Consider the following 55,040-nt stretch of genomic DNA (forward strand, 5'->3'; position numbering starts at 1 on the left):
ACGGAACGTTCCGTCGACGGGCGCCGTACATACACAGATACCCTTGACACGTGACCGACGCCCAAGAGACCGCAGCAGACACTTCACTGCGAACCACCGGGGGCGCTCCCCCGGACGACGTCGCCCCGGCGCCGATCCCCTTGCTCGAACCTCGCGAGGGCATTCCCCCGGTGGTGGCCTCCGACGACGCCCTCGCCCGGGTGGTCGCGGCCTTCGCCGCGGGCACCGGCCCCGTCGCCGTCGACGCCGAGCGCGCCTCCGGCTACCGCTACGGCCAGCGCGCCTATCTCGTGCAGCTGCGCCGTGACGGTGCGGGCAGCGCGCTGATCGACCCGGTCGGCTGCCCCGACCTGTCGTCGCTCGGCGAGGCACTGCACGGCAGCGAGTGGATCCTGCACGCCGCCACCCAGGACCTGCCCTGTCTGCGCGAAATAGGGATGACCCCCACCGGGCTCTTCGACACGGAACTCGCCGGGCGGCTTGCCGGATTCCCGCGGGTCGGCCTCGGCGCGATGGTCGAGAGCGTGCTCGGCTACGCGCTGGAGAAGGGGCACTCCGCCGTCGACTGGTCCACCCGCCCGCTGCCCGATCCCTGGCTCCGCTATGCCGCGCTCGATGTCGAGCTGCTGATCGATCTGCGCAACGCCCTGGAGGGGGAGCTCGACCGTCAGGGCAAGCTGGAGTGGGCGCAGGAGGAGTTCGACGCGATCGCGGCGGCGCCCCCCGCTCCCCCGCGCAAGGACCCGTGGCGCCGCACGTCCGGCATGCACAAGGTGCGCCGTCGCCGCCAGATGGCGGTCGTACGGGAGCTGTGGAACGCCCGCGACCAGGTCGCGCAGCGCCGCGACATCTCGCCCGGCAAGGTGCTCGGCGACGCGGCGATCGTCGAAGCGGCCCTCTCGATGCCGGCCAATGTCCAGGCCCTGACCGCCCTGCCCGGCTTCGGTCACCGGATGGGACGGCGTCAGCTGGAGCAGTGGCAGGCGGCCGTCGAGCGGGCCAAGGCGCTGCCCGAAGCCGAGCTCCCCCAGCCGGGCCAGCCTCTCGCGGGCCCGCCGCCGCCGCGCTCCTGGGCGGACAAGGACCCGGCGGCCGCCGCCCGGCTGTCGGCGGCCCGCGCCGCGGTGTCGGAGCTCGCCGAGCGGCTGCACATGCCGCAGGAGAACCTGATCACGCCGGACACGGTGCGCCGCGTCTGCTGGGAGCCGCCGAAGAGTCCTACGCCGGGTGCGGTCGAGGACGTGCTCACCTCGTACGGGGCACGGCGCTGGCAGGTCGAACAGGTGGCACCGCTGCTGGTCCGCGCGCTGACCCAAGCCGCCTGAGCGGTTTCCCGAGGTCGAATTCGGGCCAGGTTGTGCGGCCCGCGGCCGCTCCGTCGCGTCCATCGCCGGACGGGCTCATCGTGAGCCCGCCCGGCGATCGGCGTTTCCGGCCCGTCCGGCGACGGAGGGTGAAACGACCGCGCGCCCGGCCCCGCCCGCATGTGACCTTCGCCGCTCCCGCCGTGGGGGGTGGGCAGTCTGGTTACCCGCAAGTAGCATGAGGGGGTGCGGCACGCCTCTGGGGCGTGCTCCGCAGCAGTGCCATCCCGCACCCTGGAGGAGAGCCATCGTGCCTCGTACCATCCGGGACGTCGTCTTCGTCGACGGCGTCCGCACCCCGTTCGGCAAGGCGGGCCCGAAGGGCATCTACCACGAGACCCGCGCCGACGATCTCGTCGTGAAGGCCATCCGGGAGCTGCTGCGCCGCAACCCGGACCTGGACCCCGCCCGTATCGACGAGGTCGCCATCGCCGCGACCACGCAGATCGGCGACCAGGGCCTGACGCTGGGCCGGACCGCCGGAATCCTGGCCGGTCTGCCGCAGTCGGTGCCCGGCTACTCCATCGACCGCATGTGTGCGGGCGCCCTGACCGCCGTCACGTCGACGGCCGGTTCGATCGCCTTCGGCGCGTACGACGTCGTCGTCGCCGGTGGTGTCGAGCACATGGGCCGCCACCCGATGGGCGAGGGTGTCGACCCGAACCCGCGTTTCGTGTCGGAGAAGCTGGTCGACGAGTCCGCCCTCTTCATGGGGATGACCGCGGAGAACCTGCACGACCGGTACCCGCAGATCACCAAGCTCCGCGCCGACGAGTACGCGGTCCGCTCGCAGGAGAAGGCCGCCAAGGCGTACGCCAACGGCAAGATCCAGCAGGACCTGGTGCCGATCTCCGTTCGTCGCACCAACGCCGAGGCCGGCGAGACGGGCTGGGGCCTGGTCACCGCCGACGAGCCGATGCGTCCGGGCACCACGCTGGAGTCCCTGGCCGGTCTGAAGACGCCGTTCCGTGCGCACGGCCGCGTCACCGCGGGTAACGCCGCCGGCCTCAACGATGGCGCCACCGCCTCGCTGCTCGCCGCCGAGGACGTCGCCCGCGAGCTCGGTCTCCCGGTCAAGATGCGCCTCGTCTCGTACGCCTTCGCGGGTGTCGAGCCGGAGGTCATGGGCTACGGCCCGATCCCGTCGACCGAGAAGGCCCTCGCCAAGGCCGGTCTGTCGATCGGTGACATCGGTCTCTTCGAGATCAACGAGGCGTTCGCCGTCCAGGTGCTCGCCTTCCTCGACCACTACGGCATCGCCGACGACGACGCGCGCGTCAACCAGTACGGCGGCGCCATCGCCTACGGTCACCCGCTGGCCTCCTCGGGTGTGCGTCTGATGACGCAGCTGGCCCGCCAGTTCGAGGAGCAGCCGAACGTCCGCTACGGCCTGACCACCATGTGCGTCGGCTTCGGCATGGGCGCGACGGTCATCTGGGAGAACCCGAACTTCGACGGAGGCAACAAGTGAGCTCCACCACTGAGCTTCTGAAGGGCGCAGCCGAGCTGTTCCCGGGTGAGGTCGTCACGCAGGCGCACGTACGCCACCTCGATCTCCCGGCGGGTGCGGGCAGGTTCGCCCTCATCACGCTGGACAACGGCCTGGACCACACCAAGCCGACGACCTTCGGGCCGCAGTCGCTGGCGAACCTGAACGCGGCCGTCGACCAGGTCGAGAAGGAAGCCGCCGAAGGCGCGATCACCGGTATCGGTATCACCGGCAAGCCGTTCATCTTCGCGGTCGGCGCCGACCTCAAGGGCGTCGAGCTGCTGAAGAACCACGACGACGCGCTCGCCATCGGCAAGGGCGGCCACGACGTGTTCCGCCGCCTCTCCGGTCTCGCGGTCCCGACGTTCGCGTACTACAACGGCGCGGCGATGGGCGGCGGTGTCGAGGTCGGTCTGCACTGCTCGTACCGCACCGTCTCCAAGGCGCTGCCCGCGTTCTCGCTGCCCGAGGTCTTCCTCGGTCTGGTCCCCGGCTGGGGCGGCTGCGCCCTGCTGCCGAACCTGATCGGTGCCGACCGCGCCGTCTCGGTGATCATCGAGAACTCGCTGAACCAGAACCGTCAGCTCAAGGGCAAGCAGGTCTTCGAGCTCGGGATCGCCGACGCCCTCTTCGAGGGTGCGGACTTCCTGGAGCAGTCGCTGATCTGGACCGCGAACGTGCTGAACGGCACGGTCACGGTGGAGCGCCCCGAGATCGACCGCGGTGACGCCTGGGACCAGGCCGTCGCCCGTGGCAAGGCCATCGCCGACTCCAAGGTGCACGGCGCCGCTCCGGCCGCGTACCGCGCGCTGGAGATCATCGCCGCGGCGAAGGACGGCGACCTGAGCGCCGGCTTCGACGCCGAGGACCGGGCCCTCGCGGACCTGATCATGGGCGGCGAGCTGCGGTCCGGGATCTACGCCTTCAACCTGGTCCAGAAGCGTGCCAAGCGCCCGGCCGGTGCCCCGGACAAGTCCCTGGCCCGCCCGGTCACCAAGGTCGGCGTCGTCGGCGCCGGTCTGATGGCCTCGCAGCTGGCGCTGCTGTTCCTGCGCCGCCTGGAGGTGCCGGTCGTCCTGACCGACATCGACCAGGAGCGCGTCGACAAGGGTGTGGGCTATGTCCACGCCGAGATCGAGAAGCTGCTCGGCAAGGGCCGGATCAACCAGGACAAGGCCAACCGCCTCAAGGCCCTGGTCACCGGTGTGCTGGACAAGGCCGAGGGCTTCTCCGACGCCGACTTCATCATCGAGGCCGTCTTCGAGGAGATCGGCGTCAAGCAGCAGGTGTTCGCGGAGGTCGAGGCGGTCGCCCCGGCGCACGCGATCCTCGCCACCAACACCTCGTCCCTCTCGGTCACCGAGATGGCCTCGAAGCTGCAGCACCCGGAGCGGGTCGTCGGCTTCCACTTCTTCAACCCGGTCGCGATCCTCCCCCTGCTGGAGATCGTCCGCGGCGAGCAGACCGACGACGCCTCGCTGGCCACGGCGTTCGGTGTGGCACGGAAGCTGAAGAAGACCGCGGTGCTGGTGAAGGACGCCCCGGCGTTCGTCGTCAACCGCATCCTCACCCGCTTCATGGGCGAGATCCAGAACGTCATCGACGAGGGCACCCCGGTCGATGTCGCCGAGAGGGCCATCGAGCCCCTCGGTCTGCCGATGTCCCCGCTGGTGCTCCTGGAGCTGGTCGGGCCGGCCATCGGTCTGCATGTCTCCGAGACGCTGAACCGCGCCTTCCCCGAGCGTTTCACCGTCTCCGAGAACCTCGCGGCGGTCGTCAAGGCCGGCAAGCGCGGCTTCTACGTGTACGACTCGGGCAGGCCGAAGCTGGACCCGGAGGTCGCCGCGCTCCTCGAGCAGGGCGATGTCGTCCTGTCCGAGGAGCAGGTCCGCGACCGCGTCCTGGACGCGGTGGCGCAGGAGATCGGTCTGATGCTGGACGAGGGTGTCGTCGCCGAGGCCCAGGACATCGACCTCTGCCTGATCACCGGTGCGGGCTGGCCCTTCCACCTGGGCGGCATCACGCCGTACCTGGACCGTGAGGGCGTCTCGGAGCGGGTGAACGGCAAGAAGTTCCTGGCGCAGGGCGTGGCGAGCGTTCCCGCGTAGCACCTGGTCGACAACGGCGGCGGGCCGTACAGGATCCTTCCTGTACGGCCCGTTCGTCGTGTCGCGCGGCGCTCAGCGGCCCTTCCGGGGGACGACCGCGATGGCGTTGGAGACCTTCCGCGGGCGCCGGTCGTCGGTCCGGCCCGCGCCCGAGGGACTGTTGCGCACCCGGTCCCGGACCACCATCGTGCTCGAACCCCCGCCGTCAAGATTCATCGCGTCGACCGCGCCGAGGGAAAGCAGAACCTCCGCCGCCTCGGGCAGGGTCACGCCCGCGCTGACGCCCGGCCTTCGCCCGTCGAACACAACGAGCAGCAGAGTGCCGTCCGCGCGGACTCCGGCGACCGTACGGGGTGCACGGGTGCGCACAGCCCCTTCGGAAACCCCGTTCGCGGCGGCATTGATCCAGGTCCGGCCGGATCGGACCAGCGCCGGGCCGGCCCCGAAGACCGAGGCCCGGTCCCCGCGGACCCGTACTCCGTGCGCGTCGGTCAGCACGGACGACACGGCAAGCCTCCGCCCAGGCCGTGCGTGCGCGCGCAGCCAGTCGGCCCCGGAGCCGATACCCACGAGCGTCCGGCCGCCGTCCGGCACAGCGCCCCCTGCGGGACTGCGTACGCCGACCACCGTGGACCGCGCGTCGAGGACCGCCTCGACGCTACCCCGGCCCGCATACGGGGTCGCAGTGCCCCACTGCGCGGGGAAGTCGACGATCTCGTCGGGGTCCTCGCAGATCCGCCCCGGGAGCGGGTCCGTGGTAAGCGCGCCGGTGTCGGCGAGCCGGTCGCCGCCCACTCCCCCGCAGCCGACGATGCGGCCAGGTACCCGGTCGGTGCCGTCCACGACAGCGCGTGCACCGTCGGAGGAGGTGACGCGGGTGGCGGAGCGCAACTCGGTGATGCGGGGGCGTTCTCCGGGGCCCGGAAGGATCAGCGCGGTACGGCCTCCCGCCGCCTCGCTCAGCAGAGTGCCGCGTGACATGTAGAGGCCGAGCGGATCGCCCTTGTAGCGGACGGAGTCCGAGTCGAAGAAGGTGCCGTTGACAGCCGCGACCGCACCCGCTCGGCGTGCCAGCTCGCGGACGGTGTCGGTGGTCGCGACCGAGGCGCCGTGCACGCCCTCGACGTCCACGGCTGCGTCCTGGGCCACCGTCAGCACGCTCGTCCGTACCGGACTGCCGTCGTTCAGCCTCCGGACCGACTGGGTGAACGAGACGCCGTCGGGCAGAGGTTGGGTGGAAGGGGCTGTGGCAGACGGGGACGAGGCATGCGTGGGTACATCTCCGTCCCGGCCGCTGCTCCCCGCGTCGGAGGCCGACCGGGCACTGCACCCGGCCAGCAGTGGCGCGAGGGCCAGTGCCGCGACTCGTACGGACCAGCGTCCGTTCACGAAGCCCCCTGTTCCGGGCACCGAGCGGGGTCGGGGCCGCGCATGTGTGCGGGGATTCGCCTTCAGAAATCCGCCATATGACGGTGCGGATGCTATCAACCGGCACATCGCCCGAGCAGTGCGGCCACCCTGAATTCGGGGTCGACTGGCACAGTGGTGGACGGATACACTCAAACGCACTTCCGCGGGCAGCCGTGTCCGGAATCACAGCAGAGCAGGCAAGGGTATCTCGATGACTACACCAATCCCTCCTCTGGTGCCGAATCGTGCGGCGATCGACCGTCGGAGTGTGGTGACATCCACAGACGCTTCGGGTCCGTTCCCCGTGGAGTACCGCTTTCGCCCGGCAGAGGGTGACGCACGCCACCTGATCGTCATCTTCTCGGGCTTCGCAGCGCCCAACGGCTACCACTTCGCCGGAAAATCACTGAACGATCTGCGCGCCAACATCCTCTGGATCCGCGACGAGTTCGACGGGCACTACAGCTACTACCTCTGCCGGAACATGGATTTCGGTATCGAGGGGGCAGTCGCCGGGCTGATCGAGAGAACGATGTCGGGGCTCGGCCTGACGCGTGAGCAGGTCAGCCTGCTGGGTGTGTCGAAGGGCGGAAGTGCGGCCCTCTATTTCGGCTTGAAGTACGGATACCGGAACATTGTCACGGTCGTACCCCAGTTCCTTATCGGCGACTATGTGCGCGACCGGGCGGAAACGGGCCGGTACATGCTCGGCGAAATGATGCCGCAGCAGAACGTCGACTCGCTGAACAGTGCGATCCCCAGCTTGCTCAATGCATACGGCGGGCAGGGACACAACATCTACCTGTTCACCTCCGAAGCCGACGAACAGTACGAGAAGGAGATCAATCCGCATCTCCAACTGTTCTGGGGATGCGCCAACTTCAACTTCATTCGTACGAACTCCTCGATGGTGCGCCAGCACGGCGAGGTGTCCGGATACAACCTGCCGCTCGTCACCGGCGTCCTGGCGTCCCTCACGGAGGGCGCCGAGCCCCGGCTGGGCTTTGTGGAGAACGGAAACCCACAGGTCAACGAGGTTGAGCGGAGCATCTATCTGGCGGAGCTGCGGCAGTCCGACCAGCTGATCGCGGTGCTCAACAAACAGGACATCCGCGGCGCCGGGCTGCTTCTGTCCGGGCATGCGTTCATCCCGGGGGAATCCCCTTACCCGCAAGGTTTCCTGACGAAGACCCTGGTCGCGGAAGGGGCCGGTGGCCGCCATTGGGAGTTCCCCTTGGCATCCACCGAGGCCAAGCATCTCTACAGCCTGTACTTCGACCGCTTCGCCTGCGACTATCCCAATGGCGGATTCGAGCCGGAGAGTCCCTCAGGCATTCTTGTGAATGAGCTCCCGGCCGGGGCGTACGACCTTTCGGTACGAGTGGCCAGCCCTACCGAAGGAATAGACCGGCGTACTGCGCTGGCCGCGCGCCGCCCGTTCGACCTGCGGCGGCCTTTCGGCGGGACCGAGATATCACTCATCGGTGACACGAAGAAGGTGCGACTGCTGCGGCGTCCCATCCTCGGACAGTACTCGCAGGAGACGGCTTTCTCGCTGGAGAACACCTGGCTCAAGGAGCGCACGTTCCACGTCGAGGGGACTTTCTTCATCCATGGCATCGAAGCGGCGGCGCACGGTCACGCGAGCTACTACCTGGTACTGCGCGGCGACCGGACCGTCTATTCGTTCCGACTCGGCATGTCACGCAAGCCGGCAGCGATCCGCGGACACATCCGGCGCGGCGATTTCGGCAACTACGACTTCGCCTATTTCGCCACATCGGGCTACAAGGGAATTTCACTGAAGAACGCGGTACCGGGTGATTACGAGGTGCATATCTCGATGAGCACCGGAGGTTCCCTTTTCTCCGCACCGGCCGGGACCGTGACGCTGAACTGAAAAGGGAAACCCGAACGGTCCACATTCACGACTGTACGGCTATCGCTCCGGGTGAGGCTCCGAAGTCTCCGATATGCACCGTCACTTCCGACCACACCCGGTGCCCCCGGTCGTCCTCGTAACACAATTCGAATCGGTCGTACCCCAGGTGCCCCGGGTCGGCGTCATAGGTGACGCTCCCGTCGGCTCCGCAGGTGAGCAGGCCGTGCCCGGCGATGCCGACGCCCATGAACCGCAGGCCGGCTGCCGGACTGTGGCCGGCAGGCAGCACCGCACGGCCGCCCTGTCGCAGCACCATGCTCTGTCCTCGCAGCATGTGGCGTCGCACCCGGAACCCGCGGTCCGAGACCGCAGTCGAGGGGATGAGCTTGTCGCCCTGGGTCGTCATCAGACCGATGATCACCCGTGGCAGCAGCACCGCTCCTTCGACGGCGTCGTCATGGATACGGACCAGGCAGTTCACCGTGCGGGGGTCCGTGCCGCTCGCGTAGGTGGCGTACCGCCCGTTCGTCAGATGACTCATGCCCTGGTGGCGGACCATCTTCGCGTGGTCGCCCAGCATGTCGTCAAGCAGATAGCCGTAGGTGCGGTAGGCGCCGCCGACCGGCATGACGGACAGGGCGAGGCCGAACTCCTGGCCGGGCGTGACCGGCAGGGCCGGGTCGATATCGGCGAACAGTTCGAGGGTCCCGCCCACCTGTGGCATCTGGGGGTGCGTCACCCAAGCACGGACAAGTGGATACCAGTCGTTCACAACAAGGCCTCACTCATCTCTGCGGATGCGGCGCGACCGCCCACCCGGGACTTGGTCAACTTCTCGAAGACTTCGTCGTCGAGAAACTCCACGGCCGCCTCAGGGACCTTCGCTTCGAGGTTTCTGAAGTGGTTCGAGGTGAGTACTCCCTGGGCGCACATCTCGCCCGCCACGAACCGGGCACATTCCACGGCTCCATGGCCGCGGAGATGGGTGTTGTCTGCGATGCCCTCGGGGAAGTTGGGGTCCTCGCCCGGCTCCATGTACAGGAACAGCTGCTTGGTCCCTTCCGCCCCTGCCTGACGCCACCATTCGACGCTCCACTCGTTGAGGTCGATGAGCGGTACGGACAGGCCCGCGGCGAGTTCACGCATGGCCGTCGGGTAGAGCCCGAGCGGACGTCGCATGTTCCCGTGATCGTCGAAAACCCGGCGTTCGTGACTGGTCACCAGCACCGGATGCGCCCCCCGTGCCCGCGCGCCCAGCACGTACTTGCGCAGGTACCGCTGGTAGTCGCCGAACGGCTCCGTGAAGCGGCCGTCGCCGGGCTTCATATCGATCAGACCGAACGAGACCAGCAGCAGATCGCCCGGGGCGATGTTCTCCAGGATCCAGTCGAGCCGGCCGCGCTCCACGAAGCTGCGCGAACTCGCCCCGGCACGGGCCGCGTTCACCACCTCGGCGTTCTGGATGAAAATCTGGAGCACCTGGCCCCAGCCGGTCATCGGTGCCATGCTCCGCGGACGGCTGGTCACGCTGGAGTCGCCGGCCAGGAAGACCCTCAGATGCCGCACGTCGTCACGCCCTTTCACGCAGGTTCTCTTCGGGCCGCCCCATGACGAGCGGGGTGGACATCCGGCCTGGATCGCCACCTGCGGCGGCATCCATCGAATCGATCACGTCGAAGGCCCGCTCGCAGTTGTTCGTGTCGCGCAGGACGAAGAACTCCTCCGCGCGGCGGCGGAATTCGGGCTCGACCTCGAAGTCGCGGGTGATGGAGGCGATGATCTCGTCGACCGCCTGGTCGACGCGTCCGCACGCCGGGCCGAAGCCGTCGCGAGCGAGGTCGAAGTAGCCGCGCTTGTAGTGCTTGCTGTAGAACGCCTCGTCGTCGAAGTTGGTGTAGACGATCGGCTTGCCCATGTACGCGACGTCGAAGAACACCGACGAGTAGTCGGTCACGAGCATCGAGCACTCCCGCATGGCCAGCTGGACGTCCCGTCCGGTCGAGGAGACCGTGATGGACGGGTGGTCGATCCGGAAGTGCTTCAGGTACGGCCTGATCTCGTAGTGCGGCATGAACTCCAGCTCCACGTTGTAGTACTGGAGCGCCTTCAGCAGCCGCTTGTCGCGCAGCAGTGCGGAGAAGAACCGGTAGTACTCCGAGGCCGCGAAGGGGATCTCCGGCTTGGCCGCCTTGTTGTAGGAGGGGGCCACGATGTCGCGTCGCCAGGTGGGCATGACCAGGATCTTGCGCTGACCGGGCACCGGCTTGAGCGCGTCGTAGCGCGGAAGGCCGGTGGCGGCCACCCGGTCGTAGCCGTAGCCGCAGTGCTCCGCGTAGTAGGCGCGCTCGCTGCGGCCGGTGGTGAGGACCATGTCGACGTTCGTGACCTGGGCATGGATGGAACCGACGACGTCGTTGTAGACGACGCCGTGCTGCAGGAACACCCGCTTGTAGCGCAGCAGATCGCCGTAACCGCGCAGGAAGGCCCGCTTGGACAGGCCGGGGAAGCCGAGGTATGCCTCCAGGTCGTAGGCGTTGATGAGCCGAGTGGCGTGCAGCAGGTAGGCGCGGTACTTCCAGGAGAGCCGGTCGATGACCTGGCCCAGATGGTCGATCTTCTCGCGGTCCGCGGCGTCGCCGTTGATCGCGTAGTACACCTTGCGCCTGGGCTCGTTCTCCCTGATCCACTTGAACAGGTGGTACGAGTTGTCCTGCGCGGTGTCCTCGCGCTCACCGATGATCCAGATGTCCTTGCCGTGCAGCTTCGGATACGTCAGCCAGTACAGCAGCCTGGTGCGCCAGCCGGAACGGCCGGGCAGCGAGTTCCGCAGCTCCTCACGGAAGCGGCTCAGCGCGTACCGCGCCTTGCGCAGCGGGCCGGTGACCCGGCGCAGGATCACCGTCTCGTTGCCGCCGATGGTCATCCGTACCCGGGCACGGCCCGACCGGTGCACGCCCTTGAAGCGGTGCAGCATCTGACGGGCCTCGACCGGCATGTCGTGTCGGCGCTCGCCGTCGTGGACGCGCATCCGCAGGGTCAGATCGTGGTTGGAGAGACGGGTCAGGTCTCCCGGGCGGGCGACGGCGCGCCAGCCCGCGTACCAGTCCTGTTCCTTGCGTGCCCTCCAGCGGTCGCGCCGATAGACCTGCTCGACGGTGAGGGATGCCTCTTCGACGCCGTCGCTCAGCACGAGTTCGATGCGGTTGCTGAACGGTCGGCTGATGTCGACGCCCGAGAAGACCAGCAGGCCCTCGAACCTGAGGTGTTCGCCGTCGACGACGAAGGTCTCCAGGACGGCCTTCTGGCGGTCGACCCGCAGCAGGGTGGTCTCGGTGCGGTCCTGCTCCAGGCGCCGGTGCATGCCGGCGTCGTCGATGAGCAGCTCGGGGCGGTAGGCCGGTTTGGCGTACGGGTCGCAGAACAGCTCGTAGTTGCCGGTCCGCACGGCGTGGTGCTGAAGCTGTGCCATGGGGGAGGTCGCATACTGGAGGATCAGCTCGTCGGGCAGCTGCTCATAGATCTCGACCAGGGCAGGGAAGATCCCGGCGATCTCCGCGCGGCTCATGATCCGGTGGATGTTGCGCAGATGCGGCTGCATCGTACGGACCACGAATCGCATCGCGAGACGGGCGGCCCGCACGCTCAGGCGTTCCGTCATCCGGACGATGTGACGGCAGAGCCGGATCAGCTCCTGGGTCTTCACCGGGTCGTTCCAGGCCAGGTCGAACATCGAGTCCCGGCGCTGGGGGTCGCGCTCGAAGGAGGTGGCCGTCGGTGCGGTGGTCACGATACGGGCGTGCAGCAGCGCCGGTACGGTGAGCCAGGCGCCCTCGAAGCCGGGGCCGTGACCGCTGCGCAGCCCGTGCCGACGCAGCAGCGAGGTCTTGAACAGCTTGCCGCCCAGTTCGGTGGAGAAGATCACGTACGGGGCGTCGTCGAGCCGATCCGCGTGGCGGGCGTCCTTCTCGAAGTACCGCTTCCACGGTTCGTCGCCGAACCTGCGCGCGCCGGGGAAGTTGTCGTGGTCCCCGACCACCACATCGGCCTTGGCCCGGCGGGCGGCGGCGACCAGTCGGCCGATGCTGTTCTCGCCCATGATGTCCTGGGCGCGGGCGAAGGCCACATACGGCGCCTTCACGTACCGCAGACCGTTGTCGAAGCTGGAGCGGGCTCCCAGGGCGATCTGGCTGATCACCTCGGTATTGGCGTGGAACGCAGCGAAGTCGGCGAGCTGCGCGGCGGTCGCGTCGGTGGACCCGTCGTCGACGAGGATCACCTGCGTCGTCGCGAACTCGCGCTGGGCGAGAAGCGAGCTGAGGAACTCGTAGAGGTTGTACTCGTCGTTGTGGCAGTGCACGACGAGGGCGGCCGCGTACTTGTCGGGCCTGCGGTTCACGGCCCCCGCGGCCGGCTTGTCCTGCCACCAGAGCCAGGGAGTGCCGCGCGGTCGGTCGGTCGCCTGCTGCTCGGCCGTCTCGGGACGCAGGGCGAGATTGCCGCTGACCGTTTCGTAGATCTCGTACGTCGCTCCGTCGCCGCGGTAGCGCTCCCGCTCGATGTCGAGTCCGGTCACGCAGACGGTGGTGGTGGCCCGCTCCCCGCCGTGCCGGATCTGCACGAAGAGGTTCCAGTTGCCGGCCCGGCCCGCCTTGCCGAGGGTCGCGTCCAGGTCGACGGCGGTGTGGTAGTGGATGAAGTCGTCGTCGACGTCTATCCCGGTGACGTCGAAGGTGTGGTCGGCCTTCGTGCTGCGGCGGCGCAGTACGGCGGTGAGTTCCAGTCTGTCCTTGGGGCCGACCCGGCCGAACTGGTTACGGATGTAGCCGCTGACGTGGAGCGTGCCGTCGTGTATCTCCGCCCGGGTGGCCTGATTGAACAGCCGGGAGTCGGAGAGGCTGTTGCCACTCAGATCGAGGTCGGTGACGTCGAGGAAGCGCTCGGCGTGCGGCCGGCCCAGCAGCGCTGCCGACCAATAGACCTTGCCGTTGCGTTCCACCAGGTCGGAGCTGAGCACGCTGCGTCGCTGGGTGTAGTCCGAGACGGTGAGCGCCAGGTCGACACGGCCGTGGAGCAGGCTGAAGGCGCGGACCCGCTCCAGCGGTCCGCACAGGTCGTAGACGCTGGGCGGAAGAGTGCGCAGATACGGCGCGACGAGGTCCGCGAAGCCCTTGCGAAACGTTTCGTCACCCGCGCGCAGTTCCGGGGTGTACAGCCGCAGATCGTGCGAGAGGAACTTCGCCGCCTTGTGCGCCAGCAGGTCCTCGGCACCGTTGTGGATCAGGAAGGCGTCGGCGTACTGGTGCACCAGCACCCGGTCGCGGATGCTGCGCAGTTCGCCGCGGCGGTTGGTGATGGAGGGTGCGTCGGTCTCCCGTTCCCAGATCCACCGGTACACGGGGGTGGCCATCAGGGTGACGGACCGCGCGCAGTACCAGGCAACCGTGGAGAAGTAGGTGTCCTCGAAGAAGACCTCCTCGGGAAACCGGATGCCGTTGTCCAGGAGGAAGTCGATCCGGTAGAGCTTGGCCGCGGCGATCGGGTCCTCGAAGAGCTCGGGCATGACGCGCAGCCCGCCCTCGACGGTGCGATCGGTGCCGTACAGCTGCGGCTGCCAGATCGTGATCTCGTCCTTGGCGAGGTTCACGCGCAGGGCGCGGCCCGCGGTGATGTCGGCGCCTGTGGCGAGCGCCGACTCCAGGAGTGACTCGCAGGCCTTGTGCGGCAGCTCGTCGTCCGCGTCAAGGAACATCAGGTAGTGGCCGGAGGCCACCGCGATGCCGTTGTTGCGTGGGGCGCCGACGCCACCGCTGTTGTGTGTGCGTTCGACGATACGGACGCGGGGGTCGCGGGCGGCGTACTCCTGGGCGACGGCGAGCGTGCCGTCCGTGGAGGCGTCATCCACGACGATCACCTCGACCCGCGGATGGGTCTGGCGCAGCGCCGACTCCAGCGCGCGGCCCAGGGTGGCACTGGCGTTGAACGCCCCGATGACGATGGAGACCTGGTATTGCGGGGAGGCGACCGGAGTGTTCATCGCAGGGGCCCTTCGGCCTCCGCCCAGTTCACATCAGCGTGTGGCCGGGGCGGGTGGATGAAGGGGGCCGACGGTCCTGCGGAGATGGTGTCGCTCGGGCTCCCGTAGTGGTAGCCGGCGTCGAATTGGGGTTCCGGGTACGGCTGGAAGCCCGGGTCCTCGTACGGTTCGGGGGCCGGGAAGCGCTGCTCCACGGGTATCGCGCCGACGCCGCGGTCAGGGGCGGCCGCCTGGTCGAGGTCGGCGGCGCGGCGGTGCCGGCCGGCGCGCAGATGGTTCGCGACGGTGCCCCCCGGGGTGGCGGCGGGGGCGAGCTCCTCCATGACCCGGGTGAAGTCACGGGTGGAGAGCCAGAACTTGTACATGATCACGAGTTCGAAGAGGCCGAGAAGAATCGCGGAGACGGCGGTGGTCCAGAGGATCTGCCCGATCAGCGGCCCGACGATGAAGATGAACATCTGGAACTCGATGCCGCTGATGAGGTGCGGCCGGACGCGGCTGCGCAGCAGCGCCTGGCGCAGCCGGGTGTACCAGGGGAAGCGGTCGCGGAACTGTGCGTGCAGGTCCACGACGCCGGCGGCCTGCTGCTTGAGGATGTCGGCCTCGACGCCGGGGTTCTCGCGGAGCAGGTCCTCCATGAAGACGACCTTCGGCTCCTGCGGAGCGGCCGCCTGCGCCTGCTCGGCCTCCAGCCGGGCCGCCTCCTTGACCTTCTCGATCTTCGTACGCATCGACATGCGCATCTTGTAGATCTGGAGGGCGTCGACATACCTGAGCATGTCGAGGAAGACCACGACGAGGGCGGCGATCAGGTACCAGGCGCTCTCCGTGCGGAGGTACTGACCACCCATCAGTGCGAGCGCGCAGAAGAGCACCCTGATGCGGTCGAAGACGTAATCCAGCCATCCGCCGAAGACGGTGCCGTTGCCCTTGAGACGGGCCAACTTCCCATCGATGCAGTCCAGAATGAAACTGACGTGATAGAGGGCCGCGCCGATGATCAGGGACTGCGCGTCGCCACGGAGGAAGAAGCCCGCCGAACCGAGGCCGACGAAGAGAGCGCTCCAGGTCACCCCGTTGGGGGTGATGAATCCGAACCGTGCGATCCGGATCAGCACCCGGGTTGCGACCGGGTCGACCAGAATCACCGTCCACCAGGCGTCACGCTTCTTGCAGGTGAGCTTCTGGACAGCGCGCAAGGACAGCTTGGCCATAACCCCTCAGTCACGAGAACGACAGCGACTAGGCCCCCGTCCATCCGTTCGTAGTCCAGGGGGTCCTAAGTGTTCATGAGACTCCGCCGGATCCTTCACATGAAAGATTCGCAGACTTTATCAAAAACTGAACAGGTTTAGACCGGCAGCGTGACGGAAAATGATCACAGCTGACAAGCGAATCTCACGCTGCGTGCCAGCGGCCGAAGTCGAAGCCACCCGAAAGTGACTCTCGGTGAGAAATGGCCAGCTGTGTGCCCGCTGTGAACGTCGCCAAAGTAACCAAGCCGGTACGCCCCCGGACAGCCGCAGGCATCAGGATCGACTCCCCACCGAGCTCGTTCCACCACACACCCGCGTCCGCCCGGCCCTCGGCATGCGCCCCGACGGCACAGGCGCCGCCGGAACCGGACCGGACGAGCAGGGAGTACGCCCAGCCGTCCACCTCGACGCCGCGGGCGCCGGTGACCGGCCCGGCACCTTCGGCGCCCCCGAGCGGCACCGGGGCAGTCGCGCCCGGCCACCAGAGACACGGCTCGTTCGTCCGGAGGTCGCGGAAGACAAGCGTCCCCGGTTCAGGTCCGGCCGCCATGGATCCCGGACGGGGCGAGAACGGCACGGCCCGGTCCTCGGCCCAGGTGCCATCGGGTCCCGTGCGGTACCAGCGCACCACCGCCGCGGAGTCCCGTGCCCTCGCGAAGAGTTCGACCTCACCCCGTCCAGTGGTGACGGTGACGAACTCGTCCGCGACACGGACGCCCGGCAGGTGCTGCCACGGGGTCCAGGTACCGTCGGCCCCCTGCTGCCGGTAGCTGACGCCGTGCCCGAAGTTGCGCGCGAAGACGACGAGGCCGCCGGTGGCATCGAACGCGGCCGCCGGAAATCCGATCGCGCGGCTCCTGTACCGGTTACCCGGGTTCGGGCTGCCCAGTGAGTGCCAGGGTGTGAGGGGACGGCCGGTGCCGTATTGGGTGGCCCGCACGATCGCGATGTCGTCACCGCCGTCCTTGAGCGGGGTCCTGCGCAGCGCGAATAGATGCGGGAATCCGTGGAGATCCCGGACCACCCGGAGGCCGGGCATCAGCCTCGGGCCCGGCAGGAGCTCCGGCCCCTGCCAGGCGGCGCCGCCCGGTTCGGACTGGGTCCACCGCACCACGCCGGCCGCCGAGGGAAGGAAGGCGGAGAGCCTGCCGTCGAATCCCTCGGTGAGCCAGTGCGTCGTCTGCGGGTAGCGCAGCCCCGATGCTGTGCCGAGTTGTTCATCCGCATCAGCACGATGACAGGTGACATGGACCGGAGTTCCCGATTCCAACTGGTGGTCCCGGACTGCGGAGAGAGCGGTCAGTGCAGCGGCGGCATGCTCGGGATCCACGTCGTACACGGGGACGTCGCGTTCGGCGTCGTACCCGATGTGGACCGGATCGGGATCCTGCAGACGCACCCGGTGCGGACGGAGCGCACGCAGCTCCCGCAGCAGCCCGGCCGTACTGCCGCTCTCCTGCGCACCGACGGTCCTCGGGGCTCCCCCGACCTGGCAGCCGCGGCGTCCCGCTTCCTTGAGCGCGCGGTCCAGGGTGGCGCGCCCTTCCCTGTCGTCCTCCGCCAGGCACAGGACGCTGATCTCGGCACCGGCTGTCTCGGCCGCGACCAGCGCCACGGCCTCCCGATGGCGCGAGACGACGATCGTCACCCTGTCCATACCCGAGGCGCTCACACCCGCCTCCAGTCGCTGAGGGTCAGCCCCTGGCCGTCCTGCTGCCGTGCGACGGCCAGACAGCCGTCGGAGCCGACGGCGGCAACGACCGCCCTGCCGTAACCGTCCGCAGCCAGTGCGGGGTCTCCGGCACAGCGCATCCCGGTGCCCGTCCACCACACGCCGCCCTGCTCGCCCTCGGTCGGACACACACCGAGGTTGACCGTGCCGTCGACGCCGCGGAGCGCAAGCACCGTGCAGTCGTAGCCGTCCACCGTCGTCCTGAGCGCAGTGATGCGCCCGTCCCCCGGATTGCCGCCCAGCGGTACGGGCCAGTTGCCTGCCCGGAAGGCGACGACACCGGTACCCCGCGCGTCCGTCAGGTAGTACGTCAGCCGACCCGGGGCCGTCTCCAGTGCGGTCACCGATCCCGGCAGTGGAATCGCGCCCACGTCGTAGCCGCGTACCAGGGCACCGCCCGGCTCGGCCTGCTGGAGATGGAGTGCGGCAGTGCGGGCGGGAACGAGCACCTCCACCAGGCCGGACGAGGTTGCCGCAGGTGCCGGTGCGTCGGTGCCGCCGGCCACCGGGAGCCCGCTCCACGGCTGCCATTGGCCCCGCTTGTCCTCGCGACGCAGGGCAACTCCTCCCGGTCCCGTCGGGACACAGACGTACAGTGCGCCGTCACTGGTGACGGCGCCGGCCGGAGCCCCGACCTCCACCGCCTTGGCGATCTCCTTGAACGGATTGCCCAGCGAGCGCCACTGTGTCAGCGGGCGGCCCGTCTGGTACTGCGTGGCGTACATGATGTCCACGTTCGACCAGCCGTCGGCCCGCGGGCGGACCCGGCGCCCCAGCAGATGGGCGTACCGGTTCTGCCCCTGCACCACCGTGAGCTCGGTGATGCCCTTCGCGGGAAGGACGTCCGGTCCGTCCCACCGCGGGCCACCGGGATCGGTCTCCGTCCACCTCAGCACCGCACCGTCGATGTGCGCATACGCCGTCAGTCTGCCGTCGTGTCCGGTCAGCAGCCACGGGCCGCCCTGAGCGTCGGCGAGCGGTGACGCGTCCGCGGTCGCCGGCTCGTTCCGCTGCCTGGCTTCGCGTGGAGGGGCGCTGCGCATCGCTGATCGTCACCCTCCCTGGAAGCAGGCCCGCGCGATGCACGGGCTCCGGACCGAGACATCATAAACAAGTGAAGAAACGCTTAAGCAGGAGTGGCCGCGTCGTTCGGGCGCCGGGCGGCGGGGTGCCCGAGGCACCAGCCCTCCCATGCGGACGCGACCATCTCGCGGGCGTCTCGCCGGGCGGACCAGCCCAGTTCGGCACGGATCCGGTCGGCGGACGCGACCACCCTGGCCGGATCGCCCGCCCTGCGCGGCGCGGAGACCGGAACCGCCTTCGCCCCGTACCCCGTCACCTCACCGATCAACTCAATCATCTCGCGCACCGAGACGCCCTCGCCACGGCCGATGTTGACCGTCAGGTCCGTGCCCGGCTCCCGGTCGAGGAGAGCCCGGGCCGCGGCGAGATGCGCCGATGCGATGTCGTCGACGTGGATGAAGTCACGTACGCAGGTGCCGTCCGCGGTGTCGTAGTCGTCGCCGAAGACGACCGGGACCTCGCCCTGCGTCAGTTTCTCGAAGACCATGGGCACCAGGTTGAACACGCCCGTGTCGGCGAGCAGCGGTGTGGCCGCGCCGGCGACGTTGAAGTACCGCATCGAGGCGGTGGCGATGCCGAGCGCCTTCCCCGCGGCGCGCACCATCCACTCACCGGTCAGCTTGGTCTCGCCGTAGGGGTTGATCGGGTCGCACGGAGTGTCCTCCGTCACAAGCCGCACATCGGGCATGCCGTAGACGGCCGCCGAGGACGAGAACAGGAAGGCGCGCACGCCGCTGTCGGCGACCGCCTCCAGCAGCGTCTGCAGACCCTGCACGTTCTCCCGGTAGTAGTGCAGGGGGCGTTCCACGGACTCGGCGACCTGCTTCTTCGCCGCGAGATGAACCACGCCGTGCACCGACAGGTCCGTCAGGGTGCGCCGCAGCTGAGCTGCGTCGAGAGTCGATCCCTGCACGAACGGAACGTCCGCGGGAACCCGAGAACGGCCGCCCGTCGAGAGGTCGTCGTAAACGGCGACCGACTCACCGGCCTCCCGCATGGCGCGCACCACATGCGCACCGATGAAGCCGGCCCCTCCCGTGATCAACCACGTCATGAGCGAATAATAGTTCGAGGTGCTCACGTCATGATGGCGGGCGTCAAGACGTACATTCGCACGATTCTCTGTTCTATAGTGCTCGGTCAGTCATGCATTCGGACCGGTCATGCCCCCCACCCGAGTCCCACGCACTTCACCGCCCACCCCGGGCAATGAGATTGAGGACTCGACCACGATGAGCCACGACGCCATGACACCGGGCCCGCGCGACAGTAGTTCGACCTCTCACGACGGCGGACGGAAACGAAGGGGAGCGCCCCGAAAGCGCCGCCGCGGCCTCAAGATCACGCTCGGCATCGTGCTCGTGCTGCTCCTCGCCGCGGGCGGAACCGTCTACTGGCTGTACAGCAAGCTGGACGGCAACATCAAGGGCGTCGACATCAACAAGGCACTGGGCGACGACCGGCCCGAAAAGCTGCCGACCAGCGGGCAGAACCTGCTGGTCCTCGGTTCGGACTCGCGGGCCGGCGCCGAGAACAAGGCACTGGGCGGCGGTGGCAGCGTCAGCGGTGCCCGGTCCGACACCGCGATGGTGGTGCACATACCCGAGGGCCGCACCGAGGCCGTCGCCGTGTCCATACCCCGTGACACCCTGGTCACCCGACCCGAGTGCACCAAGGCCGACGGGTCGACGGTGCCCTCCGAGAAGCGGGCGATGTTCAACGGCGTCTACTCGCTGGCCGGTCCGGCCTGTGTGGTCAAGACCGTCGAGAAGATGTCCGGGGTCCGGATCGACCACTACCTGGAGATCAACTTCGCCGGGTTCAAGGACCTGGTGGACGCCATCGGCGGGGTCACGGTCGATGTCCCGCAGGACATCCACGACAAGTCGTCCGGCCTCGACCTCACGGCAGGTCAGCACAAGCTCGACGGCACCCAGTCCCTCGCGTACGTCCGCACCCGGCACGGCATCGGCGACGGCAGCGACCTGGGCCGGATCGGGCTCCAGCAGCAGTTCCTCCTCGCGCTGCTGAGCGAGGTCAAGTCGCAGGATCTGCTGAGCAGTCCGACGAACTCGTACAGGATCGCCAACTCGGCCACCAAGTCGCTGACCACGGACTCCGGGCTCGCCTCACTGAAGTCCCTTGCCGAGTTCGGCCGGTCGATGAACGGCGTGGACCCGAGCACCATGGAAACGATCATGCTTCCGGTGGCGTACGACAAGCAGGACCCGAACCGTGTGGTGGCGGCCGAGCCGCAGGCCGGTGACCTCTGGAAGGCGATCCGCAAGGACGACACGATCCCGGAGTCGGCGAAGAAGTCCCCCGCCACCGGCGGCTGACGGATCGTGCGTGACACCCTTCCGGCATGCTGACCGAACAGACCCTGGTGATCGTCGACGCGGCCAACGTGTTCGGGTCGGTGCCGGACGGCTGGTGGCGGGACCGGCGGGGCGCGGCCGAGCGGCTGCGGGACTCCCTGGTCCCGTTCGCCGCTGACGGTCTGCCCGGGCATCCCGGCCCCGTCGAGCTGGTACTGGTCGTCGAGGGCGCGGCCCGCGGTATCGCGTCGGTGCCGGGGGTACGGGTGGAGTCGGCGCCCGGCAGCGGCGACGACCTGATCGTCGAGCTGGTCGCCGCCGAAGCGGCCCGGTCGGCGGGCCGCGGCTGCGTCGTGGTCACCGCCGACCGGGAGTTGCGGCAGCAGGTGGCGGCCTACGGGGCTCGGTGCGCGGGCCCCCGTACCGTGCGGCCGCTGCCGCCGTCGCGTGCGGACTGACTCACGGACGGCGGGTATCGAGGTTGATCCGGCTGTGACTGCGCCCGTACGTGAAGTAGATGATCACGCCGATGGCCATCCAGATGCCGAACCGGAGCCACGTCTCGGCCGGCAGATTGAGCATCAGCCACACCGACGCGGCCACCGAGAGGATCGGGAGCACCGGCACCCACGGGGTGCGGAACGCGCGATGCAGATCGGGGCGGGTACGGCGCAGCACCACGACTCCCAGGGCGACGACGACGAACGCGAAGAGCGTGCCGATGTTCACCAGTGTCGCCAGCTCGTTGATGCTGGTGAAGCCGGCGACGATAGCGATGATCACGCCGAGCAGGATGGTCGGGCGGTACGGGGTGCCGAACTTCGGGTGCGTCTTGGAGAAGAACCGCGGAAGCAGCCCGTCGCGGCTCATGGCGAAGAACACCCGGGTCTGACCCAGCAGCAGGATCATGCACACCGTCGTCAGGCCGACGGCCGCGCCGAAACTGATGAACCCGGCGTAGACGGGATGGCCGACGGCCTTGAAGGCATCGGCCAGGGGGGCGCTCACCGACAGTTCGGTGTAGTGCTCCATGCCGGTGACCACCAGCGAGACGGCGACGTAGAGCACCGTGCAGATGAAGAGCGAAGCGAGGATGCCGCGTGGCATGTCCCGCTGCGGGAGCTTGGTCTCCTCGGCGGCGGTCGCGACGACGTCGAAGCCGATGAAGGCGAAGAAGACGATGGAGGCTGCGGTGAAGATCCCCATGATGCCGAAGTTGGTCGGTGCGTAGCCGAACATCAGCTGGATCAGCGGCGCGCTCAGCCCGGAGCCGGCCGGCTGCGGCTGCGCCGGCGGGATGAAGGGCGAGTAGTTGGCGGCCTTGATGAAGAAGAGCCCTGCGATGATCACGATCATGACAACGGCCAGCTTGACGGCGACCACGACCGTCGTGACCCGGGCGGAGAGCTTCATGCCGAGCACCAGGATGACAGTCAAAACGACCACCAGGGCGAAGGCCAGAATGTCGAAGCCGAATCCCGGTGCCACATCCGGCCCGGAGAGCACGTCGGGCATGTGCCAGCCGACGTTGTCCATCAGCGAGCGGACGTAGCCGGACCATCCGACCGCCACCACCGCCGTGCCCAGGGCGAACTCCAGCACCAGGTCCCAGCCGATGATCCAGGCGATCAGCTCGCCCAGCGATGCGTACGAGAAGGTGTAGGCGGACCCCGCGACCGGCACGGTGGAGGCGAACTCGGCGTAACAGAGCGCGGCCAGGGCGCAGACGATGCCCGCGACCACGAAGGCGAGGGACGTGGCAGGCCCCGCGGTCTCCTTCGCCACCTTGCCGGTGAGGACGAAGATGCCGGTGCCGATGATGACACCCACCCCGAAGACCGTGAGGTCCAGGGCGGAGAGTGACTTCTTGAGCGCGTGCTCCGGTTCCTCGGTATCGAGGATGGACTGCTCGACCGTCTTGGTCCGGAACAGTCCGCCCTTCCTGGGTGGTGTGTCCTGCTGGGCAGTCACCGGCGTACCTCCACGCACTCGTCGTGTACGCCATGATTGGGACCTCAATCGGTCGCGGGAGGCCCGCACCGGGCGATTTCACGCAGATGGGCCGGTCGAACCACCCGTACAGGGTGGCCGACCGGCCCATCTGCCGTATCGCTCGCCGGTCGCGGGGACCGTGCTCGAACCGGTCAGTCGCGCGCGGGTTCGATCACGGAGCGGCTGTCGGCGCCGCTGTCGAAGCGGCCGTCCAGCTTGGCGACGAGCCCGGTCACCTGACGGGCGATGTCCGGCGCGGTCAGCCCGATCTCGGCCATGACCTCCTTGCGGGAGGCGTGGTCGAGGAAGCGCGGCGGGATACCGAAGTCGCGCAGCGGTACGTCGACCCCGGCGTCGCGCAGCGCCTGGGCGACAGCGGAGCCGACACCGCCGGCCCGGCTGTTGTCCTCGACGGTGACGACGACGCGGTGCTGCTCGGCGAGCGGCGCCATGGCCTCGTCGACGGGCTTGACCCAGCGCGGGTCGACGACCGTCGTCGTGATGCCCTGGGCGTCCAGCAGATCGGCGATCTCCAGGCACATCGGGGCGAGGGCGCCGACGGACACCAGGAGGACGTCCGGGCGGGCCGTGTCGGCCCTGCGGAGCACGTCCATGCCACCGACCTTGCCGACCGCCTGGACGGACGGGCCGACCGCCCCCTTGGAGAAGCGGACCACGGTCGGGGCGTCGTCGACCTCGACGGCCTCGCGCAGCTGGGCGCGGACCTGGTCGGCGTCGCGCGGAGCCGCGATCCGCAGGCCCGGCACGCACTGCAGGATCGACATGTCCCACATGCCGTTGTGCGAGGCACCGTCGGTGCCGGTGATACCCGCCCGGTCCAGGACGAACGTGACGCCGCAGTTGTGCAGTGCGACATCCATGAGGACCTGGTCGAAGGCCCGGTTGAGGAACGTGGCGTACACCGCGAAGACGGGGTGCAGTCCGCCGGTGGCGAGGCCCGCCGCGGAGACCGCGCCGTGCTGCTCGGCAATGCCGACGTCGTAGATCCGGTCCGGGAATTCCTTCTCGAACTTGGTGAGACCGACCGGCTGGAGCATGGCCGCGGTGATCGCGACGATGTCCTTGCGCTCCTTGCCGAGCTTGACCATCTCCTCGCCGAAGACGGACGTCCAGTCGAGGCCGGAGGTGGCGATGGGGAGGCCGGTGTCGGGGTGGATCTTGCCGACGGCGTGGAAGCGGTCGGCCTCGTCGAGGAGGGCGGGGGTGTAGCCGCGGCCCTTCTCGGTGAGGCAGTGCACGATGACCGGGCCGCCGAAGCGCTTGGCCCGCTGCAGTGCGGACTCCAGGGCTTCGATGTCGTGGCCGTCGATCGGGCCGACGTACTTCAGACCGAGGTCCTCGAACATGCCCTGCGGGGCGATGAAGTCCTTCAGCCCCTTCTTGGCGCCGTGCAGCGTCTCGTACAGCGGCTTCCCGACGACGGGGGTGCGCTCCAGGATGTCCTTGCCGCGGGCCAGGAAACGCTCGTAGCCGTCGGTGGTGCGCAGGGTGGCGAGGTGGTTGGCGAGGCCGCCGATGGTCGGGGCGTAGGAGCGCTCGTTGTCGTTGACGACGATGACGAGCGGACGGTCCTTGGCGGCGGCGATGTTGTTCAGCGCCTCCCAGGCCATGCCGCCGGTGAGCGCGCCGTCACCGATGACCGCGACGACATGGTCGTCCTTCTTCAGTACCTCGTTGGCCTTGGCGAGACCGTCGGCCCAGCCGAGGACGGTGGAGGCGTGCGAGTTCTCGATGATGTCGTGCTCGGACTCGGCGCGCGAGGGGTAACCGGACAGGCCTCCCTTGCTCTTGAGCTTCGAGAAGTCCTTGCGACCGGTGAGCAGTTTGTGCACATAGCTCTGGTGGCCGGTGTCGAAAAGCACCTTGTCCTTCGGCGAATCGAAGACCCGGTGCAGGGCGATGGTCAGCTCGACCACACCCAGGTTGGGGCCGAGGTGGCCACCGGTCTTGGAAACGGCGTCGACGAGGAAGGTCCGGATCTCTTCGGCGAGCTGGTCCAGCTGCTCGGGAGTGAGCCGGTCCAGGTCACGCGGTCCACCGATGCGGGTCAGCAGAGCCACCCGTGCCTCCTTGCGTTTCGAGCTGGTCGAGCATGCCGATCCGATGAGTCTAATGTTCCCTCCGCGCGCGAGGTCATCGGGCGGCGTGTTCGGGACCGGATCGGCTGCGGACGTTCCCTTTGATGCGTACGTGCCTGCGTACGTGCGTGTGCCCGGCACCGCGATGGATGCCGGGCACACGCGCGGGTTCCGCGGTCAGGCGCGGCCCGCCGTCTTCTGGGTCTTGCGGGTGACTGCGTCGATGACGACCGTGGCGAGAAGCACACCACCGGTGATCATGTACTGGATCGGCGAGGCGATGCCCTGCAGGGCGAGGCCGTACTGGATCGAGATGATGACCAGCACACCGAGCAGCGCGTTCCAGGTGCGGCCGCGGCCGCCGAAGAGGCTGGTGCCACCGATGACGGCCGCCGCGATGGCGTTCATCAGAAGCTCACCGCTGCCCGCGCCCTGGTTGGCGGAGGTGATCTTGGAGGCGATGAAGAGTCCGCCGATGGCGGCGAAGGTGCCGGAGATCGCGTAGACCGAGGTCCGGATCATCACCACGTTGATACCGGCGCGGCGGGACGCCTCGACGCTGCCACCGAGCGCGAAGACCTTGCGGCCGTACGAGGTGCGGCGCAGGGCGAAGTCGGTCGCCACCAGCATGAACAGGAAGATCACCACGGCGAGCGGCAGACCCTTGTACTGGTTGAACATGATGGCGACGGCGAAGGCCACCACGGCCAGCGCGACCGTGCGCACGATGATCTCGCTGAGCGGGCGGGACGGGACGCCCACCGCCTCACGGCGACGGTTGTCGAAGAAGGACGACAGGAAGTACGCCGCCACGGCGACTGCGGCAAGGCCGTAGCCGGCCGCGACATCGCTGAAGTAGTAGCTGGTCAGCTTGGCGACCAGACCCTCGGAGTCGAGGTTGATGGTGCCGTTGGAGCCGAGGATCTGGAGCATGAAGCCGTTCCAGAACAGCAGACCGGCCAGGGTGACGGCGAAGGCGGGGACACCGATCTTGGCGAAGACGTAGCCGTGGATCGCGCCGGCCGCTGCGCCGGTGAGGATCGCCAGGATCAGGGCCAGCCACTCGGACATGCCGTGGGTGACATTGAGGACCGCGAAGGTGGCGCCCGCGACACCGCTGACCGAGCCGACCGAGAGGTCGATCTCGCCGAGCAGCAGGACGAAGACAATGCCGACCGCGATCATGCCGGTGCCGACCATGGCGACCGAGATGTCCGAGAGGTTGCCCGCGGTGAGGAAGTTCGAGTTGAGGCTCTGGAAGATCGCCCAGATGATGATCAGGCCCACGACGACGGGGATCGAGCCCAGGTCGCCGGCCTTCATCTTGCGCTTGAACTCGCCGAGGTATCCGGAGAGGCCCTGCTCGCGGACGAGCAGCCGGGGGTCGACAGCGGTGACGGAGCCGTCCGCCGCCGCGGGGTTCTCGGCGGGCGCGTCGGCAGTCTTCGCCAGTATCGGCTTGGAGGTGTTGTCGGTGCTCACTTCTGGGCCTCCCCGTTGCGCGCCGCGCGGCGGGTCACGGCATTGTCCGTGGCGCCCGTGATCGCGGAGATGATCTCTTCCTGCGAGGTGGTCGCGACGTCGAAGACGCCGTTGTTGCGGCCCAGCCGGAGCACGGCCACCTTGTCGGCGACCGCCTTGACGTCGGCCATGTTGTGGCTGATGAGGATCACCGCGTGACCGCGCTCGCGCAGCCGCTCGACGAGGTCGAGGACCTGGGCGGTCTGCTCGACACCGAGGGCCGCGGTCGGCTCGTCGAGGATGACGAGCTTCGGCTCGCCGAGCATCGAACGGGCGATGGCCACGGTCTGGCGCTGACCGCCGGAGAGCGAGGCGATCGGGATACGGACGCTGGGTATGCGGATCGACAGCGTGCTGAGAAGCTCGCGGGAGCGGCGCTCCATCTCGACCTCGTTGAGGACACCGAACTTACGGAGCTCCCGGCCGAGGTAGAGGTTGCCGACGACATCGATGTTGTCGCAGAGCGCCAGGTCCTGATAGACGGTCGCGATGCCCAGGTTCTGGGCGTCGTGCGGCCGGTTGATCTGGACGCCCTTGCCCTCCCACTCGATGACTCCGTCATCGATGGGGTGAACCCCGGCGATCGTCTTGACCAGCGTTGATTTACCGGCGCCGTTGTCGCCGACCAGGGCGACCACCTCGCCGGCGTGGACCTCGAGCTCTACATCGGTGAGCGCCTGAACGGCACCGAATCGCTTGGAGACCCCTCGCAACGCCAACACGGGCGTAGCGGACACGTGAACCATCTCCTTCGCCGCCTGACCGGCGGGGATGCCGCGCCGGGGGAGGGCGCGGTGGTCGAGCAGAAGAGAACAAAAGAGTGCGGAGGCGTTCCGCCCGGCGCCCCGCCCGATAGCGGGACGGTTGATGTGCGGGGCGCCGGACAGGCTTCAAGGATGCAAGTCGCCGAGGAATCAGCCGACTTGCTGCCGGAGCGCGGTCAACTCGCCTTGCACACAAGGCGATTGCCCGACCGCGCTCACGGCGAGGGCGCAGCCTACTTCAGGCCGAGCTTGTCGCAGGCGGCCTTGTAGTTGGCCGTGCAGATCTCGTCCAGCGTGTAGACGCCGTCCTTGAGGACGGTGTCCTTGATGTTGTCCTTGGTCAGCGAGACGACCGGGACCAGGAACGTGGGAACGCCCTTGTTGGTGGGGCTGTCGACCGTGGAGGTGGCGATCGAGTCGAGGCTCTTGCCCTGGGCCAGCGCCACGGCCATCGCGGCAGCGGCCTCGCCCTCGGGGCCGTACGGCTTGTAGACGCTCATGAACTGCTCACCGGCGACGATGCGCTGCACGCCGGCCAGTTCGGCGTCCTGGCCGGTCACCGGCGGGAGCTTGGAGAGACCGGCGGCCTTGAGGGCGGTGATGATGCCGCCCGCCATGCCGTCGTTGGCGGAGTAGACGCCGTCGATCTTGCCCTTGCCCAGGGCCGAGATCGCCGCCTCCATGTTGGCGTTGGCGTTCTCCGGCTTCCACTCCTTGGTGTCGTACTCCTTGCCGACCTTGACCTTGCCGTCGAGCTCCGCCTTGGCACCCTTCTTGAAGAGCGCGGCGTTCGGGTCGGTGATCGCGCCGTTCATCATCACGATCGTGCCGCCGTCGGCCTTGGAGCCCATGGCCTCCAGCAGGGCCTTGCCCTGGACGTGGCCGACCTCTTCGTTGTCGAAGGAGGTGTAGGCGTCGATCGGACCCTCGGCGAGACGGTCGAAGGCGACGACGGGGATGCCCGCGTCCTTGGCCTTCTTCACCGCGCCCGCGATGGCCTTGGAGTCCACCGAGTCGAGGATCAGCGCGTCGACCTTGTTGGTGATCATGGTGTCGACCTGCTGCGTCTGCAGCGTGGCGTCCTGCTTGGCGTTGGCGTAGACGACCTTCGCCTTGTCGCCGGTGAGTTCGCTGATCTTCTTCTCGATGATCGGCTTGTCGAACTTCTCGTACCGGGCCGTCTGGTTCTCGGGAAGGAGCAGACCGATCTTGAGATCGTTGCCCTTCTTCGCGGAGCCGGTGTCCGTGGCCTTGTCGCCGGACTCCTTGGCACTCCCGCAAGCGGCGAGCGAGACAGCCATCGCGGTGGCGGCAACGGCAACGGCGGCACGACGCATACGCGTGTTCATTCTCGAACCTCCCTGACGAGGCCGCGACGTTGCGGCCGAGGTGGCTGGAAGTCAACTCGGCTGCGACGTCAGCGTCAAGGAGTAAATCCTTAACGAGATGACAACGGTGCCATTCGTTATCTAAGTGAAGGCAGGTGTGGCCGTGGGCAGAGTGCTCTCCAAAAGGGTCGAATCCCCCATTTCGCTGAGCACGAGAGCCAGCGCACCGAGCACCTCGGCCCGACCGCCGAGGGCCCCCGGAAGGACCGACAACTGCCGGGCGGCGCTGGGGATGGCGTAGCGCGACACCGAGTCGCGGATCGGCCCGAGCACCAGCTCCCCCGCCTCGGCGAGGGAGCCGCCGAGGACCACCCGGCTGGGGTTGAGCAGGTTGCACAGGTTGGCGACGCCGCTGCCGATGTGCCGCCCGACGTCCCCGATCACCCGGCGACAGCCCGGATCGCCCTCCCGGGCCAGCTGGACCACCCGTTCCATCGTGAGATCGGGCCCGTGGCTGGGCTGGAGCAGGGGCAGGACGTACCGCGCGGCCGTGAAGGTCTCCAGGCATCCGCGGTTGCCGCAGCGGCAGACAGGACCCGATTCGTCGAGCGTGATGTGGCCGATCTCGCCGGCCGTGCCGCCCGGCCCCCGGTAGATGTGTCCGTCGATCACCAGACCGGCGCCGACACCGCTTGCGACCTTGATGTACGCGAGGTCCTTGACCCCCCTGCCGCTCCCCCAGACCAGCTCTCCCAGCGCCCCGAGGTTGGCGTCGTTGTCGACGTACACCGGCACGCCCAGCCGTGCGGCGAGCTCCTCGCTCGGGTTGATGCCCGTCCAGCCCGGCAGGATCGACGTGGAGCCCAGCGTGCCGGACTCCACATCGATCGGACCGGGAACGCCGAGGCCCACTCCGATCACCTTGTCCGGGCCGATCCCGGTCGTCTCGATCAGCCGCTTGACCAGCTGTTCCGCCCGACCGAAGCCCTCCGCGGACGAGGCGTCCACGTCCAGCGGCTCGGACTCCTCGGCGAGCACCTGGTGGGCAAGGTTGCCGACCGCCACCCGCAGATGCGTATGTCCGAAGTCGACGCCGATCACGATGCCCGCGTCACCGCTCAGGGAGACGCTGCGGGCCCGGCGGCCGCCCGCCGAGGTGGGGGTCACCTCGACCGTGCCGCCGTCCTTCAGTTCGCGAACGATATTGGAGACCGTGGCCGCGGAGAGGCCGGTGCTTCTGGCGATCTCCGCCTGGGTGAGCGAACCCGCCATACGTACGGCACGCACGACCCGCTCGAGGTTGGCGCGATGCAGAGATGTCTGCGACCCCGGAGTCTCCATCGACTCTCTCACTCCTACCGTTTTCTCTAACATGTGAACTCTAAGCTGAGCGTTTTGGGGCACTCCCCGTCAAGACCTTGAGCAGTCCGAGCCTCGGATGAGCGGACCGGCCCCGATGTGCGGACACGAAGAACGGACGAACCGCCGGTCGGCACAGGGCCGACGGGCGGTTCGTCCGTCCATGCGGTGTCCGGCGGGCCGCTACTTCACGGCTCCCGCGGTCAGGCCCGCGACGACCTGACGCTGGAAGACGATGTAGGCCGCGAGGACCGGCAGCATCGCCATCACCAGACCGGCGAAGAGGCCGGACCAGTCACCCTTGTATCCCTGACTGGTGGCCAGTTCGACCAGGCCCTGGGAGAGCACCCGGTGATCCGGTTCGGTGTTCAGCACCGTCGGCAGCATGTACTGGTTCCACTGCCCCAGGAAGTTGAAGATACCGACGCTGATCAGGCCGGGCTTCGCCATCGGCAGCATGACCTGGAAGAACGTCCGGGTGTGCGACGCCCCGTCGAGCATCGCCGCTTCCGCCACCGAGGTCGGCAGCGTCCGGAAGAACGAGGTGAGGAAGAAGACGGTGAAGGGCAGGGAGTACGCGATGTAGACCAGGATCAGTCCGTGCACCGTGTTCAGCAGTCCCATGTTGTTCATCACGAAGAACAGCGGGACCAGCGCCAGGATGATCGGGAAGCTCATCCCGCCGATGAAGAGGAAGTACAGGAAGCGGTTCCCCGGGAAGTCGAACCGCGCCAGTACGTACGCCGCCATGGAACCGAGCAGCAGCGTACCGATGAGCGAGCCGCCCACCACGACGATCGTGTTGAAGAAGTAATCGCTCATGTGCGCCTGACTCCAGGCGCGCGACCAGTTCTCGAAGTGAAGCTTGTCGGGCAGCGACCACGGCGTCGACAGGATCGAGTCGTCCGTCTTGAAGGACGCCATCACCGCCCAGAGCAGCGGCATGACGACCAGGATCGCCCAGATGATCAGCACGCCGTGCGAGAAGACGTTGAGGACGGAGCCCTCGCTGCTCTTCTCCGTCTTGCCGCCGGGCACGGTCACCGTCGACACGGGCACGCGGTCCGCCGCAGGCGCGGGAGGGGTGTCAGTGGTCTTCATCAGAACTCCAGCCGCTCGCGCCGGCCCAGTCGCATCACGATGGCCGCGAAGGCCATGGTGACGATGAGCAGTCCGACACCGATCGTTGTTGCGTATCCTGCCTGGCCGTCACGGAAGGCCGTCTGGTACACGTACAGCGGCAGGACCGTGGTCGAGTAGTCGGGACCACCGGGACCCACGGTCATGACCTGTACGGCCGTGAACGCCTCCACGCCGAGCGCCAGAATTCCCATGTAGACCCAGCCCGACTGCACCGTGTCCCAGAGCAGCGGCAGAGTGATCCGGAAGAACGTCGTGATGCGGTTGGCACCGTCGAGGAGCGCCGCCTCGTAGAAGTCCTTCGGAATGGACGCCATTCCGGCGGAGAACAGGACGACGAAGAATCCGACCGTCGACCAGATCAGCACCGACATGACGCAGATGAGCGCGAGGCTCGGATCGCCCAGCCAGTCCGGCTGGACGGAGCCGAGACCGATGCCCTTCAGGGTCGAATTCAGCATCCCGTCACTGGGGTTGAACGCGAACTGGAAGAGCAGGGCGACGATCACGATCGAGAGCACCTGTGGGAAGAAATAGGCGATCTTGTAGAAGCTCGAGCCCCGCACGCCGGCGACCGTGGCGTTCTTGCGCCGTCGGCCGCCGACATTGAGCATGAAGGCGAAGAAAAGCGCGAGGCCCAGCGTCACCAGCGGCAGCAGCAGCACGAGCAACACGCTGTGCTGCAAGGACTTCCAGAAGATGTCGTCCTTCAGCATCCTGGTGTAGTTGTCGAAGCCGACCATCTTGAAGTCCGGGCTCAGACCGGTCCAGTCCGTGAAGGAATAGTAGATGGACTGGATGAACGGCCAAATGACGAAGACCGCGTACAACGCCAGTGGGACTGTCAAGAACCCCACAATGAAGCGGTACTTGCCGTGCTGCATCGTTTACCGACCCCGATCTTTCCGCGGGTGCCGCCGCTGGTGACGGTTGCTCACTGGTGCTTGTAGTGCTTGATGGACTGGTCCTTGGCCGCCGCGTCCGCGAAGGCCTGGATCTTCTGGATGGCCTCGGCCGGGGTCGCGCGGCCCGCCATCATCTCGCCGATGCCGGCGACGCCGATCTGCTCCTTCTGGAGCTTCACGTACCAGTCCTGCAGGCGCGGGTTCACCACGTTGTCGCCGGCCTTCTTCAGCGCGTCGACGCCGGACTGCATGGCCGTGGACAGGGTCAGACCGTCGGTGCCACCGTTGAAGGCGCTGAGGGACTTGACCTGCTTGGTGAAGTTCTTCGAGGACTCCTCGGAGAGCATGATGCGCAGCTGCTCCATGCCGCCCTCGGGGTTCTTCGCCTTGGCCGGGACGACGAAGGGCTCACCGCCGGAGGCCCAGATGGTGCCGAAGGGCATCTTGTCGGACGCGTCCAGGCTGGACGGCGCCGCGACCATCATCTTGAAGTCCTTGGGCGTGGTGGGCGCCGCCTCGTTCTCCACCCACGAACCGTTCGGGATGAAGAGCGCCTTGCCCTTGGTCCACGCGGTCTGCGACTGGATGTGGGTCATGCCCGGGGTGCCCTTGAGGATGTACCCCTTCTTGTACAGCTCGTAGTACGCCTCGAACGCCGCCTTGACCGCGGGGTCCTTCCAGGCGTTCGGCTCCAGGTTGTCGATCTTGTCGAGAACCTCCCGGCCACCGATCTTGGCGATGAACGGGTAGAGCGAGAACGGCAGGTAGTACGGGTACTTACCGGCGTACGTCCAGCCGGCGATGCCCTTCTTCTTCGCCTTCTCGCAGAGGGCGAGCATGTCGTCCCAGGTCTCGGGGTACTGCGCGTCGAGGTTGTCCAGCGCGGTCTGCGAGTACCAGACACCGTAGACCGTGTACGCGTAGTACATGATCCAGACCGGGTCGCCGTCGAACTGGCCCATTTCCAGGACACCGGGACGCAGCGTGTCGCGGACCTTCTTGCTCGGGTCGTCGATGGACGGGGCGTCCATCAGCGGCGTCAGGTCGAGCAGCTGCTTCTTGCCGACGAGGACACCCATGTCCATCTGCTCGGCACCCGAGTTGTCGATCAGGTCCGGCGGGGTGCCACCGTTGAAGCGCGGCTGCAGCTGCGACTGGATCTTCTGGGTCGCGGTGTGCTTGACCTTCGGGGCCTTGGGGAAGGCCTCGTTGTACTTCTTCTCCGCGTCGATCGCGTACTGCTGTCCGAAACCGCCGTCGAAGATGACGACGTCGAGGGCAGCGGTCTCATTGACGCCGAGCGGGTTCTTGGCGCTCGTCTTGCCCTTCTTGACCGAGTCGTCGGTGCCGCTGTCGCTACTCGCACACGCCGACAGGAAGCTCATGGTCGGAACGGTGATCAGACCGAGTGCGGCAGACCGCTTGATCACGTCGCGACGGCCGAGGCCCTCATTCGTGTGGCCGGAGGTGGATCCCATGCTCAAGTCCTCGCCTTCTCCAGGACTCAGGCGGTGTGTACCGGTCGCCCGTCGAAATTCGCCTCAGGCGAAGGGCCCCGCCACCGCGGTCAGTTGCGCTTGGGTCGTGCTGATTTTGCAGGCTTGCCGGATGCAGTGGGGGATTCGGGAGATCGAGCGGCGGATGCACCTCGTGGCATCCCCTCGACCGTTCCCCCGGCCCCCTTGTCCGCCCGCGCGGAAAACGGCGGGGCAGACGCCGACAGGTATAGTCCACTTGCAGCCAACTGAGCAAGATCGAATGCAGCTTTGGACTGCAGTCTTTCCCGAGTTGAGACCTCGCAGATACATGGGCCCCGTGCGCCCTCGTCCGGGTGTAACGATTTCCGCAATACGGTCGATTCGCCCGACCGTTCGTGCCCAACACCCTTGACACATCCAGCCACTTGGCTCCCTACTGGATCCTGCGCATCGCTCTGACAACGTTGTCCACCGCGCACTTCCTCGGGAGGATTGGCTCGGCATGCAGCCCCGACATGGTTCTCGCAAGAGACAAAGCCGCACAGCCGCACTCATTGCGGCTTCACTGGTCCTGGTCGCGACCGCCCCGACGGCGGCCGTCGCCCAGTCGGCACGTTCCCTCGAAAGGGGTGAAAAGCCCACAGCCGACCAGACGTTCACCTCCTCGTTCGAGGCAGACGAAAAGCAGCCGGACTGGCGCAATACCGTCGAGGAGGGGTCTGACGGGACGAAGCGGTCGTCGGGTATCGATGGCGGCTTCTCATCCGGAATACCGGGCAATGTCACGGACAAGGTCACGGATGTCCGCGCCAGTGACGAGAACACCGGCGGTGGTGAGGTGAAGGAGAACCTCATCGACGGGGAGTCCGCCACCAAGTGGCTGACCTTCGAGCCCACCGGCTGGCTGGAGTTCGATCTCGCCGAACCGGTCAAGGTCGTGACCTACGCGCTCACCTCGGCCAACGACTACGACGAGCGCGACCCGAGGAACTGGACGCTCCAGGGCTCCGCCGACGGCAGGACGTGGGTGGACCTCGACTCCCGGACCGACCAGTCCTTCAGCGAGCGCTTCCAGACCAAGTCGTACGACATCACGACCGACACGGCCTACCAGCACTTCCGTCTGGACATCACGAAGAACAACGGCGCCTCGAACATCACTCAGCTCGCCGACGTCCAGTTCTCCGACGGCAACACCGGCACGCCGGCGCCCGACGAGATGCGCAGTCAGATCGACCGCGGTCCGTCCGGCTCCCCCACGGCCAAGGCCGGCGCGGGCTTCACGGGCAAGAAGGCTCTGCGCTACGCGGGCACGCACAAGGCGGACGGCCGGGCGTACTCGTACAACAAGATCTTCGACGTCGACACGGCCGTCACCCGGGACACCGAGCTCTCCTACCTCGTCTACCCGCAGATGGGAGAGACGGACCTCTCGTACCCGGCCACGCACGTGGCGGTCGACCTCGCGTTCACCGACGGCACGTACCTGAGCGATCTGGGTGCCACCGACAGCCACGGCGGTCCGCTGACCCCGCAGGGCCAGGCCGACGCCAAGCGGCTGTACGTCAACCAGTGGAACAAGGTCGCCTCGCGCATCGGCACGGTCGCCGCCGGGAAGACCGTCGACCGGATCCTGGTGGCGTACGACTCCCCCAAGGGCCCGGCGAAGTTCCAGGGCTGGATCGACGACATCAAGATCGCCCCGAAGGCCCCGGAGGGGCGCCGGGCGCACCTGTCCGACTACGCGTCGACGGTACGGGGCACCAACTCCAGCGGCGGCTTCTCGCGTGGCAACAACTTCCCCGCCACCGCTGTCCCGAACGGCTTCAACTTCTGGACGCCGGTCACCAACGCCGCCTCGACGAGCTGGCTGTACGACTACCAGCGCGCCAACAACGACGACAACCTGCCCACTCTCCAGGCGTTCAGCGCGAGTCATGAGCCGAGCCCGTGGATGGGCGACCGGCAGACGTTCCAGCTGATGCCGTCGGTGGCCAAGGACACCCCGGACGCCTCCCGCACGGCGCGCGCGCTGCCGTTCAAGCACGAGAACGAGACGGCGAAGCCGCACTACTACGGAGTGACGTTCGAGAACGGCCTCAAGGCCGAGATGACGCCGACCGACCACGCGGCGCGGATGCGGTTCACGTACCCCGGAGACGACGCGTCCATCGTCTTCGACAACATCTCCAACGACGGCGGACTCACTCTCGACCCGGGGACCAGCTCCTTCACCGGCTTCTCCGACGTGAAGAGCGGCCTCTCCACCGGCGCCACCCGACTCTTCGTCTACGGCGTCTTCGACGCCCCGGTCACCGCGAGCGGCAAGCTCAAGGGCGGCGGCGGTGACGACGTGACGGGCTACCTCCGCTTCGACGCCGGCAAGGACCGTACGGTCAACCTCCGTCTGGCCACCTCGCTGATCAGCATCGACCAGGCGAAGCAGAACCTCGCCGCCGAGATCCCCGCGTCCCGCTCCTTCGGCCGCGTCGAGGACCGGGCGCAGCAGGCCTGGGACGACATCCTGGGACGGGTGGAGGTCGAGGGCGCCGACGCCGACCAGCTGACGACGCTCTACTCCAGCCTGTACCGGCTGTACCTCTACCCGAACTCGGGCTTCGAGCGGGTCGGCGGCAAGGACCAGTACGCCAGCCCGTTCTCCCCGCAGATCGGCCCGGACACCCCCACCCACACGGGGGCGAAGATCGTCGACGGCAAGGTGTACGTCAACAACGGCTTCTGGGACACCTACCGGACGACGTGGCCCGCGTACTCGTTCCTCACGCCGGACAAGGCCGGCGAGATGGTCGACGGTTTCGTCCAGCAGTACAAGGACGGCGGCTGGATCTCCCGCTGGTCCTCCCCCGGCTACGCCGACCTGATGACCGGCACCTCGTCGGACGTCGCGTTCGCGGACGCGTACGTCAAGGGCGTGAAGTTCGACGGCGAGGCGGCGTACGAGGCGGCCCTGAAGAACGCCACGGTGGTTCCGCCGTCGTCGGGTGTGGGCCGGAAGGGGATGGTGACGTCCCCGTTCGTGGGATACGCGAACACGTCGACGCACGAGGGTCTGTCCTGGTCGCTGGAGGGCTACCTCAACGACTACGGCCTCGCGCAGATGGGCCAGGCGCTCTACAGGAAGACGAAGAAGGAGCGGTACAAGGAGGAGTCGGAGTACTTCCTGAACCGGGCCCGCAACTATGTCGAGCTGTTCGACTCCAAGGCGGGCTTCTTCCAGGGCAGAAATGCCAAGGGTGACTGGCGGGTCGCCTCCGACACGTACGACCCGCGCATCTGGGGCTACGACTACACGGAGACGAACGGCTGGGGCTACGCGTTCACGGCTCCGCAGGACAGCCGCGGTCTGGCCAACCTGTACGGCGGCCGCGACGGCCTGGCGAAGAAGCTCGACACGTACTTCTCCACCCCGGAGACGGCCGGTCCCGAATTCGTCGGCTCCTACGGCGGTGTCATCCACGAGATGACGGAGGCCCGTGACGTACGGATGGGCATGTACGGCCACAGCAACCAGGTCGCGCACCACGTCACGTACATGTACGACGCGGCGTCGCAGCCCTGGAAGACCCAGGAGAAGGTCCGCGAGGTCCTCGGCCGCCTCTACACGGGCAGTGAGATCGGCCAGGGCTACCACGGCGACGAGGACAACGGCGAGCAGTCGGCCTGGTACCTCTTCTCCTCGCTCGGCTTCTACCCCCTGGTGATGGGCAGTGGCGAGTACGCCATCGGCTCGCCGCTCTTCACGAAGACCACCGTCCACCTGGAGAACGGCCACGACCTCGTGATCAAGGCCCCGAAGAACAGCGCGAAGAACATCTACGTGCAGGGTCTGAAGGTCAACGGCAAGAAGTGGACGTCCACGTCGCTGCCGCACGAGGTGCTCGCCAAGGGCGGCGTCCTGGAGTTCGACATGGGCGCCAAGCCGTCTGCCTGGGGCACGGGCAAGAACGCGGCCCCGACGTCGATCACCCAGGACGACAAGATGCCGTCGCCGAAGAAGGACGTCCTGAAGGGCGAAGGCGCGCTGTTCGACAACACGTCGGCCACGACGACGACGGTGACCGGCGCGGTGGAGCTCCCGGTCGGGTCGGCGACGAAGGCGGTCCAGTACACGCTGACCTCGGGCGCCGCGGCGAAGGCGCCGACGGGCTGGGTCCTGCAGGGCTCGACGGACGGCACGACGTGGAAGGACCTCGACAAGCGGTCCGGGCAGTCGTTCGCCTGGGACAAGCAGACCCGGGTGTTCTCGGTGGGCACGGCGGGAACGTACGCGCACTACCGCCTGGTGCCGGACGGTGAGGGGACGCTGGCGGAGGTGGAACTGATCTCCTGAACTCTCCACTCCTGTGAACGGCCGGTACCTCGGGTGAGGTACCGGCCGTTCGTTCGTCCAACTGGGCGGCGGACCAGCAGTAGCTGGCCTCGACAACCCCGGAAACGCTGTGCGTCGCACGCAGACTGATCCGCCACCGCAGCCGTCGCTCCGGCAGCGGATGCCGAAGAGGACGGATCCCGAAGAGGACGGATCCCGAAGAGGTACGGGGACGGCATCCCCGGCCCCGCCATGGCGCTCGGGCTCAGGACGACACGGCCGCAGCCGATGTCCCCTTGAGCTCGATCTCGACGAAAGCCAGCCAGGCACTGCCGGTATTGACGACATCGTGCTCACCACCGGCCGGGCGGGCGTAGGACTCACCGGCCCGCAACTGCGACTCGGTCACCGACCCGTCGGGCGCGAAGGCACTGATGACACCGTCGACGACCGGCACGACCACATAGTCGTACGCATGGACATGGTGGCCGGTACGCGTCCCGGGCTCGAAGTCCCAGCGGGTGACCCTCACCCGGTCGTCCTCGTGCTGCACGCTCGCGCGCGCGGTTGTCGTCATCGACCTGCTCCTCGCTGTTGGTCCACAGTCGTTCTCCGGGCCATAAAAGCCCACGTCACAGGCTTGATCGCTGTGTCGTACCAGCCGAATATACGTGCCGCCGCCGGCGCCGCACCGGCGCGCCGGGATCCGGCAGGAGGGTCTGTTCAGGGGGCCCTCCCCTCTCCTACGCTGCCGCGATGAGCTGGATAACGGTCGTCAGCACGGTCGCAGGCGCGGTCATCGCCCTCAGTTCGGCGCTGGTCATCGAACATCGCCGGGATCTGCGGGAGACCAGGCGGGAGTGGCGGACGAGCCGACGGGACCTGTACAGCGCCTACTTGTCCGCTCTGGCCAAGGCGCGCAGTGAGCTCTGGGCGATCGCGCGGGACAGGTCCCGGTCCGCGGAGGAGCGCTCCCGGGCCGCCCGCGCCTGCTTCACGGACTGCTACGAACTGCGCTATCAGTTCGAGGTCTTCGCGCCACGAGCAGTCGTCGAACCTGCGCTCCTGTACTTCCGACGGGTCCGTGACCTGCGCGACGCGGTCGCCGACGGTCTCCTCCACGGAATGCCGGAGTACGAGCACCATGCCGCCCAGGTGCTGGAGGCGCTGACCCGGGTGAGGGACGCGATGCGTGCCGACATGGGGACGGACGCGATGGACTGAACGGCGTGGACATGCTCAGGTCTGCTCGGGCGACTCCGGGACGGCGGCGGGGAAGAGACTCTCGGGCAGGGCCAGGTTCAGGGCGGTGATGACGGGCTGCCCATGCTCGGTGCCGAGCCGCGAGACGGCCCCCGTGACGAGCTGGAACATGGCGCCCCCGGCCGGAGCCAGCCCCAGATAGCGGGCGGTGAGCACGCGCAGGAAGTGGGAGTGCGCAACGAGAGCGATGTCCGCGTCCCCCACCTGTTCGGCGGCCGTCCTGACCTCGGTGAGCACGCGGTCGGCACGCTTGCCCACCTCAGCCGGCGTCTCCCCGGGGTGCGCCTCGGGGCCGGGGGTGACGCCATCGGTCCACAGGTTCCACGAGGGACGGGTCCGATGGATCTCGACGGTGGTCACGCCCTCGTAGCCGCCGTAGTCCCACTCCCGCAGGTCAGGTGTGACACGGGGCGAGTCAAGGCCGGCGAGCTCGGCGGTGCGTCGGGCGCGCAGGGCCGGGCTGACCAGGGTGAGCCCGATCTTCCGGCCGGCGATCAGCGGCACGAGAGCACGGGCCTGACGCTCGCCGAGGTCGGTCAGGGGCAGATCGGTGTGGCTCGTGTGCCGACCGTTCCGGGACCACTCGGTCTCGCCGTGCCGGATAAGGATCAACTCGCCCATGGGTGCCATCCGCTCTCTGTACTGTTCGTGCCGCGTGCTGCGAAGGTTGCAAACCCGCTGATCCACGATCGCATTCCGGGCCGTCCACGATGAGGTGGCCGGTACGTCGTTTCCGAGTCCGGCGAGCTGGTGTCCGGCTGCATTCCGCCACATGCCGCAACCCGAGGAACTGGACCGGTACACCGATCCGCGAGCCTTCCACGGCTGCGAGTTGCGCCGCCTGCGCGAGGCCGCCGGGCTGTCCCGGGAGCAGCTGGGCGAGCGGGTGTTCTGCTCGGGCTCGTACATCGGGCGGCTCGGGCCGGCGAACCGGCAACCGCAGATCGACAAGTCCCGCGTCTTCGACCAGCTTTTCGGTAGCGGGGAGCATCTGGAACGGTTGTGCCGGCCGGCCAGGAAGTCGAAGGTGGCGGACCACTTCGCCGATGCCGCGGAACTGGAACAACGGGCAACTGCGATCGACCAGTTCGCCCCGATGGTGATCCCTGGCTCGGCCGCCTGACGCAAGTCGGCCTGCAGCAACGGGGCGGCGGCAGCTGCCTGGAGGTGGCCGACGGCGCTCCGGACCTCGTCCCCGTACGCGACAGCAAGATCACGGGCGGCCCGGTGCTCGTCTTCCGCGCGACCGGCCGGATGTCCTTCATCAAGGGTGTCAAGAGCCATGCGTTCTGCCGCAGTTCAGCAGGGACATCGAAGGTGCGTCCGATCGGGCCACCGCCGCTTCCCGCCTCGGCGGCGCGGGTCGCCGAGGCCCATGAGCGGTGGTGGACCGAACCGGGGTTGCACATCTTCCGGTCGGCCGGGCGGTGATCACATCGCTGAAACCTCACCGTCGTCCTATCGACAAATCACCCGGTTACGGTCGCTCGTATGCGGCCGCCGTCGCCCGCCCCGACAGCCCCGGATCTGTGTCCGGCCGGTGTAAGAGGAGGTCAGCCGTGCGTGTCCCGGCTCGTAGAGGTGTCCGGTCCGGCCGACGGCCCGCGCCCGCCTGGCTCGCCCACGTCGTGAGCCGGGTGCGGCCCCTGTCCCCCGGACCGCGATGGTGCGCGGCGCGCTCGGGGCGGGGCCGCTGCTCGGTGCCGGTATCGCCACGGGACATCCGGGGCCGGGGGTACTCGCGGCACTCGGGGCGATGCTCGCCGGGGTCAACGACCGCCCGGGGACCCGGCGCAAGGGGATGGTGGGCATCGGTCTGCCCGCCGTGGCCGGATCGCTCGGACTGCTCGTCGGCGCCCTGGTTGCCGACAGTGCCGGGCGCTGGGCCGCGGTGCCCGTGCTCTTCCTGGTCGGGTGGCTCTCCGGTGCGCTGAGCGCGGTGGGTGCGCTGTGGTCGGCGGCGGCCCTCCAGATGCTGGTCACCACCACGATCGGCATGGGGATGCCGATGCCGGGGCCTGCCTGGTCCAAGGCCCTCTGCTTCCTCTCCGGCGCGATCTGGCTGCTGCTGTTGCGGCTGGTCCTGCGGGCGCCCGGGCACGGCGGGCCCGCACGGTCGGCCGGCGAGCACGAGGCGGTCGCCGACGTCTTCGACGCCCTGGCGGACGCGCTCAACGCCCTCGGCGGGCCGCATGCCACCGCTGCGCGTCGCAGGCTGGTCGCCGCGCAGCAGCAGGCGGACGAGGCCCTGCGTCTCATGCGGCTGCTGCCCTGGCCCGGCCGGGTCGGTGCCGCGGGCCATCCACTCGCCGAACGATTCGGCGCGGCGGTCGCGCTGTGCGAGGCGAGCATCGCGCTGCTGTGGGAGGGGCGGGCCGTCCCCCGCGAGGTCGCCGACGGACCCCGTCGACTGGCCGCCGCCGTGCGGACCGGCGGTCCTGCGGGGCTGTTGCCGAGCCCGGTGTCGGACTCGGTCGAGCGGGCGGCGTTCGACCGTGCGCTGCTTCAGGCCGCCGTCGTCTTCGACCGTACGCTGCACGGCGCTGCCGCCCCGGGCACGCGGAACACCGCCGCGCCGTCCCGGTCCTGGCGGAGCATGGTCTTGCCGGCGGGGCGGGAGTACGGGCTGCGGGTGGCGCTCTGTGTCGCGGTCACCGGTGCGGTCGCCCTGATCCTGCACGAGGTCCACTGGTACTGGCTGCCGGCCACCGCCGCGTTCCTGGTGAAGCCGGACATGGGGCCGTTGTTCTCCCGGGTGGTGAACCGGTTCGCGGGCACGGTCGCCGGAGTCCTGGCGTTTCTGTTGTGCACCACGGTTCTCGGCGGGCTCGGCGCTCCGGCCACGGTGGCGCTGGTCGTCGTGGGCGCAGCGCTGCTCCCGTTCTCCGTCCGGCACTTCGGTCTGCAGACCGCCGTGATCACGGTGCTGGTGCTCTCCTTCGTCCGCACGGCAGGTGACACGGAGGCCGCGCCGGCCCGGCTGCTGGAGACCTCGCTGGCCTGCGCCATCGTGCTGCTCGTCGGGCACCTTCCCCGGCTGGCCGATCCCCGGGTGCGGGTGGGGCACCGATACGCGGTCACCCTGCGCTGCACGGAGCGGTATCTGCGCCATGTGCTGACCGGACCGGGAGGGGCGCACGACCCGCGCAGGTCGGGCGCAGAGGGTCTGGCCCTGCGCAACACCGCGTACCGTGCGCTCGCCGAGGCACAGGCGGCAGCCGAGACGGCGGCTGCCGAACTGCCGGGCCCGTACGGCGGGAAGAAGCGTGACTGGGCGGCCGTGACGGCCTCCGCCGAACTCATCGTCGACGCGGCGACCGTATGTGCGCTGCGGGTCGAGCTCGGCGTACCCCGGCCGTCGCCCGCCGAGGTGGAGCAGGTGACGAGTGCGTTGTCGGCGACGGCCGACGCACTGGAGGACGGTCATGGCGCGACATGGGCCGCGCCGGGTGCGGGGCCGCGCGACTGCCACTCGCTGCGGGACGTCATGACCCAGCTGCACGGCATTCACACGCTCACCACCGCCGCGTGACGCCGAAGGGCCGCATCCCGGTGACGGGATGCGGCCCTTCCTGCTGCTGCCGGACCTTACTTGCGGATCAGGCTGCGGAGCACGTACTGCATGATGCCGCCGTTGCGGTAGTAGTCCGCCTCGCCGGGAGTGTCGATGCGGACGACCGCGTCGAACTCCACACCGGTGTCGGTGGAGACCTTCACCGTGCGCGGCGTGGTGCCGTTGTTCAGCTCGGTCACGCCGGTGAAGGAGAAGGTCTCCTCGCCGGTGAGGCCGAGTGCCTCGGCGGTCGCGCCCTCCGGGAACTGGAGCGGGAGGACGCCCATGCCGATGAGGTTCGAGCGGTGGATGCGCTCGTACGACTCGGCGATGACGGCCTTGACGCCGAGGAGCGCGGTGCCCTTGGCGGCCCAGTCGCGGGACGAGCCGGAGCCGTACTCCTTGCCCGCCAGGATGACCAGCGGGGTGCCGGCGGCCTGGTAGTTCTGCGAGGCGTCGTAGATGAACGACACGGGGGCATCGGCCTGGGTGAAGTCGCGGGTGTAGCCACCCTCGGTGCCCGGGGCGATCTGGTTGCGCAGGCGGATGTTCGCGAACGTGCCGCGAATCATGACCTCGTGGTTACCGCGGCGCGAGCCGTACGAGTTGAAGTCGCGGCGCTGGACGCCGTGCTCCGTCAGGTACTTGCCGGCCGGGGTGTCGGCCTTGATCGCACCGGCCGGGGAGATGTGGTCGGTGGTGACCGAGTCGCCCAGCTTCGCCAGCACGCGGGCGCCGGTGATGTCGGAGACCGGGGTGGTCTCCATCGTCATGCCCTCGAAGTAAGGGGGCTTGCGCACGTAGGTGGACTGCGGGTCCCACTCGAAGGTGTTGCCGGTCGGGATCGGCAGCGCCTGCCACTGGGCGTCGCCCGCGAAGACGTCCTGGTAGGACTTGTTGAACATGTCCTCGCCGATGGAGTTGGCGACGACGTCGTTGACCTCGGCCTCGGTGGGCCAGATGTCCGCGAGGTAGACCGGCTTGCCGTCCTGGTCGATGCCCAGGGCGTCCTTGGTGATGTCGACCTTCATCGAACCGGCGATGGCGTACGCGACGACCAGCGGCGGGGACGCCAGGTAGTTCATCTTGACGTCGGGGTTGATCCGGCCCTCGAAGTTACGGTTGCCGGAGAGCACCGAGGTCACGGCCAGGTCGTGCTCGTTGACCGCCTTGGAGACCTCCTCCGGCAGCGGGCCGGAGTTGCCGATGCAGGTGGTGCAGCCGTAGCCGACGAGGTTGAAGCCGACCTTGTCGAGGTACGGGGTCAGGCCCGCCTTGTCGAAGTAGTCGGTGACGACCTTGGAACCCGGGGCGAGCGTGGTCTTGACCCACGGCTTGCGGGTCAGGCCCTTCTCGACCGCCTTCTTGGCCACGAGCGCCGCGGCGACCATGACGTACGGGTTCGAGGTGTTGGTGCAGGACGTGATCGCGGCGACGGTGACGGCGCCGTGGTCGATCTCGTACGTCGTTCCGTCGGGGGCCGTGACCGTGGTCGGACGCGACGGCACACCGTTGACGGAGGCCGGGGCGTCGGACGCCGGGAAGGACTCCTTGCCGGCCTCCTCGTCCTCGGAGACGTAGTTGCGGACGTCCTGCGCGAACTGCTGCGAGGCGTTGGCGAGGACGATGCGGTCCTGCGGGCGCTTCGGGCCGGCGATGGAGGGGACGACCGTGGCGAGGTCGAGCTCCAGCTTCTCGGAGAAGTCCGGCTCCGCGGCCGGGTCGAGCCAGAGGCCCTGCTCCTTGGCGTACGCCTCGACGAGCGCGACCTGCTGCTCGTCACGGCCGGTCAGGCGCAGGTACTTCAGCGTCTCGTCGTCGATCGGGAAGATCGCGGCGGTGGAGCCGAACTCCGGCGACATGTTGCCGATGGTGGCGCGGTTCGCGAGGGAGGTGGCGGCGACGCCCTCACCGTAGAACTCGACGAACTTGCCGACGACGCCGTGCTTGCGGAGCATCTCGGTGATGGTCAGCACGAGGTCGGTGGCGGTGGTGCCGGGCTTCAGCTCACCGGTCAGCTTGAAGCCGACGACGCGCGGGATGAGCATGGAGACCGGCTGGCCGAGCATCGCGGCCTCGGCCTCGATGCCGCCGACGCCCCAGCCCAGCACGCCGAGGCCGTTGACCATGGTGGTGTGCGAGTCGGTGCCGACGAGGGTGTCGGGGTACGCCTGGCCGTTACGGACCATGACCGTACGGGCCAGGTGCTCGATGTTGACCTGGTGGACGATGCCGGTGCCCGGGGGGACGACCTTGAACTCGTCGAAGGCGGTCTGGCCCCAGCGCAGGAACTGGTAGCGCTCCTTGTTGCGGCCGTACTCCAGCTCGACGTTCTGCGCGAACGCGTCGTTGGTGCCGAACTTGTCCGCGATGACGGAGTGGTCGATGACCAGCTCGGCCGGCGCGAGGGGGTTGATCTTCGCCGGGTCGCCGCCGAGCTCCTTCACGGCCTCACGCATGGTGGCGAGGTCCACGACACACGGAACACCGGTGAAGTCCTGCATGATCACGCGGGCCGGCGTGAACTGGATCTCCTGGCTGGGCTGGGCCTGGGAGTCCCAGCCACCCAGCGCCCGGATGTGGTCGGCGGTGATGTTCGCGCCGTCCTCGGTGCGGAGCAGGTTCTCCAGCAGCACCTTCAGGCTGTAAGGGAGGCGCGCGGAGCCCTCGACCTTGTCCAGCTTGAAGATCTCGTACGACTCGTCGCCCACGCGCAGCGTGCTGCGGGCGTCGAAGCTGTTCGCCGACACGACAGTCTCCTTCATCAATGTGCGCGTACTACCGCGCCGCGCCTCATTCCGGCGGGCGCCGCGTGGTGCCGCCTACGGCTCCTCGACCATCCGCTGAGGTAAGGCTTAGTTAGGTAACCCTTACCCTTCGGCGGCTGCGGTGCACCTTCGGCAGATATCTCGATGTCGAGATAACTCTAGTACATCACCGCTGAACGGTCATGCCCGGCCGCCCGCAGAAAGCGGCCCACTCCCACACGGACCCCCTCGGCACGGCACTGCGGCACGGCAGTCGTCCGCCCGGCAACGCACGGCAGCCGCCCGACCCGGTCCCGGCCGCACTCAGGAGTCCTCGGCCAGGACCTCGTTGCGCGACACGGCGCTCCTCCGCTCCTGCGCACGGGCATGGGCCACGAGGCCCAGGAGGAGCGCGAGGAGCGCGATCGACGAGCCCACCGTCCCGAGGTCGAGACCCCCCTTGGCGACAGGCTTGGTGAGGAAATCGCCGACGGTGGCCCCGAGCGGGCGCGTGAGCACGAACGCGATCCAGAACAGCAGGACGTTCGGCACGAAAGGCACTCGCATGAGTGCGAGAAGCACCGTGAGCAGCCCGGTGACGAGAAGCGCACCACCCGCATAGCCGAGTCCGGAGCTGTCGGACAGGAAATCACCCATGGAAGTGCCGAGCGTGTTCGAGACGAGAATCGCCGACCAGAAGAGAGCCTCCCCGCGGAAAGTGACGATGTCGCGGATGGAGAACGTCAGCCCGGTGAATTTCCAGACGACGAAGACGGCAATCAGGAGCGAGATCAGGATCGCGGCTCCCGTGGGGTACCCCAGTCCCAGGCCTTGCGGCCCCCAGCCCAGCGACGTGGTCCCGCCGGACAGGTATGCGGCGCTGGCGTCACGGTTCATGAAGTCGGACATCGTGGTGCCGGCCATGCTGGTGGACAGGATGACGGTCCAGTAGAAGAAGGGGTTGTAGTGGGTGGACCTCAGCTGCACGACCAGCGTGACGACGAAGATCAGGAACAGCGCGACCGTAGTGAGGAAGTAGCCGAGTCCGAGGGTCTGGGCGAACAGGTCGCCGGCCGTCTCGCCGAGCGTCGTCGCGGCGATCTTCATGATCCAGAAGGCCAGGGTGACCTCCGGCAGCTTCTTCATCACAGAGCGATCGATGCCGGCGTTCACGCCGGTGAGCAATTCAGACTTTTCCAATGTCAATCACTCCTGGTCGGCCGATCGGCGCCTCGCTCTCTCCCGGAGTGAGCACCTTCCACGTCGCGGATGAGTGGACATCACAGTGTTGCGGGCGCAAGGCATCCCGTTACTCGGTGCCGCTGCGTGTCCGCAGGTATTTATTACTTCTTTGAATACGGAGACGAGCGTGCCGCCTTCGGCTCATTCGAGGACGCGGGGGCAGTCTTTCGCGGACGCGGTGGCAGTCTTCGTTTTCGGCGTCATGGAAGCCGACCGTTCCCGCCCGGCACATCCCCCGGGCGCCGGGCCGCTGTGCCGATGCTCTCAGGGGCGGGAACAGGAGGCCGGACACACTGCGCCAGGGCGCCACGAAGCAGTCGCGCGCCACAGCGTCGGCGATCCGGGCGCCGCGGCGGACGAGATGCGAACACAGACGCTCGCCCCGGGCGGGGCGCACCGACTCGGCGACACCCGTCGAGCCCGGGCAGGATCGCGCTGTCCGCGGTGTGGCACTCGCACGGATGCGCGCGGCGCGCTCCGGCGCCACCCGCACGGACGCACCCCGCGTGCCGGACCGCCGCACCGGGCGGACGATGGGAACGGCCGGCAGGTACCCGAAATCGGAAACGGGGCCGGCCCGGCAACCGTCATCGCCCACCTCCCCCACCATCCCCCACCCTTCCCCTCCTCACCTGCTCTCACCACACCCATCACCCGAATGCCACACCCCCATCCGATCTTCATCTCATATCTGAGATAACCTGGCGCCATGTCAGACGACTACCTCGTACGCATCGGCAAGCTCATACGTGACGCGCGTCAGCACCGGGGCTGGACTCAGAGCCAGCTCGCGGAGGCGCTCGCCACCAGCCAGAGCGCCGTGAACCGCATCGAGCGCGGCAATCAGAACATCAGCCTTGAGATGATTGCCCGTATCGGTGAAGCACTCGACAGTGAGATCGTGTCGCTCGGCTATGCCGGGCCGATGCATCTGCGGGTCGTCGGCGGGCGTCGGCTCTCCGGCTCGATCGATGTCAAAACCAGCAAGAACGCGTGCGTGGCCCTGCTCTGCGGCTCGCTGCTCAACAAGGGCCGCACGGTACTGCGCCGGGTCGCCCGGATCGAAGAGGTCTACCGCCTCCTCGAAGTGCTGAACTCCATCGGTGTGCGCACCCGATGGATCAACGACGGCACCGATCTGGAGATCGTCCCGCCGGCCCGGCTCGACATGGCCGCCATCGACGCGGACGCCGCCCGGCGGACCCGGTCCATCATCATGTTCCTCGGCCCGCTGCTGCACCGCATGGACCAGTTCAAGCTGCCGTACGCGGGCGGCTGCGACCTCGGCACCCGGACCATCGAGCCGCACATGATCGCGCTGCGCCGGTTCGGCCTGGAGATAGCCGCGACCGAGGGTCTCTACCACGCCCGGATAGACCACTCGGTGACCCCGGACAGGCCCATCGTGCTGACCGAGCGCGGCGACACGGTGACGGAGAACGCCCTGCTGGCCGCCGCCCGTCACGACGGCACGACCGTCATCCGCAACGCCTCGTCCAACTACATGGTCCAGGACCTGTGCTTCTTCCTGGAGGCGCTGGGCGTACGGGTCGACGGCGTCGGTACGACGACGCTGACCGTGCACGGTGTCCCCCACATAGATGTGGATGTCGACTACTCCCCCTCCGAGGACCCGGTCGAGGCGATGAGCCTGCTCGCCGCCGCCGTGGTGACGGAGTCCGAGCTGACGATCCGCCGGGTACCGATCGAGTTCCTGGAGATCGAGCTCGCGGTGCTGGAGGAGATGGGCGTCGACTGCGACCGCACGACGGAGTACCCGGCGGACAACGGCCGTACCCGACTGGTCGATCTGACGGTCCGGCCCTCCAAGCTGGAGGCCCCGATCGACAAGATCCACCCGATGCCGTTCCCCGGTCTCAACATCGACAACGTGCCGTTCTTCGCGGCCATCGCCGCCTCGGCGCAGGGCAAGACGCTCATCCACGACTGGGTCTACGACAACCGCGCGATCTACCTGACGGACCTCAACCGCCTGGGCGGCCGGCTCCAGCTCCTGGACCCGCACCGGGTCCTGGTCGAGGGCCCCACCCGGTGGCGCGCGGCCGAGATGATGTGCCCGCCGGCGCTGCGGCCCGCCGTGGTCGTACTGCTCGCGATGATGGCGGCCGAGGGGACCTCGGTACTGCGCAATGTGTATGTGATCAACCGCGGTTACGAGGAGCTGGCGGAACGGCTCAACTCGGTGGGCGCGCAGATCGAGATCTTCCGCGACATTTGATTCAGCCGCAGGTCAGGACGCCTTTGCTACCTCCTGGGCCGTCTGTGGGCCGTCGTCGGTGTCTCCGCCCTCGCGGAAGACGCTGTCGACGGCCAGCCTCGCTCGCGCCTGGCCGTTCGGCATGGGGTGGGTGCAGGTCCATAGGGTGAGGCCTGGATCGCCGTGGCCGAGGTACTCCGAAGAGCTTTGACGTCCTCCCCCGCGTCGAAGGCCCCCAGCCGGTCGAGGCTGGGGGCCTTCGACACCCAGAAGTGACATCAACGGGGACGGTCACTGGCGACCGAGACGCTTCCTGAGCAGCCGGCCCATGTGGCTGACGGCCTCACGTTCGAAGGAGGAACTGCCCGTCCTGCGCAGCACGTTGATCCGCCTCCAGGCCGAGCACCCACCGGGCGACAGGAACCCGGAGCCGGTCCGGCTGTGGTGCTCGGCGACCGGCCGGGCGGACTCGACCACGCGGCCTGCGGATCCGCGCCCATCGACAGCCGCCGCCGCTGCCCCCGCCTGAGGTTCTCCATAGGCAGAGGGCTTTTCTCACACGGTCAGGGGGACCGGGTGGATCTCGTCGGCCCGGTGACCAGCGCGTTCGTGAATGCGCTGGACCGCTTCAGCCGAGGGGGCCTCAGAGAGACAGTAGACGATCCCGGATTCCGGGTCCGCCCAGGCCTTCTCGAAGTGGACGCCTTCCTCCTTCTCGATGTCCAGGTCGGCCTTGTGGGTTTCCTTCAACTGGTCGGCCGTGAGGCCCTTCATTCCGTGGTGGACATCCATGAACTGGGGCATGGTGTCGTGCCTCCTTCCGACTGCCGCGTCCCGGCGAATGCTGAGTCGCTTGCCAGCTTCGTTACGTCCATCCTGTGCCTGTACGACCGTGATGGCGACCGTGCGGCACCCGCCGGCCGGTTTCCGGCACATGCGACATCGGACGAGGCCAGGGCTGCCGGCGCGGCAGCAAGCCGTGCGTGCCCTCCGCGTGCCCGATCCAGCAGTACCGGACGGGGAACGACAGCGACCGCCCGCGGAACGCGCAGGTCAGAGTCTCGTCGGGTCAGCCCCCATCCAGTTGCGCGATCTTCCAGGCCAGTGCCCCTCCCGGCAATAGTGCTCCGGCGCGGTTGACGGAGGCCTGCCCATTTGGTCGGCTCTGACCATGACTGCGGACCCGAGCGAGTACGAGAAGGCCATGCCTGCGGTGTCGGCGTTCCTGAAGAAGATGGAACGAGGCGTCGACCGTACGCGAGCGACGCACACGGGGCAGCCGTACTCAACAGTCCGGCAGGCCCTTGTCCTCGCCCTGGAGGAAGAAGGGGCTCACCCGATGGTGCCGCACGTGGTCGACGAGCTGGCCCGGCAGATCTCCGAGGGGACCAACCGCTGACACCGGCTCCCCTGTTGGTCCACGGCGAGCGTGCCGGATGCGTGTCAGGCGGGGCGGGGAACAGCGGTCAACGGCGGGTGCCGGAGTGAGCCCCACGGGTCTCCCTGGCATCGAGATGGTCAGCGTCTCTCAAACTGGCGATGTCCCGGCTCGAAGTTCCCGGGCCGCCCCGGGCCCGTATGAGGGCAGCCCACGACGACCGGCGACGACCAGCAACAACCACTCCGTGCTGCTCAGTGGCATCTGAGGGTGCATCCCCTTGGGTTGCAGCGCTGCGATGCAAGTTCCGCGACATCTGAATTCCGGATCGGGACATGTCACGGCGTCCACCCCGGCCAGTAAAAGTGCGGGCGGGAACGGGCGCGGCATCACCCGTGGGACCGCTCTGGGACTTTGCGCCGGACCGAGCTGGTCCCGGCGACGTCGGCCGCCGGCTGCGTCAGCCGACCGGCGCCGGGGGCTTCGCCGTGCTCCGGCGGATCACCAATCTGGTCGGAACCAACGTCGTGCCCCGCTCCTCCGCGTCCGATCCGATCTGCCGCAGTGCGCCCTCGACACAGCGTTTGCCCACCTCGCCGAAGTCCTGATGCACCGTCGTCAGCGGTGGTACGAACGAGCCGGAGTCCGGGATGTCGTCGAACCCGACGACGCTGACCTGGTCGGGTACGGTCCGTCCGGACTCGTGCAGCGCCCGCAACACCCCCAGCGCCATCTGGTCGTTGGCCGCGAAGATCGCCGTGCAGTCCGGCTCCTGGGCGAGGCGGAGTCCGGCCCGGTAGCCCGACTCCGCCGACCAGTCACCGCGCAGCGGTGCCGGCACGTCCCGACCGGCCTCCTGGAGCGTGGCCCGCCACGCGTCGGTCCGGCGCTGCGCGGCGAACGACTCCTCGGGGCCCGCCAGATGCCAGACCGTTTCATGGCCGAGGTCGAGGAGATGCCGTACCGCTTCCCGGGCGCCGCCGGCCTGATCGGTGTCGACGACGCTGTAGCGGTCCCCGGCGTCCGAGTCCGCCACCACCACCCCGACGTTGGGCGGCAGTGACACGGTGGCCGCGTCGAGCAGATGAACCTCCATGATCACGATGATGGCGTCCACCGCCAGCTCGCCGAGGCGCGTGAAGGCTCCGCGGACCTCGTCCTGGGTGGGGATCGCCACGGGGAGAAGGGTGGTGGCGTAGCCGTGCTGGGCCGCCGAGGTCGCGATGGCTTCGAGGGTGCGCACGTTGCCCGTGCTGGAGAGCGAGAACGTGATGATGCCAATCGTGCGGAACTCGCCTCGTTTCAGGGCCCGGGCGGCGCTGTTCGGCCGGTAGCCGAGCTCCTTCATCGCGGCGAGGACCTGGCGCCGCGTGGTGTCGACGACGCCGGGGTGCCCGTTGGAGACCCGCGAGACGGTCTGCGAGGACACACCGGCCCGCCGGGCGACGTCGGCCATGGAGACCCGCCGCTGGCGACGTGCCCCGTCGGCCGGGCCCGATGCCGCCGCCCGGTCGCCCGTGCCTGCGCTGCCGATCATCTGGTCCACCCGTGGCCTCACGTTTCGTCTTCGGCGGGTCAAGTGACATCGATGTAAATCTTGACGCCCTCCGAGAGGAGTGTAAGCATCTCACCGCGCGATGTTTACGTAAACATCCTGCACCCCCTCCACCGCTCGCCCTGGCACATCTGCGCCTATTTCCGCCCGATTCCAGGTCCCCGGTACGACCAGCGAGGAAACCGCATGACGACGCTGTCACCGCCTGCCACGGCGGGCCGCCCAGCCCCGCCGCCCCGAGGGCCCCACCGCAGGCGAGCATGGGTCGGCTGGGGTTTCGTCGGCCCCTTCGTCGCGGTCTTCGCCCTGGTGTTCCTGGCGCCGATCGCATACTCGGTCTACCTGAGCCTCTTCCGCGCCCAGCTCGTCGGCGGCACCTCGTTCGTCGGCCTGGACAACTACAGCCGTGCGATGCAGGACCCGCAGTTCTGGTCGGCACTCGGCCGGGTGAGCCTCTTCCTGCTGATTCAGGTGCCGGTCATGCTGGGGCTCGCGCTGCTCGTCGCCCTGGCCGTGGACAGCGGCCGACTGCACGGCAGGAACTTCTTCCGCATCGCGATCTTCCTCCCGTACGCCGTGCCCGCCGTGGTCGCCTCCCTGATGTGGGCGTTCATGTACGGCACGCGCTTCGGGCTGGTCGGCAACATCAACGACACGTTCGGTGTCTCGCTGCCCGACCCACTCTCCCCCGGTCTGATCCTCGCCTCCATCGGCAACATCGTGACCTGGGAGTTCATGGGCTACAACATGCTGATCTTCTACGCCGCGCTGCGGGTGATCCCGCATTCGCTGTACGAGGCCGCGGAGATCGACGGTGCCGGACAGCTCCGGGTCATCACCGCGATCAAGCTTCCCGCCATCCGCGGCGCCCTGGTCGTCGCCACCATTTTCTCGATCATCGGCAGCTTCCAGCTGTTCAACGAGCCGAGCATCCTGCAGAACCTGGCGCCCAACGCGATCACCACGTACTTCACGCCCAACTTTTACACCTACTCGCTGGCCTTCTCCGGCCAGCAGCACAACTACGCGGCCACGGTGGCGATTCTCATGGGCATCTTCACCATGATCATCGCCTACGCCGTGCAACTGCGCGGCATGCGAAAGGAAGCGTGACGATGGGAGCCTCCGCACCGACCGCAGCCCCTCTGTCGGAGGGCCTCCGCCCGCGCCGGGCCTCCGCGTTGCGCACGCCGCACGCGAAGTCCGCGGGCGGACGGCCCCGGCGCAGTGTCCTGCTCACCGTGCTCACCGGCCTGATGCTGGTCTACGCACTGGTCCCGCTCGTCTGGCTCGCCATCAATGCCACCAAGACCCAGCAGGGACTGCTCCATTCGTTCGGCCTGTGGTTCGACGACGATTTCGCGCTGTGGAGCAATATCGGCGACACCTTGACGTACGACGACGGCGTCTTCGTCCGGTGGCTGCTGAACACACTGCTCTACGTGGTGGCGGGCGCGGGTGGAGCGACGTTCCTCGCCGTGCTCGGCGGCTACGCACTCGCCAAGTTCGACTTCCCGGGAAAGCGCGCCATCTTCGCCGTGGTTATCGGTGCGGTGGCGGTCCCCGGCACGGCGCTGGCCGTACCGACGTTCCTGATGTTCAGTCAGATGGGGCTGACCAATACGCCCTGGGCGGTGATCATCCCCTCGCTGATCTCCCCGTTCGGCCTCTATCTCATGTGGGTCTTCGCCGCCGACGCGATCCCCGTGGAGCTGCTGGAGGCTGCGCGCATCGACGGTGCGAGCGAGCTGCGCACCTTCTTCACCGTGAGCCTCCCCCTGCTCGCCCCGGGCATCGTCACGGTGCTCCTGTTCACCATGGTCGCCACCTGGAACAACTACTTCCTGCCGCTGATCATGATCAAGGATCCGGACTGGTACCCGCTCACGCTGGGCCTGAGCTCCTGGAACGACCAGGCGTCCACCGCGGGCGGTGAACCCGTCTTCAACCTCGTGATCACCGGATCGCTCCTCACCATCGTCCCGCTGATCGCCGCATTCCTGCTCCTCCAACGGCACTGGCAGTCGGGACTGGCCGCCGGAAGCGTCAAGGAGTGAACCGCACCACCGATTTCCCTCTCGTTCCCGGCTGTTCACCGACAACGAAGTGAGACAACACAGATGATCAAGAAGGCACGCCGTACCGCGAGAGCCGCTGGAGTGGCCTGCGTGCTCACGCTCGCACTCGGTCTGACGGCCTGCGGTTCCTCCGACTCCGGCACCGACGGCGCGGGCGACCCGCAGGCAGCGCTCGAAAAGGGTGGCACGATCACGGTCTGGGCGTGGGAGCCCACCCTGAAGCAGGTGGCCGAGGACTTCGAGGCCGAGCACCCCAAGGTCAAGATCAAGCTGGTCAACGCGGGTACCGGCGACGACCAGTACAAGGCGCTCCAGAACGCGATCTCGGCCGGCTCCGGCGTGCCCGACGTCGCCCAGATCGAGTACTACGCACTGGGTCAGTTCTCGCTGGCCAAGTCCCTCACCGACCTGTCCGGTCTCGGCGCGGGCAAGCTGTCGAGCAGCTACTCGCCCGGACCGTGGAACGCGGTCGAGGACGGCGGCAAGGTCTACGCGCTGCCGATGGACTCCGGCCCGATGGCGCTCTTCTACAACAAGGACGTCTTCGACAAGCACCACATCAAGGTGCCGGCCACGTGGGACGAGTACGTCGAAGCGGCCCGGAAGCTGCACAAGGCCGATCCGCACGCCTACATCGCCAACGACACCGGCGACGCCGGATTCACCACCAGTCTGATCTGGCAGGCCGGCGGACGCCCCTACGGTGTCAAGGGTACGGACGTGTCCATCGACTTCTCCGACGCGGGAACCACCACCTACACCAGGACCTGGCAGAAGCTCCTCGACGACGACCTGCTGGCACCGGTCAGCAGCTGGAGCGACGAGTGGTACAAGGGCCTGTCGGACGGCACCATCGCCACCCTTGCCACCGGCGCCTGGATGCCGGCCAACCTGGTGTCGGGCGCCCCCGACGCCGCCGGGTCCTGGCGGGCCGCTCCGCTGCCCCAGTGGAAGGCGGGTGACCCGGCGAGCGCCGAGAACGGCGGCAGTTCGCTGGCCATCCCCGAGAAGAGCGGCAAGAAGGACCTCGCGTACGCCTTCCTGGAGTACGCCAACGCCGGTGCCGGTGTGAAGTCCCGCATCAAGAACGGCGCGTTCCCGGCCACCACGGCCGACCTCAAGTCCAAGGAGTTCCTGAACGCCACGTTCGACTACTTCGGCGGGCAGCAGGCCAACAAGGTCTTCGCCGAGTCGGCGGCCAATGTCGCGGACGACTGGTCGTACCTGCCGTTCCAGGCGTACGCCAACTCCATCTTCAACGACAAGGTGGGCAAGGCCTACTCTTCGGGCACCCGGCTGGCCGACGGGCTCACCCAGTGGCAGGACGCCTCCCGCGCATACGGCACCGAACAGGGCTTCAACGTCGGCAAGTGACGTCGGCCGCACCGGCGGCGGGTGGCAGCCGAGCTGCCAC

General features: G+C 68.1%; 39 protein-coding genes. 16 read left to right on the forward strand and 23 right to left on the reverse strand.

What is annotated here, in order from left to right:
* Positions 1-50: 50 nt before the first annotated feature.
* From ACFU6I_RS25885 to ACFU6I_RS25895, 3 genes are all read left to right on the forward strand, one after another.
* Positions 51-1,325, forward strand: coding sequence for a ribonuclease D (locus ACFU6I_RS25885; RefSeq protein ID WP_384371002.1), 1,275 nt, complete (start codon positions 51-53; stop codon positions 1,323-1,325).
* Between the two features lie 289 nt (positions 1,326-1,614).
* The gene (locus ACFU6I_RS25890) at positions 1,615-2,835 is read left to right on the forward strand and encodes a thiolase family protein (protein WP_384371004.1); all 1,221 of its coding nucleotides are present in this window, start codon (positions 1,615-1,617) and stop codon (positions 2,833-2,835) included.
* Entirely contained in the window at positions 2,832-4,961 is a 2,130-nt protein-coding gene (locus ACFU6I_RS25895; protein WP_384371006.1) for a 3-hydroxyacyl-CoA dehydrogenase NAD-binding domain-containing protein, read from the forward strand. The genes ACFU6I_RS25890 and ACFU6I_RS25895 overlap by 4 nt, the downstream gene beginning before the upstream one ends.
* 72 nt (positions 4,962-5,033) lie before the next feature.
* Here ACFU6I_RS25895 and ACFU6I_RS25900 read toward each other — a convergent pair whose 3' ends face one another.
* Positions 5,034-6,350, reverse strand: a complete 1,317-nt coding sequence (locus tag ACFU6I_RS25900; RefSeq protein WP_384371008.1) for a phosphodiester glycosidase family protein — start codon at positions 6,348-6,350, stop codon at positions 5,034-5,036.
* A 325-nt stretch (positions 6,351-6,675) separates the two neighbouring features.
* Here ACFU6I_RS25900 and ACFU6I_RS25905 point away from each other — a divergent pair, with 325 nt between their 5' ends.
* Positions 6,676-8,271: a hypothetical protein gene (locus tag ACFU6I_RS25905; protein WP_384371010.1), complete on the forward strand. Its 1,596-nt coding sequence runs from the start codon at positions 6,676-6,678 to the stop codon at positions 8,269-8,271.
* Positions 8,272-8,296: 25 nt separating this feature from the next.
* Here ACFU6I_RS25905 and ACFU6I_RS25910 read toward each other — a convergent pair whose 3' ends face one another.
* The 7 genes from ACFU6I_RS25910 to galE all read right to left on the reverse strand — a co-directional run bounded on the left by ACFU6I_RS25910 (position 8,297) and on the right by galE (position 19,412).
* On the reverse strand, positions 8,297-8,977 hold the full coding sequence (locus tag ACFU6I_RS25910; RefSeq protein WP_384371012.1) for a hypothetical protein: 681 nt from the start codon (positions 8,975-8,977) through the stop codon (positions 8,297-8,299).
* A gap of 44 nt (positions 8,978-9,021) precedes the next feature.
* On the reverse strand, positions 9,022-9,837 hold the full coding sequence (locus tag ACFU6I_RS25915) for a rhamnogalacturonan acetylesterase (RefSeq protein WP_384371014.1): 816 nt from the start codon (positions 9,835-9,837) through the stop codon (positions 9,022-9,024).
* The gene (locus ACFU6I_RS25920) at positions 9,824-14,287 is read right to left on the reverse strand and encodes a glycosyltransferase (RefSeq protein ID WP_384371016.1); all 4,464 of its coding nucleotides are present in this window, start codon (positions 14,285-14,287) and stop codon (positions 9,824-9,826) included. Before ACFU6I_RS25920 ends, ACFU6I_RS25915 begins: the two co-directional genes overlap by 14 nt.
* On the reverse strand, positions 14,284-15,501 hold the full coding sequence (locus tag ACFU6I_RS25925) for a CDP-alcohol phosphatidyltransferase family protein (protein WP_384371018.1): 1,218 nt from the start codon (positions 15,499-15,501) through the stop codon (positions 14,284-14,286). Before ACFU6I_RS25925 ends, ACFU6I_RS25920 begins: the two co-directional genes overlap by 4 nt.
* Before the next feature lie 184 nt (positions 15,502-15,685).
* The gene (locus ACFU6I_RS25930) at positions 15,686-17,215 is read right to left on the reverse strand and encodes a hypothetical protein (RefSeq protein WP_384371020.1); all 1,530 of its coding nucleotides are present in this window, start codon (positions 17,213-17,215) and stop codon (positions 15,686-15,688) included.
* Positions 17,212-18,318: a hypothetical protein gene (locus ACFU6I_RS25935; RefSeq protein WP_384371022.1), complete on the reverse strand. Its 1,107-nt coding sequence runs from the start codon at positions 18,316-18,318 to the stop codon at positions 17,212-17,214. Before ACFU6I_RS25935 ends, ACFU6I_RS25930 begins: the two co-directional genes overlap by 4 nt.
* A gap of 83 nt (positions 18,319-18,401) precedes the next feature.
* Positions 18,402-19,412: a UDP-glucose 4-epimerase GalE gene (gene galE / locus ACFU6I_RS25940; RefSeq protein WP_384371024.1), complete on the reverse strand. Its 1,011-nt coding sequence runs from the start codon at positions 19,410-19,412 to the stop codon at positions 18,402-18,404.
* A gap of 178 nt (positions 19,413-19,590) precedes the next feature.
* Between galE and ACFU6I_RS25945 the strand changes: the two genes are divergently transcribed.
* Both ACFU6I_RS25945 and ACFU6I_RS25950 read left to right on the forward strand, forming a co-directional pair.
* Positions 19,591-20,697 carry an LCP family protein gene (locus ACFU6I_RS25945; RefSeq protein ID WP_384371026.1) on the forward strand — a complete coding sequence of 369 codons (1,107 nt, stop codon included), beginning with the start codon at positions 19,591-19,593 and terminating at the stop codon, positions 20,695-20,697.
* A gap of 26 nt (positions 20,698-20,723) precedes the next feature.
* Complete coding sequence (locus ACFU6I_RS25950; RefSeq protein ID WP_384371028.1) at positions 20,724-21,134, forward strand: NTP pyrophosphohydrolase; 411 nt, start codon at positions 20,724-20,726, stop codon at positions 21,132-21,134.
* 1 nt (position 21,135) lies between these two features.
* Here ACFU6I_RS25950 and ACFU6I_RS25955 read toward each other — a convergent pair whose 3' ends face one another.
* The 9 genes from ACFU6I_RS25955 to ngcE all read right to left on the reverse strand — a co-directional run bounded on the left by ACFU6I_RS25955 (position 21,136) and on the right by ngcE (position 33,262).
* On the reverse strand, positions 21,136-22,647 hold the full coding sequence (locus ACFU6I_RS25955; protein WP_384371030.1) for an amino acid permease: 1,512 nt from the start codon (positions 22,645-22,647) through the stop codon (positions 21,136-21,138).
* A gap of 173 nt (positions 22,648-22,820) precedes the next feature.
* On the reverse strand, positions 22,821-24,749 hold the full coding sequence (gene dxs / locus ACFU6I_RS25960) for a 1-deoxy-D-xylulose-5-phosphate synthase (protein ID WP_345514099.1): 1,929 nt from the start codon (positions 24,747-24,749) through the stop codon (positions 22,821-22,823).
* Positions 24,750-24,944: 195 nt separating this feature from the next.
* Positions 24,945-26,249, reverse strand: a complete 1,305-nt coding sequence (locus tag ACFU6I_RS25965; RefSeq protein ID WP_384371032.1) for a sugar ABC transporter permease — start codon at positions 26,247-26,249, stop codon at positions 24,945-24,947.
* Entirely contained in the window at positions 26,246-27,034 is a 789-nt protein-coding gene (locus tag ACFU6I_RS25970; RefSeq protein ID WP_328886390.1) for an ATP-binding cassette domain-containing protein, read from the reverse strand. Before ACFU6I_RS25970 ends, ACFU6I_RS25965 begins: the two co-directional genes overlap by 4 nt.
* 251 nt (positions 27,035-27,285) lie before the next feature.
* On the reverse strand, positions 27,286-28,401 hold the full coding sequence (locus ACFU6I_RS25975) for a sugar ABC transporter substrate-binding protein (RefSeq protein WP_384371034.1): 1,116 nt from the start codon (positions 28,399-28,401) through the stop codon (positions 27,286-27,288).
* A gap of 120 nt (positions 28,402-28,521) precedes the next feature.
* Positions 28,522-29,721, reverse strand: a complete 1,200-nt coding sequence (locus ACFU6I_RS25980; protein ID WP_345514103.1) for an ROK family transcriptional regulator — start codon at positions 29,719-29,721, stop codon at positions 28,522-28,524.
* Between the two features lie 201 nt (positions 29,722-29,922).
* Complete coding sequence (locus ACFU6I_RS25985; protein ID WP_384371036.1) at positions 29,923-30,840, reverse strand: carbohydrate ABC transporter permease; 918 nt, start codon at positions 30,838-30,840, stop codon at positions 29,923-29,925.
* Entirely contained in the window at positions 30,840-31,763 is a 924-nt protein-coding gene (locus tag ACFU6I_RS25990) for a carbohydrate ABC transporter permease (protein ID WP_384371038.1), read from the reverse strand. The genes ACFU6I_RS25985 and ACFU6I_RS25990 overlap by 1 nt, the downstream gene beginning before the upstream one ends.
* A 50-nt stretch (positions 31,764-31,813) precedes the next feature.
* Positions 31,814-33,262, reverse strand: coding sequence for an N-acetylglucosamine/diacetylchitobiose ABC transporter substrate-binding protein (gene ngcE / locus ACFU6I_RS25995; RefSeq protein WP_345514106.1), 1,449 nt, complete (start codon positions 33,260-33,262; stop codon positions 31,814-31,816).
* A gap of 502 nt (positions 33,263-33,764) precedes the next feature.
* Between ngcE and ACFU6I_RS26000 the strand changes: the two genes are divergently transcribed.
* Positions 33,765-37,613, forward strand: coding sequence for a GH92 family glycosyl hydrolase (locus tag ACFU6I_RS26000; protein ID WP_384371040.1), 3,849 nt, complete (start codon positions 33,765-33,767; stop codon positions 37,611-37,613).
* Between the two features lie 244 nt (positions 37,614-37,857).
* On the opposite strand, the gene ACFU6I_RS26005 is transcribed toward ACFU6I_RS26000, so the two are convergent.
* On the reverse strand, positions 37,858-38,169 hold the full coding sequence (locus ACFU6I_RS26005) for a cupin domain-containing protein (protein ID WP_384371042.1): 312 nt from the start codon (positions 38,167-38,169) through the stop codon (positions 37,858-37,860).
* Positions 38,170-38,348: 179 nt separating this feature from the next.
* Between ACFU6I_RS26005 and ACFU6I_RS26010 the strand changes: the two genes are divergently transcribed.
* Positions 38,349-38,816, forward strand: a complete 468-nt coding sequence (locus tag ACFU6I_RS26010) for a hypothetical protein (RefSeq protein ID WP_384371044.1) — start codon at positions 38,349-38,351, stop codon at positions 38,814-38,816.
* A 15-nt stretch (positions 38,817-38,831) separates the two neighbouring features.
* On the opposite strand, the gene ACFU6I_RS26015 is transcribed toward ACFU6I_RS26010, so the two are convergent.
* Positions 38,832-39,476, reverse strand: a complete 645-nt coding sequence (locus ACFU6I_RS26015; protein WP_384371062.1) for a histidine phosphatase family protein — start codon at positions 39,474-39,476, stop codon at positions 38,832-38,834.
* Positions 39,477-39,627: 151 nt separating this feature from the next.
* Between ACFU6I_RS26015 and ACFU6I_RS26020 the strand changes: the two genes are divergently transcribed.
* From ACFU6I_RS26020 to ACFU6I_RS26030, 3 genes are all read left to right on the forward strand, one after another.
* Complete coding sequence (locus ACFU6I_RS26020; RefSeq protein WP_384371046.1) at positions 39,628-39,978, forward strand: helix-turn-helix domain-containing protein; 351 nt, start codon at positions 39,628-39,630, stop codon at positions 39,976-39,978.
* A gap of 44 nt (positions 39,979-40,022) precedes the next feature.
* Complete coding sequence (locus ACFU6I_RS26025) at positions 40,023-40,286, forward strand: DUF397 domain-containing protein (protein ID WP_384371048.1); 264 nt, start codon at positions 40,023-40,025, stop codon at positions 40,284-40,286.
* A gap of 232 nt (positions 40,287-40,518) precedes the next feature.
* On the forward strand, positions 40,519-42,387 hold the full coding sequence (locus ACFU6I_RS26030; RefSeq protein WP_384371050.1) for an FUSC family protein: 1,869 nt from the start codon (positions 40,519-40,521) through the stop codon (positions 42,385-42,387).
* Positions 42,388-42,443: 56 nt separating this feature from the next.
* On the opposite strand, the gene acnA is transcribed toward ACFU6I_RS26030, so the two are convergent.
* Both acnA and ACFU6I_RS26040 read right to left on the reverse strand, forming a co-directional pair.
* Entirely contained in the window at positions 42,444-45,158 is a 2,715-nt protein-coding gene (acnA, locus tag ACFU6I_RS26035; RefSeq protein WP_384371052.1) for an aconitate hydratase AcnA, read from the reverse strand.
* Between the two features lie 321 nt (positions 45,159-45,479).
* Complete coding sequence (locus tag ACFU6I_RS26040; protein ID WP_384371054.1) at positions 45,480-46,355, reverse strand: hypothetical protein; 876 nt, start codon at positions 46,353-46,355, stop codon at positions 45,480-45,482.
* A gap of 751 nt (positions 46,356-47,106) precedes the next feature.
* On the opposite strand from ACFU6I_RS26040, the gene ACFU6I_RS26045 reads away from it, so the two are divergent.
* Positions 47,107-48,636, forward strand: coding sequence for a UDP-N-acetylglucosamine 1-carboxyvinyltransferase (locus tag ACFU6I_RS26045; RefSeq protein ID WP_266980305.1), 1,530 nt, complete (start codon positions 47,107-47,109; stop codon positions 48,634-48,636).
* Positions 48,637-49,170: 534 nt separating this feature from the next.
* On the opposite strand, the gene ACFU6I_RS26050 is transcribed toward ACFU6I_RS26045, so the two are convergent.
* Positions 49,171-49,419, reverse strand: coding sequence for an SCO4226 family nickel-binding protein (locus ACFU6I_RS26050; protein ID WP_384371056.1), 249 nt, complete (start codon positions 49,417-49,419; stop codon positions 49,171-49,173).
* 367 nt (positions 49,420-49,786) lie between these two features.
* On the opposite strand from ACFU6I_RS26050, the gene ACFU6I_RS26055 reads away from it, so the two are divergent.
* Positions 49,787-50,014: a hypothetical protein gene (locus ACFU6I_RS26055; protein WP_345514115.1), complete on the forward strand. Its 228-nt coding sequence runs from the start codon at positions 49,787-49,789 to the stop codon at positions 50,012-50,014.
* 439 nt (positions 50,015-50,453) lie between these two features.
* Here the strand turns inward: ACFU6I_RS26055 and ACFU6I_RS26060 are convergent, their stop codons facing one another.
* Positions 50,454-51,449 carry a LacI family DNA-binding transcriptional regulator gene (locus ACFU6I_RS26060; protein WP_384371064.1) on the reverse strand — a complete coding sequence of 332 codons (996 nt, stop codon included), beginning with the start codon at positions 51,447-51,449 and terminating at the stop codon, positions 50,454-50,456.
* 285 nt (positions 51,450-51,734) lie between these two features.
* Between ACFU6I_RS26060 and ACFU6I_RS26065 the strand changes: the two genes are divergently transcribed.
* The 3 genes from ACFU6I_RS26065 to ACFU6I_RS26075 all read left to right on the forward strand — a co-directional run bounded on the left by ACFU6I_RS26065 (position 51,735) and on the right by ACFU6I_RS26075 (position 55,000).
* The gene (locus ACFU6I_RS26065) at positions 51,735-52,661 is read left to right on the forward strand and encodes a carbohydrate ABC transporter permease (protein ID WP_266980355.1); all 927 of its coding nucleotides are present in this window, start codon (positions 51,735-51,737) and stop codon (positions 52,659-52,661) included.
* A gap of 2 nt (positions 52,662-52,663) precedes the next feature.
* Entirely contained in the window at positions 52,664-53,605 is a 942-nt protein-coding gene (locus tag ACFU6I_RS26070; RefSeq protein ID WP_384371058.1) for a carbohydrate ABC transporter permease, read from the forward strand.
* Between the two features lie 63 nt (positions 53,606-53,668).
* Positions 53,669-55,000, forward strand: coding sequence for an ABC transporter substrate-binding protein (locus ACFU6I_RS26075; RefSeq protein ID WP_384371060.1), 1,332 nt, complete (start codon positions 53,669-53,671; stop codon positions 54,998-55,000).
* Positions 55,001-55,040 lie beyond the last annotated feature (40 nt).

This window comes from Streptomyces sp. NPDC057486 (genome assembly GCF_042802415.1).
Classification (GTDB): Bacteria; Actinomycetota; Actinomycetes; order Streptomycetales; family Streptomycetaceae; genus Streptomyces; species Streptomyces yanii.

Coding starts and splice junctions, on each gene's coding strand:
- ACFU6I_RS25925 (WP_384371018.1), bottom strand. CDS start 15,501: ATGGCCAAGCTGTCCTTGCGCGCTGTCCAGAAGCTCACCTGCAAGAAG.
- ACFU6I_RS25970 (WP_328886390.1), bottom strand. CDS start 27,034: ATGGTTCACGTGTCCGCTACGCCCGTGTTGGCGTTGCGAGGGGTCTCC.
- ACFU6I_RS25980 (WP_345514103.1), bottom strand. CDS start 29,721: ATGGAGACTCCGGGGTCGCAGACATCTCTGCATCGCGCCAACCTCGAG.
- ngcE (WP_345514106.1), bottom strand. CDS start 33,262: ATGGGATCCACCTCCGGCCACACGAATGAGGGCCTCGGCCGTCGCGAC.
- ACFU6I_RS26000 (WP_384371040.1), top strand. CDS start 33,765: ATGCAGCCCCGACATGGTTCTCGCAAGAGACAAAGCCGCACAGCCGCA.
- ACFU6I_RS26075 (WP_384371060.1), top strand. CDS start 53,669: ATGATCAAGAAGGCACGCCGTACCGCGAGAGCCGCTGGAGTGGCCTGC.
- ACFU6I_RS26015 (WP_384371062.1), bottom strand. CDS start 39,476: ATGGGCGAGTTGATCCTTATCCGGCACGGCGAGACCGAGTGGTCCCGG.
- ACFU6I_RS25935 (WP_384371022.1), bottom strand. CDS start 18,318: ATGCGCAGCGCCCCTCCACGCGAAGCCAGGCAGCGGAACGAGCCGGCG.
- ACFU6I_RS26005 (WP_384371042.1), bottom strand. CDS start 38,169: ATGACGACAACCGCGCGCGCGAGCGTGCAGCACGAGGACGACCGGGTG.
- ACFU6I_RS26045 (WP_266980305.1), top strand. CDS start 47,107: ATGTCAGACGACTACCTCGTACGCATCGGCAAGCTCATACGTGACGCG.
- ACFU6I_RS26060 (WP_384371064.1), bottom strand. CDS start 51,449: ATGGCCGACGTCGCCCGGCGGGCCGGTGTGTCCTCGCAGACCGTCTCG.
- ACFU6I_RS26030 (WP_384371050.1), top strand. CDS start 40,519: ATGGTGCGCGGCGCGCTCGGGGCGGGGCCGCTGCTCGGTGCCGGTATC.
- ACFU6I_RS25950 (WP_384371028.1), top strand. CDS start 20,724: ATGCTGACCGAACAGACCCTGGTGATCGTCGACGCGGCCAACGTGTTC.
- ACFU6I_RS25975 (WP_384371034.1), bottom strand. CDS start 28,401: ATGAACACGCGTATGCGTCGTGCCGCCGTTGCCGTTGCCGCCACCGCG.
- ACFU6I_RS26065 (WP_266980355.1), top strand. CDS start 51,735: ATGACGACGCTGTCACCGCCTGCCACGGCGGGCCGCCCAGCCCCGCCG.
- ACFU6I_RS25985 (WP_384371036.1), bottom strand. CDS start 30,840: ATGAAGACCACTGACACCCCTCCCGCGCCTGCGGCGGACCGCGTGCCC.
- ACFU6I_RS26010 (WP_384371044.1), top strand. CDS start 38,349: ATGAGCTGGATAACGGTCGTCAGCACGGTCGCAGGCGCGGTCATCGCC.
- galE (WP_384371024.1), bottom strand. CDS start 19,412: ATGACGTGGTTGATCACGGGAGGGGCCGGCTTCATCGGTGCGCATGTG.
- ACFU6I_RS25990 (WP_384371038.1), bottom strand. CDS start 31,763: ATGCAGCACGGCAAGTACCGCTTCATTGTGGGGTTCTTGACAGTCCCA.
- ACFU6I_RS26070 (WP_384371058.1), top strand. CDS start 52,664: ATGGGAGCCTCCGCACCGACCGCAGCCCCTCTGTCGGAGGGCCTCCGC.
- ACFU6I_RS26050 (WP_384371056.1), bottom strand. CDS start 49,419: ATGCCCCAGTTCATGGATGTCCACCACGGAATGAAGGGCCTCACGGCC.
- ACFU6I_RS25920 (WP_384371016.1), bottom strand. CDS start 14,287: ATGAACACTCCGGTCGCCTCCCCGCAATACCAGGTCTCCATCGTCATC.
- ACFU6I_RS26020 (WP_384371046.1), top strand. CDS start 39,628: ATGCCGCAACCCGAGGAACTGGACCGGTACACCGATCCGCGAGCCTTC.
- ACFU6I_RS25945 (WP_384371026.1), top strand. CDS start 19,591: ATGAGCCACGACGCCATGACACCGGGCCCGCGCGACAGTAGTTCGACC.
- ACFU6I_RS25910 (WP_384371012.1), bottom strand. CDS start 8,977: ATGCCACAGGTGGGCGGGACCCTCGAACTGTTCGCCGATATCGACCCG.
- ACFU6I_RS26055 (WP_345514115.1), top strand. CDS start 49,787: ATGACTGCGGACCCGAGCGAGTACGAGAAGGCCATGCCTGCGGTGTCG.